We start from the raw sequence: 54,393 nt of genomic DNA, 5'->3' as shown, positions 1-54,393 counted from the left end.
GGGGCTCCCCGCCCCACCACCCGCGCCGCCGGGATCGAGCACAACACCTAACCCAGCACCGCCGTCCCCAGCCGGCAGGTGCAGCAGCGCCGCCCCTGTTCGTCAAACACCACGATTTCCCAGCTCTGACTCTGCCGCCCCAGATGCAGCGGCTGGCATACCGCGCGCACCTGCCCCTGCGACACCGGACGATGGTGGGAGGCGTTCAGTTCGGTACCCACCACGCACTGTCCCTCGCGGGTCATCAGAAAACCGGCCATCGAGCCTAAGGTCTCCGCCAGCGCCGCCGACGCGCCGCCGTGCAGCAGGCCAAACGGCTGATGGGTGCGGCTGTCCACCGGCATCACCGCTTCCAGGCTATCGTCGCCGATATGGGTATAGACAATCCCGAGGTGCGCCACCATCGTGTTATGGCTGGTGGCGTTGAGTTCTTCGAGGGTTAAATGCCGTTTCCAGATCATCTTATGCCCCCAGCGTCGAGCCGCCGTCCACCACGATATCCTGCAGCGTGATATGGCTGGCGCAGTCGGAAGCGAGGAACAGAATCGTGTTGGCAATCTCCTGCGGACGGGCGATTTTACCCAGCGGAATGCCGAGCTTAAACTGCTCGCCAAAGCCGCGAATACGCTGCTGTTCTGCATCATCGCTCACCCACAGCGTGCGCTGCATATCGGTATCCGTTGAACCCGGCGAAACGATATTACAGCGCACCCCAGCGCTCGCCAGCTCTAACCCCACGGTTAACGCCAGGCTTTTCAGCGCCGCCTTCGAGGCACCGTAGGCGCTCATCCCAATACGCGGCGTATGCGCGGCATCCGAGGCCACGGTGACGATCGCTCCGCCCTGCTGTCGGCGAAACTGCGCCATCGTATTCTGGAAAAGGTTAAACGCGCCGCCGACGTTAACCGCAAAGGTCTGCTGCCAGTCGGCCTGGCTTAGGGCATCGGTGGCCCCCATACGCAGGATCCCCGCCGCATTCACCAGCACGTCCAGACGCTCGGTGCCTGCCAGCAGGCGCTCACAGGCCTGAGCGACCTGCTGAGCATCGGCCACGTCCAGCACCTCGGTCGCAAACGGATAGTCCGCGCCGTCGAAGGCTAAATCGAAGCCGGTCACCTGCGCGCCCGCCTCAACGAACGCCAGCGCGGTGGCGTAACCAATGCCTTTACCGGCCCCGGTGACCCACACGGTCTGGCCACGAAAATCGAACCCGGCCATTATTTCACCTCGCGGGATAACAGCGCCCACCAGGCGTCAATGCTTGGATTTTTCGCCAGCATCACGAAGTCGATATCGCCGTGCACTTTCCGCCAGCGGGCTGCCAGCGCCATCATGCGCACCGAATCCAGACCGTAATCAATCAGGTTATCGTCGTCGAACGGCTCGTCGGATTCATCGAGCAGCGGCAGCACCAGCGTGCGCAGCGCCTCTTTGCTGGCCGGAACAGACGGCAGCAGTTCATCGGTCATCACCACGCGGCCGCTGCGTCCAGCAACGTACTTCAGCGACATCAGGTGCTCATCGCGGCTGAAGTCCGCCAGCGCGTCGGCCACGAAGAACGGTTTGATATCGCGCATAAAGGCGTCGGTCGCGGTGGTCATGCAGCCGATGTGCGCATACACCCCGGTGATGATCAGCTGGTTACGCCCGGTCTCTTTGAGCATCTGCTCCAGCGGCGAGCGGTGAAAAGCGCTGTAGCGCCACTTCACCAGCACGGTGTCCTGCTCGTCCGGCGCCAGCGCGGCAATCACCCGCTGCTGTTCCGGCGAGCGGGTCAGCCCCGGCCCCCACATGTCGTTCAGCAGCGCGCGGTCTTCATCGCTCTGCTCTTTCGGCTGCGCGGTGTAATAGACCGGAATAGCGTTTTTCTTGCAGAAGTCGCGCAGCGCGGCGATGTTGGCCACCACCGTGTCCATCATCTCGCTGTCTTCGCCCCAGAAGTTGAGGAAATACTCCTGCATATCGTGAATCAGCAGCGCCGCGCGCGCCGGTTCAAACGCCCAGTTCACCTTGTTTTCCGGGATATCCAGCGCGGTGGGCAGCGCGTAGCCCTGCAGTTTTGGAATTGCCATATTGTTCTCTCCTTCAGGCCAGCGAGCGGCTTGCCAGCCACTGACGTAATTGTTTTTTATCCACTTTACCGACGTGGGTCAGCGGCAGTTCATCCACGCACTCCACGCGATCCGGCAGCTTAAATTCGGCAACGCCCTGTTCGCGCAGAAAACGGCGGACCTGCACCGCGCGCAGCGGCGCTTTTACCACCAGATACGCGCAGCTCTTCTCGCCCAGCAGGGTATCTTCCATGCTGACCAGCGCCGCGTGGACCACCGCCTCATGACGCAACAGCAGGTTTTCAATCTCTTCGGCGGCAATCTTCTCGCCGCCGCGGTTAATCTGATCTTTTTCCCGGCCCTGCACGGTAATGTAGCCGTCCTCATCAATCGAGATCAGGTCGCCGGAACAGTAGAAGCCGTTGGCATCAAACGCGCTGGCATTATGCTGTGGGCTTTTGTAGTAGCCGCGGAAAGTGTACGGGCCGCGCGTCATCAGCCGCCCCACTTCACCGCGCGGCAGCGGGTTGCCGTCTTCATCCGCGACCCACACTTCATCGTCCGGGCACATCGGGTAGCCCTGGGTGTTGAGGATTTTCTCCAGCGTATCGTCCAGACGGGTGTAGTTCACCAGCCCTTCCGCCATGCCGAACACCTGCTGAAGCTGGCAGCCAATTTCCGCCGGAATACGCGCCGCCAGCGTGGCGGAGAGGCGCGCGCCCCCCACCTGCAGCAGCGTCAGCGAACGCAGCTGAGCGTTACCCTCTCCTTCGGCAATGGCCTGCAGCCACAGGCTCACCGCCGGGGGCACCAGCGCCGCAACGTTAACCTGATGTTTTTCGATCAGCGGGAAGCACAGCGTCGCGCTGGGGTCTGCCGCCAGCACCACCGTACCCTCGGCGAGGAAAACGCCGAGCGCCCCCGGCGAACTCATGGCGTAGTTGTGCGCCGAGGGAATCGCGCACAGGTAGCGCGTCTGCGCGTCGAAGCGGCAAATCTCATTACTGCAGCGAATGCTGTAGTAATAATCGTTATGGGTGCGCGGAATAAGCTTGGGCGTGCCGGTACTGCCGCCAGAAAGCTGAAAAAAGGCGACTTCATCGGCGGCGGTTGGCGTCGGCGTAAAGCCCACGGCCGGTTGCGCCAGAGCCGCTTCCAGCGACTGCTCCCCTTCACCGTGACGCAGCAGCGTCACGCGCAGGGAACGATGCTGCTCCGCGAAGGCGTTAAGGAACGTATCGTCCGCAAACAGCGCGTGTCCGCGATCGGCAATCAGCACCGCCGGCGCAATCTGCTCGGCGTAAGCGTTCAATTCACTGCGCTGATGGCTGAACAGCGCGTTGACCGGCGCAACGCCAATCTTCAACAGCGCGAACAGGGCGATATAAAACTCGGCGATATTGCCCAACTGCACCAGCGCCGTTTCACCCCGCTGCAACCCTCTGCTTTGCAGCGTCGCGGCCAGGTTGTCGATAGCCTGGTTAAGCGCGCGGTAGCTTATCTGGCGTTCGCCGTCGATAACCGCAATCGCGTCACTTTCGGCGTGACGCGTCACCATGTCGGTGAGCAGCAGATCCTGCCAGTAGCCTTTTTCGCGATAGCGCGCTGCGAGCGCGTCCGGCCAGCGGGTAAATTCTACGGTCATGATGATTCCTTAATGCAGGCCGAATACGTTCAGCATGGTGGAAAGTTTGACGCCGGTTTCGCGCCATTCGGACTCCGGCGAGGAGGCCGGTACGATGCCCGCCCCGGCAAACAGGCGCACGCGGTTAGCCTGCACGCGCGCGCAGCGGATCGTCACCACCCACTCGCCGTTCCCCTCCGCGTCGCACCAGCCAACGATGCCGCCGAACAGATCGCGCTCGAACGGCTCCAGCTCGGTAATCACCTGCTTCGCCGCCTGATGCGGGAAACCGCTCAGCGCCGGCGTCGGGTGCAGCAGGCAGGCCAGCGTCAGGGCGTTTTCCGCCGCCTTCGCCTGCCCTTCGATCGGCGTCGCCAGATGCCACAGGGTTGGCGTGGTGATCAGCTGCGGCGTTTGCGGCAACGTCAGCTGGAGGCTGCGCGGTGCCAGGGTGCGCTTCATCGACTGGGTCACCAGCTCATGTTCATGGCGGTCTTTTTCCGAGGCCAGCAGACGGTTCCCCGCCTCGCGGTCCAGCACGTCATCCGGCTGACGACGCGCGGAGCCCGCCAGCGGCAGCGAGCTGAAGCGATCGCCCTCTTTACGCAGCAGCAGCTCCGGGCTGGCCCCCAGCAGCACGCCGCCGTCGGGCAGCGGTACGTGGAAGTTGAAGCTCGCCGGGTTCTGCGCCACCAGGCGCTCCAGCAGCGCGCCGCTATCCAGCGGCTGTTCAGCGTCGATATCAATCAGTCGTGAAAGCACCACTTTGTCGACCTGCGGCGTCGCCGTCAGCGCCGCGGCGCGGGCAACCATATCGAGGAAGACAGGATGTTCAGGGATTTCCTGGCGCGAAATCACGCCCATCGGCTCACGGGAGGCGTGATAGCGTGAGGATTGTTGCTTTGCGGTGCGTGAGAAAGCGTCACAGCGCTCCGGGATAAACAGCGCGGACGGCTGACGGGTATCAAACGGAATCGCCCCCACCATCACCGGGTTGGCGATGCCTGCCGCTTTTGCCGCGGCGAACGCCGAGGCGAGGCCTTGCTGAAAGGCGCTATCGGGCGCATCGCCCCCTTCCGCCGGGCAGGTGAAGCGCTGGAAGCAGCCCGAGGTCGTAAAACTACGGTACGGCGACATAAAGAAAAAGCGGTCAGCCGCGAGCGTGGCCTGACGCTGCTGCTGTTGTTCATCCGCAGCCAGTGACGTTTCCATATCATCCTCCAAAAACGATAAAGATATTACGAATAATTATCATTTATATTTTGGTTCGGTAACCTAAAAGTAAACGCCTCGTATGTCAACAGCTCGAAGCAGCATCTTGTGCTTAATAGCCGCCGCGCGGCCCCGATCATTCACTTTCGGCGGTTTAAGGTCGGGCTTGCATCCATGGCGGTCAATAGTTGAAAATGAGAAGCATTAACCAACTACCATCAGGATGCTTCTCTGTGAACTTCTCCGCTTTATGGCGCACCGCCGCGCTGATCGCTGGCTTCAGCGTTTTAGGACTATCCTCAGCCCAGGCCGCCGACTGGCCGCGCCAGATTACCGACAGCCACGGCGTGCACACGCTGGAACAAAAACCGATGCGCATCGTGTCCACCAGCGTCACGCTGACCGGCTCGCTGCTGGCGATCGACGCGCCGGTGATTGCCAGCGGCGCCACCACGCCGAATAACCGCGTCGCGGATGCCCAGGGCTTCCTGCGCCAGTGGGGCGACGTCGCTAAAGCGCGGAAAGTCACTCGTCTTTATATCGGTGAACCGAGTGCGGAAGCCGTGGCTGCGCAGATGCCGGACCTGATTCTGATTAGCGCCACCGGCGGCGACTCGGCGCTGGCGCTGTACGAGCAGCTCTCTACCATCGCCCCCACGCTGGTCATTAACTACGACGATAAAAGCTGGCAGGCGCTGCTGACCCAGCTTGGTGGCATTACCGGCCAGGAGCAGCAGGCAGCCGCGCGCATTGCCGAATTCGATAAGCAGCTGGCCACGGTGAAACAGCAAATCAAACTGCCGCCGCAGCCGGTCAGCGCGCTGGTGTACACCGCCGCGGCCCACAGCGCTAACCTGTGGACCAGCGAATCGGCGCAGGGCCAGTTCCTGCAACAGCTCGGCTTTACCCTCGCCACGCTGCCGCCGGGCCTGCATGCCAGCCAGAGTCAGGGCAAGCGCCACGACATCATTCAGCTGGGTGGTGAAAGCCTGGCTACCGGCCTGAACGGCGAAAGCCTGTTCCTGTTCGCCGGCGATGAGAAAGACGCCGACGCGGTCTACGCCAACCCGCTGCTGGCGCACCTGCCGGCGGTTAAAAATAAGCGCGTGTACGCGCTGGGCAGCGAGACCTTCCGCCTCGATTACTACAGCGCCACGCGGGTGTTAGCGCGCCTGTCGGCGTTATTTTCATAAGCACCGAGCCCTTCCCGGCGGCGCTTCGCCTGGCCGGGCTACAGGGTGTGCCGGTCCAGGCCACCGGATGTAGCCCGGACGAGGCGTTTACGCCGACTCCGGGGCTTCACGGCGAAAACGCCGCAGCTCACCGAGCACCAGCAGCAAAATCACGCCAACGATCGCCAGCCCCCAGCCGCTGACGCTTGCCGACGCCACCGGCGTCAGCATGGCCCCCAGCCCGCCGAGCAGCGCCGCGCCAATGGCGTCGCCGGTAACGTTCTGCGCCGTCCACAGCCCGTTAATACGCCCCAGCATCGCCTCTGGCGTCTGGGTCTGAATCAGGGTGTATTGCAGCAGCGAGCTAATCGCGCTCAGCCAGCCAAACAGCGCCAGACAGACAATCCCCAGCGCCCAGTACGGCATCATGGCGAACAGACCAATCGCGACAAACGCGCCGACGGTCGCCAGCAGCATGATCCAGCCGGGACGCTCGTTGTGCGCCAGCCTGCCGCTGGTCAGGGCCCCGAAGGCCGCCCCCAGCGGAATGGCGGCGTACAGCAGGCCAATCTGCGCCGCCGACATCTGCCAGCCCTGCGCCAGCGCCGGGTAAAGCACGCGCACCGCGCTGGCCATGGTCATCAGCCCGCCCAACAGCGCGATGCCGCCAATCAGCGGACTACCGAGCAGGAAGCGGAATCCGGCCGCCAGCGACGATAGCGGATGCTCGCGCGGCTGCGGCGGCGGCGGTAGCTGCGGCAGGCGCAGCAGCGTCAGCGTGGTGATAAAGGTGCCGAGCGCCGCCAGCAGGTAGTTCCACGACACGCCGCCGGAGGCCAGCAGCAGCCCGCCAACCATCGGTGAAATCACCGAGCCCAGGCGCACCGTCAGCATGGTAATCGCCCCGGCCTGCATCAGGTTTTCGCGCCCTACCAGCGCAGGCGTCGCCGCCAGCAGCGCCGTCACGCCAAGCGAGGCAAAGAAACCGTCCCATAGCCCCAGCAGATAGATCGCCAGCAGCGACGGCTCCGGCAGCAGCGCATTCAGCCACAGGCCGATAAATCCGATGCCGCAGGTACCGCGCGCCAGCAGAATCAGCTTGCGGCGCTCATAGCGGTCAGCCAGCACGCCGCCCACCATCAGCCCGACAAACATCGCCCCGCCGGTAAGCGTGACCGACAGCCCCACCTGCCAGGTGGAGTGGGTCATCATCTGGATTTGCACCGGCACCGCGACCCCAAGCAGGCCGAGCGACAGAATGGAGATAAAGCGGGCAATAAAGACGGCGCGGAAGGCCGGATGCGTTTTTAACAGGCTCAGATTCAGCAGCCAGGATTGTCGATTCATTACAAAACCTTGAGAGTTTTTTTCGTACCCTTTCCGAGGGCGCTCATGCTAACATAAACGAATAAGATAGATAACGATAATCACTATCATTATCACATCAGGGATGTTGCTATGTCGTTTTCCACCGCCGCGCTGCGCGCCGTTGCGCTGCCCGGTTTACTCTTGCTGCTCTTCCTTGCCGCCACGCTGAGTTTATTGATCGGCGCGACGCCGCTGCCGGTTTCCGTCGTCGTCGATGCGCTAAGCGGCACCTGCCACAGCGCCGACTGCACCATCGTGCTTGATGCCCGACTGCCGCGCACCCTCGCGGGCCTGCTGGCGGGCGGCGCGCTGGGCCTCGCCGGAGCGCTGATGCAAACCCTCACCCGCAATCCTCTGGCCGACCCGGGCATTCTCGGCGTTAACGCCGGTGCCAGCTTCGCCATCGTGCTGGGCGCGGCGCTGCTGGGCATCACCTCACCGCAGGAACAGCTGGCGATGGCCTTTTGCGGGGCGCTGGTGGCATCGCTTATCGTGGCGTTTACCGGCAGCCAGGGCGGCGGCCAGCTCAGCCCGGTGCGCTTGACGCTGGCGGGCGTCGCACTGGCCGCCGTGCTCGAAGGGTTCTCCAGCGGCATCGCGCTGCTCAATCAGGACGTTTACGATCAGCTGCGCTTCTGGCAGGCCGGTTCGCTGGATATTCGCACGCTGCAAACCCTGAAAACGGTGCTGATCCCGGTGCTGATTGCCGGGACGATTGCGCTGATGATGAGCCGCTCGCTCAACAGCCTGAGCCTGGGCACCGACACCGCCACCGCGCTCGGCAGCAAAGTGGCGCGCACGCAAATTCTGGGGCTGCTGGTGATTACCATCCTGTGCGCCAGCGCGACCTCGGTGGTCGGCCCTATCGCTTTTATCGGCCTGATGATGCCGCACATTGCCCGCTGGCTGGTGGGATCGGATCACCGCTGGTCGCTGCCGGTCACCCTGCTCGCCACCCCCTCGCTGCTGCTGTTCGCCGATATTGTCGGCCGCCTGCTGGTCCCCGGCGAACTGCGCGTATCGGTGGTCAGCGCCTTTATCGGCGCGCCGGTACTGATATTCCTCGTGCGCCGTAAATCGTCAGGAGGTGGCCGATGAACGCCCCTTCCCGTCGGCTGGTCGCCAGCTGCCTGCTGCTAATCATCGGCTGCCTGCTGTTAACGCTGCTGAGCCTGCGCAGCGGCGCGGTGACGCTGGAATTCTCCCAGGTCTTCAGCGCGCTGTTCGGCGACGCCCCGCGCGCTATCACCATGGTGGTTACCGAATGGCGTCTGCCGCGCGTGCTGATGGCGCTGCTGATCGGCGCTTCGCTGGGCGTCAGCGGGGCGATTTTCCAGTCGCTGATGCGCAACCCGCTGGGCAGCCCGGACGTGATGGGCTTTAACACCGGCGCCTGGAGCGGCGTGCTGGTGGCGCTGGTCTTCTTCGGCCAGAACCTGACCACCATCACCCTCGCGGCGATGGCGGGCGGCATCGCCACCTCGCTGCTGGTATGGGCGCTGGCGTGGCGCGACGGCATCGAAACCTTCCGCCTGATTATTATCGGCATCGGCATCCGCGCGATGCTGATGGCCTTCAACACCTGGCTGCTGCTGCGCGCCTCGCTGGAAACCGCCGTCTCGGCCGGGCTGTGGTTCGCCGGGTCGCTCAACGGCATGACGTGGGGCAAAATCTGGCCCGCCGCACCGCTGATGATCGTCGCGCTGGCCTGTTCGGCGCTGCTGGTACGCCGTTTACGCCTGCTGGAAATGGGCGATGACAGCGCCTGCGCGCTGGGCGTCCGCGTCGAATATTCTCGCCTGCTGCTGATGCTGGTCGCGGTGGTGCTCACCGCTGCCGCCACCGCGCTGGCCGGGCCGATTTCGTTTATCGCGCTGGTGGCGCCGCACATCGCCCGCCGCCTGAGCGGCACCGTTCGCTGGGGGCTAACCCAGGCCGCGCTGTGCGGCGCGCTGCTGCTCGTCGCCGCCGATTTCTGCGCACAACAACTGTTTTTGCCTTACCAGCTTCAGGTGGGCGTGGTGACCGTCAGTCTTGGCGGTATCTATCTCATCGTGCTGCTTATTCAGGAGTCTCGTAAAAAATGACCGACACCGTCGCCCGCCTGCGCGGCGAGGCGCTCACCCTCGCCTACGGTAAAAAGACCATCGCCGAGTCGCTGGACGTCACCATTCCTGACGGTCATTTCACCGCCATTATCGGCCCTAACGGCTGCGGTAAATCGACGCTGCTGCGTACGCTCAGCCGCCTGATGACGCCGGTTCACGGGCACGTCTATCTGGATGGCGAAGAGATCCAGCGTTACGCCAGCAAAGAGGTGGCCCGCCGCATCGGCCTGCTGGCGCAGAACGCCACCACGCCGAGCGATATTTCGGTACAGGAGCTGGTGGCGCGCGGGCGCTACCCGCATCAGCCGCTGTTCACCCGCTGGCGGCAGGAAGATGAGGACGCGGTGCAGCGCGCGATGCAGGCGACCGGCATCGTCAATCTGGCGCATCAGAGCGTGGACACCCTCTCCGGCGGTCAGCGTCAGCGCGCATGGATTGCGATGGTGCTGGCGCAGGACACCGCCATTATGCTGCTCGACGAGCCAACGACCTGGCTGGATATCAGCCATCAGATCGATCTGCTGGAGCTGTTAAGCGAACTGAACCGCGAACGCGGCTACACGCTCGCCGCCGTGCTGCACGATTTAAACCAGGCGTGTCGCTACGCCACGCACCTGATTGCGCTGCGCGAGGGGAAAATTGTCGCAGAGGGCGCGCCGCAAGATATTGTGACGCCGGAATTGATTGAAGCGGTGTACGGGCTGCGCTGCATGATCATTGACGATCCGGTGGCCCATACGCCGCTGGTGGTGCCGCTGGGGCGGCGGTAGCGCTTACTCCCTCTCCCTTCCAGGGAGAGGGCCGGGGTGAGGGTACATCGCGCACATTTCCCCTCACCCTAACCCTCTCCCCAAAGGGGCGAGGGGATCAAACCGAACGCGCTTTCCGGACAGAGAAAAACCGAATCCCTACCCCAATATCTCCCGAATCACCGGCCCTATCGTCTCAAACGCCGACGGCGTGATGATATCCACGTGCGCGCAGTCCTGGCTGTAAACCTCCAGTTCCCCCACCCATGGCCCCCACGCCGTCTGCGGATCCGCCTGACGGGTTTTCTCGGCGACAAACAGCGTCGCTTTACCGTCGAATTTCGCGCTGTGCGCGGTGGTCAGCAGGCGTACCGCATCGGCATAGTTACCTTCAATGGCGCTGAACAGCGCGCTGGAACCCTGCCCCTGCTGCGCGGCGAGAAATGCTTCGCGTTCGCGGTTAATCTCCGCTAATACCGCCGGATCGAGGCCGTTGGCCTCTTTTTCCGCCCAGTTTTGCGTCTCCGGCGGCCAGGTATCGAGCAGGCCGAGGAAGGCGACCGTTTCACCGCGCTGACGTAAACGCGCGGCAATACCCTGCGCCAGCGTACCGCCGAGCGAATAGCCCAGCAGGTAGTATGGCCCGTGCGGCTGCTCGGCCAGCAGCGTCGCCAGATGGTGCTCGCACACCTCGTCCAGCGTCTGTGCCGTTTGCATCGGCCCGTCGGGTCGCGGCGACTGAATACCGGTAATCGACCAGCGCGGCGACAGGTAGCGCGACAGCACGCTGAACTGCCAGGCAAAACCCGAGGCTGGGTGGAAGCAGTACAGCGTCGGGCCATCGCCGGTGCGCAGCGGCAACAGCGGCTCATAGCCCAGACGCTGCGCCTGTGCCTCATCGTCGTTATCGAGCAGCGTGCTCAGCTTGCCCACCGTTGAGGAAACCATCACCTGCCCCGGCGTCACCTGCCGCCCGGTACGCTGGCTGAGCATTGCCGCCAGGCGCATCGCCAGCAGCGAATGCCCACCGAGGGCAAAGAAGTCGGCGTCGATATCCTGAATCTCGCAGCCCAGCAGCTGGCTGAAGGCCTCTGCTACCTGCGTCTCCGTTGGCGACTGCGGCGCGCGTCCGGCGGTTTTCTGCGTCAGCGACGGCAGCGGCAGCGCCTTGCGGTCGAGCTTGCCGTTGGCGCTCAGCGGCAGCGCGCTGAGCGATAATATCACCACCGGCACCATGTGCGGCGGCAGGCGTTCGCGCAGCTGCGCCAGTAGCGCATCGCTATCCAGCGGTAAACCGGTGTCCGACACCACGTAGCCCACCAGCTGCCGCGCATCGCCGCCGGTGGCGGCGGCCTGGTTAATCACGCAGGCGTGAGTGACCGCTTGCTCGACGCCCGGTAGCGTCTGCATCACCCGGTCGATTTCCCCCAGCTCAATGCGCTGGCCGCGAATTTTCAGCTGATCGTCGCTGCGGCCTAAATACTCCACCGCGCCGTTATCAAGCCAGCGCGCCACGTCGCCGGTGCGATACATCCGCTCGCCGGGGGCGAACGGGTCGGCGATAAAGCGGCTGGCGGTCAGGTCCGGGCGCCCCAGGTAGCCCTGCGCCAGCTGAATGCCGGTAAGATACAGATCGCCCGCGACGCCGAACGGCACCGGGCGCATCATCGCATCAAGGATCCGCAGCCCGGTATTCCACACCGGGAAACCAATCGGCACGCTGTTGCCGGTCACCGCCGCCAGCGCTTCGCCGTAAGCGGGATACCAGCTGACGTCGACGGCGGCCTCCGTGGGCCCGTAAAGGTTATGCAGCGGCACCTGAGTGAGCGCTTCCCATTCCCGGCTTAGCGCGGTCGGTAGCGCTTCGCCGCTGCAAAAAACCCGCTGCAGCGAAGCGCAGCTGGCCGCCGTTTCCGCCGTCAGCGAGGCGACAAACGCCGCCAGCATCGACGGCACGAAGTGGATGGTGGTCACGCCGTATTGCGCAAAGAAGCGCTGCATCGCCAGCGGGTCACGGTGGGCTTCCGGCTCGGCCATAACCAGCCTCGCCCCGGCGATAAACGGCCACCAGAACTCCCAGACCGACACGTCAAAGCTGCACGGCGTTTTCTGCGCCACTACGTCATCAGCGGTAAGCGGATAGTGATCCTGCATCCACATCAGACGGTTAACGATGGCCTCGTGGCCGACCATCACCCCTTTCGGGCGACCGGTCGAACCGGAGGTAAAGATGATATAGGCGGTTTGCTGCGGCTGCGTCAGCCCCAGCGGGCGCTCGTCCCCCGTCGTTGCCAGCGGCGCGTTCAGGCACAGGCTGGCGATATTCGGGAAGCGGTGCAGCTGATCGTCAGCGGTAATCAGCAGCGATGGCCGCGCGTCTTCCAGCATCATCTGCAGACGGTCGTCCGGATAGCCGGTGTCCAGCGGCAGCCAGGCGGCCCCCGCCTCCACGATAGCGTGCAGCGCCAGCGTCAGGAACACTGAACGCGGCAGCGCCACCGCCACGCTGTCGCCGGGCTGAACGCCGCGCTGGCGCAGCACGTTGGCGAGCGCCACCACCTGCTGGCGCATCTCACGGTAGGTGAAGCGGTAGTGCGCGTCCTCCAGCGCCACGGCGTCCGGCGTTTTGTCCGCCTGAGCGGCCACCAGTGAACTCAGCGTTTCACGCGGCAGCGTTTTACCGGTGGCGTTAATCTGCACCAGGCGGTGATATTCCTCGCTGGAAAGTAGTTCAGCATCGGCACAGGTCAGGGCCGGATTATCGGCGAACTGCTGTAATAACGCAGTCAATCTGGCGATATGTTGCTGCAACGTCGGTTTATCGTAACGCTGTTGATTGGCGAGCACTTCTAGCGTCAGGCCGCCCTCTTCATCCGGGAACAGCGCCAGTTCCAGATCGTTTACCGGGCCGGTGGCCAGCGTGTGGGTTATCGCACTAACGTCATCGAATGCGAGGCGATAATCGAACATTTTGACGTTAAATACCGGGCCAAACAGCGCTTCGTCCCCGGCGGCTTTCCCCGCGTCGCGGACAATCTGCTCGGCATCGTAGCGCTGATGACGGCGCATTTTTTTCAGCTGCGCGGCAAGGCGCGTCGCCAGCTCGGCCAGCGTCTCCTGCCCATTAAGGGTGACCGCCAGCGGCAGCACGTTCAGCACCGGGCCGGTGGCGGTCAGCGCCGCGGAACCCAGCCGGCGCATAAAGATAAATCCGGCGGCGTATTCGCTGCGCCCGCACAGACGCCCCAGCCACAGCGCGGTTAGCGCCAGTGCCAGATCGGCGGGCTGGCACTGCGGTATCACGGCGGTCAGGCGGCTAAAGGCGCGGCGATCGGCGGTGAGCGTTAAGCGCCAGATGTCGCTGCTCTGCGCACGCCCCGGCAGCGGCGTCGGCGAGAGTGAGGCCGGCGACGGCAGCGCTTTTCGCTGCTCGGCCCAGAAGGCTTTATCGCGCCCATACGCCTCGCTTTCACGATAACGCTGATACTCTTCCACCACTTCCGCAAACGGCGTAAACGCAGGCTCCGGCGTGGCGTCACCGCACCGCCAGGCCTGATAAATAAGGCTTATCTGGCGGGTAATCGCCGGGAAGCTAAAGCCGTCAACCAGCAGATGGTGATAGCGCTGATACCAGAACCAGCGGTTGTCGCCCACCCGATAAAGACGGTGGCAGAACAGCGGGTTGCCGCTGTCGACGCGGCTGTTTTGCGCCAGATCGGCCTGCATCCGCGCCAGCGCCTCCTGCTGGGGATCGGCGACGTCGCGTAAGTCCTCAATCGGCGGTTCGGCGATAATCAGACTGTCGTCGACCCACTGCCAGACCTCGCCATTATCGTCACTGAAGCGCATGCGCAGCGTGTCGGCCTGCATCATGCCGGTCGCGATGGCCCGCGCCAGCAGGCTGCCATCGATGTTCCCTTTTAATTCAACGTAGTGCGCCACGCTCCAGGCGTTCGGCAGCGTGGAGAGCGCCTCCGCCATCCAGATACCCGGCTGGGCGGCAATCAGCGGTAAACGCGGGCTCATGGGCGGCCTCCGGCGGTGGCGAAATGGTCGGGCTTCAGCGTGTTCCAGTTAGCGCTCAGCCAGGCATTGCAGGCCTCGAGCGGCTGCGGCAGGCACACCACCGTCCAGCCCGCGGGCAGCGTACACTGCTGGGGCCAGAGGCTGAACTGGCGCTGCGGATTTTGCAGAAGGTAAAACTGCCCTTGCGCCACGTCGAAGGGGTTACTGACTTGCATACCAAACTCCTGTCGTTAATCGCGCTCGCTGCCCCACAGGGTCATCAGACCGGCGGTCAAGCCGCCGCGCCAGCAAAGCGCATCATGTCCGCCGTCAACCTGACGCCAGAAAATCGGCAGCTGTGTGTGCTGTAGTTGGGTAAAAAGCGCCTGATTGGCGCGAAAAATGATCGGCTCTCGCGTACCGGCTTCGAGCACGATGCGCAGCCCGTGCGGCTGAAGTTCGCCGCGCTGGAGTTGTTCGATGATGACGCCGGTCTGCCGCCCGCCGCGGTGCGGCCACCAGTAGGAACCGGACTGGCTCAGCACACAGCCAAAACGCGCTGGCCAGAGCAGCCCCGCGTACAGCGAGGAGAGGCCGCCGAAGCTTTGTCCGGCGACTACGGTACGATCGGCGCGGTCGCTGAACGGCGCTATCGCCTGCACCTGCGGCAGCAGCTCGTGCTGCACCGCCAGCCAGAAATCCGGGTTACACGGCAGTTCAGCACTGCGGTGAGCGTTGTCGATGGCATCAATCAGCACGTACACCGCCGGTGGGAGTTTGCCCTCTGCGGTTAACGCCGTCAGCGCAGGCCATACCGGCATGCTTTCCGCCCAGAACTGGCCATCAAGCAGCACCGCCAGCGGGCGCTGGCCGTCGCAGGCCTCGCCGGGGGTAAAAATCCATACTCGCCGCTGGTTACCGAGGCGCGCGCTGCGCCAGGTGATGCACTGCGGCGCATTCCAGCGTTCGGCGGGCGTTGACCAGCCGGGCTGTTCCGGCGCCTGCGGCATTTCCAGCGCCGATACCGCATGGCCGCGCCCGCCCTTCCAGCTCTGTGGATTGCGCGGATCGGCTATCACCTGCGGCAGCAGCTTGCGCCAGCCCTCGCGCAGCAGCATGCGGTCCGGTTCGCTCGCGGTGAAAATCTCCGGGGAAAAATCATCCTCGCGCACGGACGGCACGAAGCAGTAGCTGCCGCGCCAGGTCGGCGGCAGCGTGGTTGTCCAGCACCACGCATCGGTGTGGGCAATCCGTTGCAGCGTTTGCGGCGCCGAGTTGTGGTGGTGATCGGTCACGCCGGTAATGTAAATCCACACCCGCCGAATCGGCGAAGTGACTTCACTTCCTGCCGGGTCGCGCCACCAGAAAGTCACCTGATAGCGATCGTTAACGCGTTGATATTGTGGTCCTTTTATCGTTGACCACCAGGCATCACTTCCTGTCGCTAACTTCTCCACTACGTTAACCCCATGTTTATTGTGGAATTTGTTGTTACATATGAAAATTTATTGATAATATTATTGATAACTATTTGCATTTGCAATAGCGTATTGGCGCGCAACTTTCACATGCTTTAGGCATATAACCATGCCGAGTCTCTCCCTTTGGGATGGAGCTGTACGAGACCTCGGCGACGAAAAGCAGGACACACAATGAATAATAAAATCAAATCCCTGGCCCTCCTGGTCAATTTGGGTATCTATGGCATGGCCGCTCCGGCCTTCGCCGCCGACACGGACAGCAGCAAGACCGACGTGAATGGCGAAACCATGGTCGTCACCGCCGCCGAGCAGAACCTGCAGGCGCCGGGCGTTTCGACCATCACCGCCGATGAAATCCGCAAGCGCCCACCGGCGCGCGACGTCTCCGAAATTATCCGCACCATGCCGGGTGTGAACCTGACCGGTAACTCCACCAGCGGCCAGCGCGGCAATAACCGCCAGATCGACATTCGCGGCATGGGTCCGGAAAACACCCTGATTCTGGTCGACGGTAAGCCGGTGACCAGCCGTAACTCCATCCGTCTGGGCTGGCGCGGCGAGCGTGATACCCGTGGTGATACCAGCTGGGTACCGCCGGAAATGATTGAGCGCATTGAAGTGATTCGCGGCCCGGCGGCGGCACGCTATGGTAACGGCGCGGCGGGCGGCGTGGTGAACATCATCACCAAAAAAAGCGAGAAAGAATGGCACGGCTCGTGGAACGCCTACATGAACGCGCCGGAGCATAAAGACGAAGGCTCCACCAAGCGCACCGATTTCAGCCTGACCGGCCCGCTGGGCGATGCGTTCAGCTTCCGCCTGTACGGTAACCTCGACAAAACGCAGGCCGACGCCTGGGATATTAACCAGGGCCATCAGTCCGAGCGTACCGACATTTATCAGGATACCCTGCCCGCCGGTCGCGAAGGCGTCGAGAACAAAAACATCAACGGCCTCGTGCGCTGGGACTTCGCGCCAATGCAGTCGCTGGAGTTTGAAGCGGGCTACAGCCGCCAGGGTAACCTGTACGCCGGCGATACCCAGAACACCAATACCAACGATCTGGTGAAAGAGAACTACGGTAAAGAAACCAACCGTCTGTATCGCAACACCTATTCCGTTACCTGGAACGGCGGTTGGGATAACGGGATTACCACCAGCAACTGGGCGCAGTACGAGCACACCCGCAACTCCCGTAAGGGCGAAGGTCTGGCGGGCGGCACCGAAGGGATCTTCAACAGTAACCTGTTCTCCGATACCGACCTGTCGGACGTGATGCTGCACAGCGAAATCAACCTGCCGTTTGATTATCTGGTCAATCAGAACCTGACGCTCGGTACCGAATGGAACCAGCAGCGGATGAAGGATAAGGCCTCCAACACCCAGACCTTCATGGGCGGCGATATCCCAGGCTACAGCAGCACCGACCGCAGCCCTTATTCGCAGGCGGAAATCTTCTCGCTGTTTGCTGAAAACAACATGGAGTTGACCGACACCACCATGCTGACGCCGGCGCTGCGTTTCGATCATCACAGCGTCGTTGGCGACAACTGGAGCCCATCGTTAAACCTGTCGCAGGGCCTGTGGGATGACTTCACGCTGAAGATGGGTATCGCCCGTGCTTATAAAGCGCCAAGCCTGTATCAAACCAACCCGAACTACATTCTGTACAGTAAAGGCCAGGGCTGCTACGCCAGCAAATCCGGCTGCTATCTGCAGGGTAACGACGACCTGAAGGCCGAGACCAGCATCAACAAAGAGATTGGTCTGGAGTTCAAGCGCGACGGCTGGCTGGCCGGTGCGACCTGGTTCCGCAACGATTACCGCAACAAGATTGAAGCCGGTTATTCTCCGGTCTACACCAACAGCAACGGTACCGATCTCTACAAATGGGAAAACGTACCCAAAGCGGTGGTAGAAGGCCTGGAAGGGACGTTGAACGTGCCGGTGAGCGAGACGGTGAACTGGACCAACAACATCACCTACATGCTGCAAAGCAAAAACAAAACCACCGGCGATCGTCTGTCGATTATCCCGGAGTACACGCTGAACTCTACGCTGAGCTGGCAGATTCAGGAAGACGTCTCCGTTCAGTCGACCTTTACCTGGTATGGCAAGCAGCAGCCGAAGAAGTATAACTACAAAGGTCAGCCGGTCACCGGCAGTGAAACCAACGAAGTCAGCCCGTACAGCATCGTTGGCCTGAGCGCGACCTGGGATGTGACCAAGTACGTTAGCCTGACCGGCGGCGTGGACAACATCTTCGATAAACGTCACTGGCGCGCGGGTAACGCCCAGACCACCGGCACCACCACCGGTTATATGTACGGCGCAGGCGCTGAGACCTATAACGAATCCGGTCGTACCTGGTACATGGGCATCAACACCCACTTCTGATAAAATGTGCCCCTCTCCCACCCGGGAGAGGGTTCTTCAGGAGCCCTATGCGCACCCATCACAGCACCCTTCACGCGATCCAGCGTATTGATTTTGAACCCGACACCTTTACCCCCGGCGATCTGCTGTGGCTGCCTCACCATCAACGGCTGGCCCACGCGGGGAAAAAACGCCAGACCGAGCACCTCGCCGGACGTATTGCCGCCGTTCACGCGCTGCGCGGGTTTGGCGAAACAGCGGTGCCGGGAATCGGCGAGAATCGCCAGCCAATTTGGCCCGACGGCCTTTATGGCAGCATCAGCCACTGCGGTAACACGGCCATCGCTATCGTCGCCCGTACCCCGGTCGGCATTGATATTGAAGCGGTTTTTTCGCCCCGGCTCGCCGAAGCGCTGGCGCACGAGATTGCCAACGAAGAGGAACGTGCCGTACTGCGCCACAGCGCGCTGCCGTTCCCGCTGGCGCTCACGCTGGCCTTCTCGGCCAAAGAGAGCGCCTTTAAGGCCTACTCTGCGCAGACCAACGGCCTGCCCGGATTTCACAGCGCCCAGGTGGTGTCGCTCGATGCCAGCACGCTACGCCTGCGTTTTACCGCTCGCTTTGCTCCCGCCCTTGCAAATAGCGTGATTTCCATCAATGGGTTAATCAACGGCCCGCACGTCATCACCTGCACTCTCCCGCTCAACGAAGCGTGATCCTTTTCTCCTTTTAAGAAATTAACTGCGTAAAACGTAGACAGTTCTACAACTCAGCCTTATCGTTAACATGAATAATAAATCATTATTGAATATATATTCAATGTGGAGAAAACGATGAAAGCTAACTTTGTGAAGTCTGCCCTACTCGCCTCAACGATCGCCGTCTCCGGTTCGCTGTTTGCCGCCGATAACGGGCTGATCGCCATTATTACTCCCTCCCACGACAACCCGTTCTTTAAAGCCGAAGCCGACGGGGCGGCGGCGAAAGCCAAAGAGCTGGGCTATACCACGCTGATTGCCTCGCATGATGATGATGTGAATAAGCAGAACCAGCTTATCGAAACCGCCATTGCCCGTAAGGCCAAGGCGATTATCCTCGATAACGCCGGGGCCGATGCCACCGTCGGGCCGCTGGAGAAAGCCAAAGCGGCGGGCGTGCCGGCGTTTCTGATCGATCGTGAAATCAATAAAACCGGCGTTGCCGTGGCGCAAATTGTCTCCAACAACTATCAGGGCGCGCAGCTTGGCGCAGAGAAGTTCGCCAAACTGCTTAACGGCAAAGGCAAGTACGTCGAGCTGCTGGGCCGTCAGTCGGATACCAACGCTAGCGTCCGCTCGCAGGGCTACCACGACGTGCTGGACGATTACAGCGACATGAAAATGGTGGCGCAGCAAACCGCCAACTGGAGCCAGACCGAAGCCTTCACCCGCATGGAAGCCATCCTGCAAACCAACCCGGATATCGTCGGCGTGATCTCCGGTAACGACACCATGGCGCTGGGCGCGGAAGCGGCGCTGAAGGCGGCCGGTAAAAAAGACGTGATTGTGGTCGGCTTCGACGGTAGTGACTACACCCGCGACTCCATCATCAATAAGGGCAATATTAAAGCCACTGTCCTGCAACCCGGCTGGAAGCAGGCGCAGATGGCCGTCGAGCAGGCGGACTATTACCTGAAAAACGGCAAAGCGCAGAAAGAGGAGAAGCAGCTGATGGACTGCATCCTGATTGACGACGCTAACGCCCGCAAACTCAACATGTTCAACCTCAGCGAGTAACCGGAGACGTTATGCCCTTAAAACAATGGGGTGCCGTAGCCGCGTGCTGCGCCGCCCTGTTGCTGACGGCCTGCACGGTGGTGGATCTGGACGAAAACGGCAAGCCTATTCTGCCTGCCGACCCGAATGCCAAAGCCAGTTTCGACAACCTGACGCCACAGCAGATCGCGCAACAAACCTGGAAATCTCGTGTCATGGATGCCGCTCACCAGCATGCGCTGGATGCCGGCGCGCTGGACACCCGTCGGCAGGCGGCCGGGAGTACGCCGGACAGCGTGTTTGTTCAATTGACCAGCGACGTGACCGCCGTCGACGTCAGCAACGAGCGCGAACAGAAGCTGACGGTCAGCCTGAACGGCCAGCCGCTGACCATTCAGGTCGGGCCGGTGATGCGCGGCAACGCCATTCGCGACGCCACCGGCTTTAAGTTTGAAGATTTCACCAACCAGGTCCAGTTCGCCCAGCTGTCGCGCGCCTATCACCGCGAAGCGATAAAACAGCTGCCGAAAATCGACGCCAGCTGGGTCGGCAAGCCGGTCGAGGTCCTGTTTGCCGTCACCTTAATTAACGGCAAAGCGCAGGATGCGGCGGCGCTGGAACTGAAACAGGAGACACAGTGATGAGCAACCCTTCTGCTGATGACATCATCCTGCGCGCCCGCGGTATTTCGATGCTTTTCCCCGGCACCATCGCGCTGGATAACGTGGATTACAACGTCTGGCGCGGCAAGGTCAATGTGATTATCGGTGAGAACGGCGCGGGCAAGTCGACGCTGATGAAAATTCTCGCCGGCGTGCAGCAGCCCAGCCGTGGCGAAATGGTGCTTAACGGTAAACCGGTCCATTTCTCCAGCACCCGTGAAGCCGCGGCGCACGGCATCGGCATGGTGCATCAGGAGCTGAACCTGTTTGAAAACCTGAACGTGGCGGAGAATATTTTTCTCGGCCGCGAGCTGCAAAACGGGGTTGCGCCGATTAACGAAGCCGAGCAGGAACGCCGCGCCGCCGAGCTGCTGCAACGTCTCGATCAGCCCATTTCCCCGCGCGAACTGGTGGGCAACCTGAAGGTCGGCCAGCAGCAGCTGGTAGAGATAGCCAAAGCGCTGGCGGAAAACGCCGATATCCTGATTCTCGACGAACCCACCTCCGCGCTGAGTAAAACCGAGGTGGAAATTCTGTTTCGCGTGATTCGCGAGCTGACCCGCCAGGGGGTGTCGATTATCTATATTTCCCACCGTCTGGAAGAGCTGATGGCGATTGGCGACATGATCACCATTCTGCGCGACGGCAGATTCCAGTCGGAGGCCCGGGTAGCCGATATCGACGTGCCGTGGATCGTGCGCGAAATGCTCGGCAGCGATCCGGTCAGCAACTTCCTTGAACCGGGGCGTATCTTCGGGCCGCCGCTGCTGGAAGCGGAGAATATCACCTGCGTCAACGCCGCCGGAAACACGGTGGTTAACGACGTGAGCTTTAAAGTTCACGCGGGGGAAATTGTCGGCATTTACGGGCTGATGGGCGCGGGCCGTACCGAGCTGTTTGAGTGCATGCTCGGCACGGAGCGCAACTACCTCGGCAAACTGTGGCTCGACAGCAAGCCGGTGCCGCAGCGCTTAACGCCCGCCGAACGCATCCGTATGGGGATGAGCCTGGTGCCGGAAGACCGTAAACGGACCGGTATTTTCCCCATCTCGTCAGTCGCCAATAACCTGACGATCGCCAGCCTCTGGCGGCGGCTGCGGCGCGGGCTGACCATCGCCAACGGAGAGGAAAACGCGGTGGTGGCCAGCACCATTGGCAACCTCTCGATTAAGGTGTCGTCGCCGGAGGTGGAAATTCAGGCGCTCAGCGGCGGCAACCAGCAAAAGGTGGTGATTGGCCGCTCGTTGTTAACCAACCCGAAGGTGCTGTTCCTCGATGAACCGACGCGCGGCATCGATATCGGGGCGAAGGCCGACGTGTTTCGCATGATGGTGCAGCTTTCGCAGCAGGGGATCGCCGTGGTCTTCTCCACGTCGGATTTAAAAGAAATTATGGCGGTTTCCGACCGTATCCTGGTGATGTCTGGCGGCAAGCTGACGGCAGACATCGCCCGTGAACGGGCTGAGGAATCGGCGCTGGTTTCAGCAAGTGCTCAGGGGTTTTAAGATGAAAACGACTCAATCTGTCGCGTTAACGCCGCGCGGCGGGGCTTCGCTGTCCCGTGAAAACATTCTGCTGCTTCTGCTGAAGCTGCGTACCTTTATCGCGCTGTTCCTGATCGTCGGCTTTTTCACCATTACCGTGCCGGGCTTTTTATCGGCGGGCAGCATGGTAATTATGATTAAACATATCGCCATCAACGCGTTCCTGGCGCTGGGCATTACGTTTGTGATCATCACCGCCGGTATCGACCTCTCCATCGGTGCCACCCTCGGGCTGTGCGGGATGATAGCCGGGTGGCTGATTACCAAAGGCATCGTGCTGCCGATGTTCGGCATCGCCATCTTCCCCAGCGTCTGGCTGATTGTGCCGATTGTGCTGGTGATTGGCGCGCTCATCGGCGCGGTGAACGGCTGGATTATCACCCGCTATAACGTCGCGCCGTTTATCTGCACCCTCGGCACCATGTACGTGCTACGCGGCGCGGCGATGCTGACCTCGGATGGGCAAACCTTCCCGGGTCTTTCCGGCAATCCACAGCTGGGTAATACCGGCTTTGACGAGATTGGCGCCGGTTCGCTGCTCGGTATTCCGTGGGCCATCTGGCTGATGATCGTGCTGGCGCTGGTCATCGCCTATATCGCCCGCCGCCTGCCCTTTGGCCGCCACGTGTACGCCATTGGCGATAACGAGCGCGCGGCGGAACTCTCCGGCGTGAAGGTCAAGCAGGTCAAAGTGCTGGTCTATACGCTTTCCGGCTTCTGCGCGGCCATCGCCGGGATTGTGGTCTCCGCCCAGCTGCTGGCAAGCCACCCGGCCAACGGCACCGCCTTTGAAATGAACGCCATTGCCGCCGTAGTACTCGGCGGCACCTCGCTCGCCGGCGGTCGCGGCACCATCCTCGGCACCCTTATCGGCGCGTTTGTGATCGGTTTTCTCGCCGACGGGCTGGTGATGATGGGCGTCAGCGAGTTCTGGCAGATGGTGATTAAAGGCATCGTGATTATCGTGGCGGTGATTATCGACCAGATGCAAAACCGCATGCAGCAGAAGGCGGCGGTGGTGGCGCAGAAGGCGGTGATGGAAAGTAAATAGCCATCGCAATTTCCCAAGCCCGGCGGAATTTGTCGGGCCGATCTTTTTTTCGCCGCCGTCAGCGCGTTACGCTGTCTGGCGGCGGTTTTTTATATTAAGGAAAATCATGTGTTGAAATACGCCCCTATCGTTATCTCTCTCGCCAGCGCTCTGCTACCCGGTCATGCCAGCGCGGCAACCACCACAGACACCAGCGACTCACGCGCCCGTACGGTGATTACCACCGATGGTGAAGTCGATGATATGAACTCATTAATTCGCGCGTTTTTATACGCCAACGATATGGATATTGCCGGTATCGTGCTGACCAGTTCGGTTTATCACTACGCTGGTGATGCCGAAAAAGGGATTAAGCCCTACCGCTGGACGGGAACGCAATGGGTCTACAACTATATTGCGGATTACGGCAAGGTCTATGACAACCTGAAAGCGCACGACCCGCGTTACCCCACGCCTGAATACCTGCGTTCCATTACCAAAATCGGCAATATCAGCAATAAGGGCGATATAGCACAGGAGACCGACGGTTCGCGCTTTCTCGAAAAGCTGTTCCTCGATAACGATAGCCGCACGCTGTATGTGCAGACCTGGGGCGGCACCAACACCACCGCACGGGCGTTACAATCCATTGAGGAGCGCTATAAAAACAGCGCCGAATGGCCCGCTATTCAGCAAAAAATTAATCGCAAGCTGGTGCTGTATATTATTCTCGACCAGGACAACAGCTATAACGATTACATCGCAACGCACTGGCCGAATTTAAAAACCATTAACGACCGCAGCAACTTTTGGCATTTTGCCTATGCCTGGAAATATCACAGCGATGAGCTCAATAGCCGCCTGAAGGGAGACTGGAGCTATCATCATCTGGTCAACAATAAAGGGCCGCTGATGGCCAACTACGCCTTAATGGGCGATGGCAAAATGATTGCCGGTGAACTGTATGACGAACAGCGCGGCACCGATGATTACCTGCGCAAAAATCCGCAATATCAGAAATATGATTTTATTTCCGAGGGGGATTCGCCTTCCTTTTTATATCTTATCGACAACGGTCTTCGCAGCCGAGAAAATCCGGCCTATGGCGGTTGGGGCGGGCGATTTGGACCCGCCCAGGACAACCGCGATATCAATAACGTGCTGGACTACAACATCTACACCCAGCGATATGAAGCGCAATATAGCCTGAGCCGCTGGTTTGACGATATGCAAAATGACTTCGCCGCCAGAGTGAACTGGTCCACGACCCGTGACGATTCGGCGGTGAACCATCCGCCGAAGGTGTCAATCAAAGAGGGGCTGAATATTCGCGCCCGCCCAGGTAGAACCGTTAACCTGACGGCACAGGCCAGCGACCCGGACGGCAATGCCCTCAGCTATCACTGGTGGCGCTATTTCGAAGCGGATACTTATCAGGACAGCAAACCGACTACGCAGCCGGTTGTCGATAATTCACTGGGCATGCAACTGGATATCACCCGAACGCCGGATAAGACAGAGAAAATAAATACCATTGTCCTTCAGCGTGCTGACACGCCCAACATGTCGTTCGTCGTGCCGCAGGATGCTAAAACCGGTGACACACTCCACATGGTAGTGACCGTACGCGACAACGGAAAACCGGTGTTAACCCGTTATCAGCGCGTGATTATCACGGTTGAATAAATCGCGCGGTGAGGGTCAGATTGCTGACTATCGCCCATGATGCCGGGTGGTGCCACTCGTAGCCCGGTCGAGCGAACGCGACGCCGGGAATGGGTTCTGAGCCGCCCCGGGGTCGGCATAATTGCCTCGCCCGGGCTACCAACCAACTATCAGGCAAACAGCCCACGGTTAATTCAGTGAAGGTTGCTCAACCGCCTCTGGTTGCGCGCTTTTCAGCTTAAACATCATCAACAGCCCCAGGCTGATAGCATGGAAGAGTACCGGGACGCCCGCAATCAGCAACATAATCGCGCGCATCGCTTCCGGGGTAACCGCCTCGCCCGCTTTGTAGCCGCTGGCGGCCAGCACAAAACCCACCAGACCACCGGCCAACGCCAGACCCACCTTCATGGAAAACAGCGTGCCTGCGGCAATCGCGCCGGACATTTTAATCCCGGATTTCTCTTCGCAGTAATCCGCACAGTCAGACGGCAGCGCCCAGGCGGTAATGGCCCCCAGTTCGGCCAGCAGTACCGACACCACCAGCAGCACGCAGGCCAGCGAGATCTGCTGCGGGTCAACGAAATAGAGCCCCAGCGCCGCCAGACCGCCACCGACCTGCGCCACTTTCAGCGTGCCCAGTTTTGATAATACGCCACGTTTAATCAGCTGAATGGCAATCATCGGCGCGATAATCCCAGCAATCGCCGTGGCCGACAGCAGCCCGGAAACAAAGCTGTCGCCGCGATTGAGGAAATACTTCACGAAATAAATCGTCACGCTGCCTTTAATCACAAACGCAATCGAACTGGTGATTTTAAACAGGTAGAAAATCACCACCGGTTTAGCTTTCAGCATAATGCCAATCTGTTTGGTAAACGGCACGCTGCTGCTTTGCTGCGAAACCTGATAGCGCTCTTTGGTCCCCCAGAAACACAGCAGCATAAAAGCGGTGGCCAGGATGGCAATAAAACTCATGGCCACCATATACGCCTGCGCTTCATTGGTTTTGCCATACCAGGCGACAAACATCGGCACGACGGTGGAGCAAATTAAAAACGCCATCTTCGCCAGCGGGAAACGCCATGAGTTCGCGCTCAGGCGATCCATCGGGTCTGACGTCAGCGAGGTCAATAGCGCCACATACGGCACCACGGTTGAGGCATACATCAGAATCAAAAACAAATAGGTGGCGCAGGCATAGGCCAGTTTCCCGGTCGGGGAAAAGTCTGGCGCCAGAAACACCAGCAGGCAGGAAATACCATAAGGTACCGCCAGGTAGAGCAGGAACGGGCGATACGAGCCGTGTTTTGAACGCGTGCGGTCAGCGATATTACCAATAAAGGGGTCGTAAAACGCATCGACCAGACGAGCAACGATAAACAATACGCCCATCGCCGCCGCGGAGATCCCCAGTACGTCCGTATAAAAATAGGGTAAGAACATCATGGTCATACCCAGGAAGATATTCGCGGACGAATCGCCCAGCCCGTAGCATATCTTTTCCTTGATCGTCAGTTTGTGTTGCTGATTCATGGTCCACTCCTCTACTTGAATAAATATTCAGTAATAAATTAATATTCAAAAAGCGTAAACCTGAGAAATTAGCGCGGCAAGAGGAGAAATCACACACTGTTACCCGTATCACATAACGCCGGGATTTCAGATCATCCTCAGACAGTGAGGATTAGGAAAATCTCAAAAAACGAGTAATTGTGATCTTTTACGCAAAAATCGCAGCGAACCATAGAATGTTAACGGTAACCTCACTACTGTAAAAGAATAAATAATCATACAAGAATATATATTCAAACCAGTAAGGAGACGCCCCATGTCTAACCGCGAAGTGAACCAGTGGCAGCGATTTGAGTATCGCGAAACGGTCAGTGCCGAGCCGCATCATTTTACCGATAGCTGGCTAACAGGCACCTTTACCCACGGCGATGATACCCGCACGGTATATGGGTTTTATAACGATAACGGTGAGTTTATCCTGCGCTTTATGCCGGATAAGCCGGGATGCTGGAGCTATACGCTGGCCTCAAATATTCCCGCGCTACAGGGCCAACAGGGGGAGTTCCTCTGCATTGCCGCGCCGCAGGAGAAAGGCCCGGTCATCCGCGACGGTGACGGACATTTCCAGCACGCGAACGGTACGCCGTGGTACCCGTTTGGCACGACGGCCTATGTCTGGAACTATCAAAGCGATACCGTGCAGGCCGACACCTATGCCTCGCTGGCGGCCAGTCCGTTCAATAAAATCCGCATGTGCGTGTTCCCCAAACACTACCGCTATAACCTGGCCGAGCCGGAACACTTCCCTTTCCCCGGCAATATTGACGAAGGCTTCGACTACAGCCGCTTTGACGTGACCTTCTTTGCCCGCCTGGAATCGCAAATCGCCACGCTGGATAAAATGGGCATTGAGGTCGATCTGATTATTTTCCACCCGTATGACCGCTGGGGATTTTCGTCGATGCCCGCCGAGGTGGACCGCCGCTATATTCGTTACCTGGTGGCGCGACTGGCGTCGTTTAAAAATATCTGGTGGTCGCTGGCCAACGAATTTGATCTGCTGAAAGCCAAGACCCTGGCATTCTGGGACGAGGCGATCGCACAGATCCACCGTGAAGACCCGTCAGGGCATTTAATCTCGATTCATAACTGGCACAACCCGCCGATTCACTACCGCTCTAACGCGCACTGGTACGATCATCACAACCCGGCGCTGAGCCATGCCAGCATTCAGCATCACGATATGCACTTTGTCCCGGAATGGCGGGAAGCGTTTAAAAAGCCCATCGTCATCGATGAATGCTGTTATGAAGGCAATGTCGACCTTGGCTGGGGCAATATTACCGCACAGAAAATGGTCGCTCAGTTCTGGCATGGCGTCTGTCTTGGCGGCTACGTGACCCACGGCGAAACTTTCCTCAGCGACGATGACATTATCTGGTGGTCGCACGGCGGGAAGCTGAAGGGGGAAAGCGTGGCGAGAATTGCGTTTCTACGCCAGTTACTGGAAGAAGGCAGCGCGAAACGCCTGACCCCGCAGCCATGGGGTAGCCACTGGGACACCTCAATGGGCCTGAGCGGTGACGACTACGGCTTGTTCTACTTCGGCGACTACTGCCCGGCGTTTAAGATGATGACCATGCTGGCAGAAAATAGCCGCTGGCAGGTGGATATTATCGATACCTGGGCCATGACCATCACGCCAGTAGAGGGGCTCATTCAGCGCGGCGACCGTCTGGAATTGCCGGGTAAACCGTGGATAGCGCTGCGCCTGCAGCGGGTATAAGTTACACCAGCAGCTCAGTGATCCCATCGGAACTGAGCTGCACCAGCCCCTTCACCCCGTAGTAATAGCCGGTTTTGTAATGGCGAATGCGGATTTCGCTAATATGTCTGTCCGGGCTGTCGTTCAGCATTCCCTGCGTCAGCGGCAATATTTCATCGCCATAGTCTTCAAACAGTTCACCCGTGACAATCACATTTTTAATGTTGTGAATGGGCGCCGTGCAGCAAATCGCGAAGTACAGCGCTTTGGCGGTAGACTCCAGCGTGGCGGGCTTATTGCCCTCCTCGACGTTGAACGCCTGTTCAATGCCGCCTTCATACGGCAAATGGACAATCTCCGGGTAGAAGCCGTTCTCGCCTAACCCGGTTTCGCCGTTCATGCAGTAGCCGTATCCCAGGCTACCGAACCCCGGCATAAACGCCACCCAGGACATGCCCGGCGACAGTTTTGCCAGCATATGGCTGGTGCAATGGGCGATGTTAAAAATCTGCGCCGCGATGCCGATAGCATCCTCAACTTCGCGTTTAAGATTGACGTTATTTTCGTTGAACAGCGGGCAATAGCGGACAATGCCGGTGAAATGTTCAATCCCGCCCTGCAAGGCAATGCTGATCACTTTGACGCGCGACAGCAAAACCTGCGCCGACTCGCAAAGCGTTTTGGCGCAATCGACCACAATTTTTACCAGCGCCTGCGGCGTCATCAGTTCGGCCAGCGCGCAGTCATAGTTCGCCAGCACCGGCTGCTGCGTGTTGTAGTCGTTTAGCGTGGCCTGCAAATTGCCTTTGCGCAGCATGATGTTGATGCTAAACCAGGTGTGGGTTTTCACCGCCAGCATCTGTTGTGGACGACCAAAAGTGACATCCTTCACCTCTCGTTCTTCGATGAGCCGGTCGGCTAACAGCTGAGAGGTCAGTTTGGTGATGTAGGCTTTGGTGACGCCGAGTCGACGGGTCATCTCCGCCCGCGACTCGTTTTCACTGTGCAGAATATTGAGGATCTGCTTTTTATAATCCATGATGTTAGGCCCCGGTGCACTATTGAACGTCCTGGCGCCGGTATCATAACATCCTGGCCGCAGATTACCTGCCCTTCTCTTTACGCCGTAGCAGCAGCACCCAATCACTTCCGGTATCCGGCGGGTCGATGCTCAGGAAAAAGGTTTCCGAAATATCATCACTCACCCGGTTCAGAATGCCGTAACGCGGGTCGAACCAGCTTATCTCAAACCCGGTGTCGGCAAAGGCGCTAACGTCCACCACCACGTTTTGCTGTTCCGGAATATAGACCGCAATCCACCGATGTTGCGCGTCGCGCATCGCGCGGCAGTGACGGCGGTCACGCGGATTGTCACCGAGCAGCAGCGCCTGATCCGGCACCCGCTGCCACCACTCGGGCAGCGATTCAATAAAGCGGCGCAGTTGGCCAATATTAAACGCCCCAGGGTAGTTCAGGACATCGAACCAGTAAGGAATAGTATCCCCTTGATAGGTGCTGGCGGCGCTTTCCGGAATCGCGATAGCGTCATCTTCCGGGCGACGCATCTGCCACAGGCTATAGCAGCCGTAGGTAATCCCCGCGCCGCCAGCAAAGACCGACCAGTAGCTGGTGCGACGAATTTCGCGGTCGGTAAAACGGCTGGCATCCTGCGCCCGCTTAAACTGATGCTGACACATTACCGGATGCGCCTCGTAGCAAGGCTCGCTGTCGAGAACCGGTTTATCCTGACGCTGGTAGTCCATTTCAATCGGCCGCCACGAAGGATAGGCCTGCCCCATATGTCCGGTTTGCCAGACCACAAAGTCATGCCACGACCGCTCGCCCAGCATATCGAGCGTGCTACGTCCTCCCTGAGTGTGGACGGTGATCGGCGCATCGCCGCTGCCGCCCGCCCGTAGCCCTTTCGCCATTTCCTCCAGCAGTTGACGTTGGTCTTCACCGGCAATCGCGCGGTCGCCGCCAATCATCCACAGCAGGCCCATACCCTGCATTTTGTCGCTCAGATAGCGGCAGAATGCGGCAATATTTTGCTGGTTAAACAGCGGCTTTCGGTCCTGCCCCCAGCTATTGTTGACGCTCCAGTGGGAGCCCCACATCGGCACCAGCGCAATCACGATGCCTAACTGGTTCGCCCGCTCGGTGACCAGACGGATATGGTCGAAATAGGCGTCGTTTGGCTCCAGCGTCAGCAGGTCATGAAAAGGCAGATGTCCGCCTTCATAGGTGGGCGTATGCAGCCCGTCCAGTTCGCAGACCGCGACCGCCTGCACCACGTTAAAGCCTTTCTCCACGCGGTTACGTAAGTAGCGTTCCGCTTCTGACAGCGTCAATTTATGGAACAGTTCCCACGCGGTACAGGCCGTATAGAAAAAGGGTTGATTGTCTTCGTCGTAGCAGCTTCGGCCATTAATGCGCAGTTTTTTCATTACCAACTCCTGGTGATAAAGATGGGGTGTCCTGAACAAAGGCCTGGCAGGTTTTTTCATCCAGTCTGTAGCGCGAGAAGATAAACGCGGCGATAAACATACAGGCGGCAGGTAGCCAGGCGTATAAAAGGGTGAAAGCAGAAAGTTGATGCGACGTGGCGCTGGTCATGGTGTCGGGGTTGTAGCCATACCACGCCAGCACGTAGCCAATAATCGCCCCGCCGATAGCCATACCGGCCTTGGTGGCGAACAGCATCCCGCCGCCGATCATGCCGTTAATGCGCACGCCGTACCGGTGAAAACCGTAGTCAGCCACGTCGGCCACCGTCGCCCAGAGGATCACGGCGATAAGCTCCACCGCCAGCGTTGCCAGCACGAACAGTGCAGCATGGAAATAGACGGCGCTGGTCGGTGTCAGGCCGATAATCAGCGTAATCAGGCCGCCAACAATCTGGCTTATCACCAGCAGCGGAATACGCTTAATCCAGCCTTTTTTCAGCCAGTATCCGGTCAACAGCGGTGCGACGATGCCGGCAATAGATCCGGCGGTTAACAGCAAACTGAGGAACGATCCCGGCATATTGAGTACATATTTCACGAAATACGCGGCCGCGCCGAACTTCAGCGTATTCATAATCATCACCACCAGTTGGGCGGCAAAGACAATCATCGCCTGGTCGTTTTTAAAAACAAACTGCACCTGCGCCTTCAGGCTGAGCGTCTGATCCGCATCCGGCAGCACTCGCTCGGTGGTGTTGAAATAGCACAACAGCACCAGCACGGTAGACAACAGCCCGATACCGCACATCACCACGCGATAGCCCAGCACGTCGTTGTCGAACAGCGCAATTAGCGTCGGCACCAGCAACGAGCAGATCAGATAGGAGACTTTCGCCAGCGGGAAACGAATCGCATTAATCTGGATACGCTCCTCGCTATCGGCGGAAATCGCCCCCAGCAACGAGACGTAAGGCACCACCACCAGGCTAAAGGTCAGCACCAGAATGATATAGGTGACATAGGCATACAGCGTGCGCCCCACTTCACCGAGATCCGGCGAGAAGAACACGGCGGCGCAGCTCAAGCCGTAAGGCAGCGCGAACCACAGTAGCCAGGGGCGATAGCGCCCCAGCCGCGAGCGGGTACGGTCAGATAGCGAGCCGATAACCGGGTCGCTGATGGCGTCAATCAGGCGGGTAATCAAAAACAGCGTCCCCATGGCCGCCGGGTTGAGTTTAAAAACGTCGGTGTAGTAGATGGAGAGAAACATCATCGTCATACCCATAAAGATATTGGCCGATGTATCTCCAAGCCCGTAGCAGAACTTTTCACGAAAGCGTATTGGCGTTGTGGCGAGTGTTTTCATTGTTGTTCACCATCCGGTTTGTCACTGTAGGATTCAGCGATCGCCAACTTAGTAAACTACGGAAACAAAGTTAAGCTGATTTAGTTTCTTTTGTGAACTTAGTCAATAAATAAACACCTCGCGAAAAAGGTGTTTAAAAATTAATATCTATATTTCAATGAAATAGAATCACTCTTTGATCAAAGAGCGAGCGGTCGGGAAATCCGTAATCAACACATCAATATATTCCCCGCGCAGCGCACCGCGAATCGCGTTGCTTTTCTCGACCCCGCCTGCCAGCGCGACAACGTGCGGGCAGGCGCGGGTTTGCTCAAGCTCCATGCCGATTACCGGGTCCTCATCATGGTTGAGAACCGGCTTGCCGTCGGCGTCGTAGTAATGCAGGCAGATATCCCCCACCGCCCCACGTTCGGCCAGCAGTTCGAGCATTTCTTCGTTGTAGTAGTTGCCGGAGTTTTTCAGCAGCTGCGACGGCTCCAGCTCGCCGATGCCGACAATCGCGACGTCCACTTCGGCAAATTTGTTGACCACCGCCTCAACGTCCGGGCTGTTCACCAGCCGCGCGCGCTCTTCCACCGAGTGTTCAATACTTTGCGATGGCAGCAGCCACGCCGGGCAGCCGAGATGGGCGGCCAGCTGTTGGGTAAGAATGGTAGCCTGCACGTTGCCGTTTGGCCCTACCCCGCCCAGCAGTTGGATAACGCCAGCGGCGCGGATATTCTGCGGATGCATTTCATCGACCATGCAGCGAATGGTGCTGCTCCAGGAGGAGATCCCCACCAGGTCTTCCGGGCGCAGGCGCGTTTCGACGTAGTGCGCCGCCGCGCTGCCAATCGCATGTTTGATCTGCCCGCTGCTGGCGTTTTCCCCGACGTCCACCACAATCGCCTGGCGAATGCCGTAGCGTTCTTCAATCGCCTTCTCCAGCTCGACGAAAATATTGGTCGGCTGCACGACGGTGATTTTCACCAGCCCCTCTTTCTGACAACGCGTCAGCGCGCGGGAGACAAAAGATTGCGACAGATGCAGCAACGACGCTATCTCAGACTGTTTTTTGTTTTCGCTGTAGTAAAGTGTGGCAATCTTCACCAGCAATCGCTGTTCATCCTGCTTAGACATGGCATTCCCCTTGATTCTCTGCCTGTTATTTTTATTCATACCTGAATAGATAACAAGCACGCCCTGCACTCGCCTCAAAACGCAAATGTGATCGTTTTCTCCTTTTTTGGAAATTAGCCTACTCAAGTCGTGGACAAACCCCGTTTCAGGGCATATCTTACAATCATGAATAATAAATCAGTAGTGAATATATATTCCAGTCGATGAAAAATGCCTGATTTACCGGCCATCTGGCAGTGACAGGATCATCGATGCTTTTTTTTCACCCGATTGAATATTTATTCAAAGTGGAATTAACATTCAAGAGGTATCCTATGAATCCGTTTTCGCTCTCCATCGAGGCGTTAGAGAAGAAAGCACGGGCCATCCGCCGCCGCATTATCGTGCTTAACGCCGAAAGCCCGGCTGGCGGTCATACCGGGGCGGATCTGTCCCAGGTTGAGCTGCTCACCGCCCTGTACTTCCGCATCCTGAACTGCTCGCCAGAGCTGAAAAATAGCGACGAGCGGGATATCTATATTCAGTCGAAAGGTCACGCGGTAGGCGGCTATTACTGCGTTCTGGCAGAAGCCGGGTTTATTCCAGAAGCCTGGCTTTCTACCTACCAACACGCTGACTCGCACCTTCCTGGCCACCCGGTTCGCCACAAAACGCCGGGAATCGAACTGAACACCGGCGCGCTGGGCCACGGCCTGCCCGTTGCCGTGGGTATTGCGCTGGCGGCTAAACGTGATAACAGCAAACGCCGGGTATTTGTGGTCACCGGCGACGGCGAGCTCGCGGAAGGCAGCAACTGGGAAGCGGCGCTGGTTGCCGCCCACTACCAGCTGGATAATCTTTTTATTATCAACGACAAAAATAGCCTTCAGCTAGCTGGGCCGACGAAAGAGATCCTGAACACCGACCCGCTGGACGAAAAGTGGCGCGCCTTCGGGATGGAGGTGACCGAATGCAACGGCAACGATATGGCTGATGTTGTCGCCACTCTGGAAGGGCTGCAGCCGCACGGAAAGCCGCATGTGGTGATAGCAAAAACCACTAAAGGCGCGGGCGTCTCGTTTATCCAGGGACGATCTGAGTGGCACCACCGGGTACCAAAAGGTGAAGAAATTGAACTGGCGCTGGAGGAACTGAAAGATGAGTAATAGTGAACACCTGGCGACCGTAATGGTAAATGCCTTTATCGATGCCGTTGAGCGCGGTATCGACCTGGTACCGGTGGTGGCTGACTCCACCTCCACCGCCAAAATTGCCCCGTTTATGCAGAAATTTCCCGGGCGACTGGTTAATGTCGGCATTGCCGAACAGACGCTGGTCGGTGCCGCGGCGGGCCTGGCGCTGGGCGGCAAGGTCGCCGTCACCTGTAACGCCGCGCCGTTCTTGATTTCTCGCGCCAACGAGCAAATTAAGGTCGATATTTGCTACAACAACACCAACGTCAAGCTGTTTGGCCTGAACTCCGGCGCCAGCTATGGCCCGCTGGCCAGTACGCACCACAGTATCGACGATATCGCCGTGCTGCGTGGCTTTGGCAACATTGAGATTTACGCGCCATCCAGCCCACAGGAGTGCCGGCAGATTATCGACTACGCGCTGGATCACATCGGCCCGGTCTATATCCGCCTCGACGGCAAAGCGCTGCCGGAACTGCATGACGAAAGCTATCGGTTTACGCCGGGGAAAATTGACGTGCTGCGCCAGGGTAAAGACGTGGCGCTGGTAGCGATGGGGTCGACGGTGCATGAAATCGTGAGCGCTGCCGCTGAGCTGGCGCAAAGAGGTATTGAGGCGACGGTGATCGGTGTACCTTCTATTCGTCCCTGTGATACGGCGCAGCTCCTCTCACTCCTGAAGCCGCACCGGGCGGTGGTCAGCGTTGAAGAACACAATATTAACGGCGGCGTCGGCAGCCTGGTGGCGGAAGTGCTGGCGGAAGCAGGCTGCGCCATTCCGCTGCGTCGGCTGGGAATTGCTGATGGCAAATATGCCCTTGCCGGCGACCGTGCGGCAACGCGCGCTTACCATGAAATTGATACGGCGGGCATCGTCAAACATGCCGTCGCCCTGTACCAGACACACGCCAAACAATAACAACAAAGAACATCTTACTGGAGAATTAGCGATGTCCCGAATTCCACAAACGCTGACGATGGGCGTCATTATTGGCAACCGCGGATTTTTCCCTAGCTACCTGGTCGCGGAAGCCCGCGAGCAGGCCACCGCGCTGTTTGCTCGCCTGGGCATTAACACCATCATGCTGGACGACAGCCAGACCGAGCTGGGCGGCGTCGAAACGCGCCAGGATGCGAAGATTTGCGCCGACCTGTTCCGCGCCCACCGCGATCACATCCACGGTGTCGTGGTGCTGCTGCCTAACTTTGGCGATGAAAAAGCGGTCGCCGAAACCCTGCGCCTCTCCGGCCTCAACGTGCCGGTACTGGTGCAAGCGGAAGAAGATAACCTCGATAAAATGGGGCTGGCGACGCGTCGTGACAGCTTCTGCGGCAAAATCTCCCTGTGCAATAACCTGCGTCAGTACGGCATTCCATTTACTCTGACCACCCAGCACGTCTGCGCGCTGAGCGGCGACGTTTTCGCCAAAGACCTGCAGCGATTTGCGCAGATCTGCCGCGTCGTCAGCAGCATGCGCGGCGTGCGCGTTGGGGCGATCGGCGCGCGTCCAGCGGGCTTTAACACCGTGCGCTACAGCGAAAAGCTGCTGGAAAGACTGGGCATCGCCGTTGAAACCCTCGATCTCTCCGAAGTCTTTACCCGCATTAAGCAACTGCGCGATGACGATATTCGCGTCGATGAAAAACGCCGTCTGCTGCTCGATAACGCCGACGCCAGCCGCATCCCGGCCGATAAGCTGGTGACCATGGCCAAGCTATTTGTCGTTATCAGCGAATGGGTCATCGCCAACGATATCGACACCACCGCCATCCAGTGCTGGACCTCATTACAGGAAAACCTCGGCATTAACGTCTGCTCCATTATGAGCGTGATGTCTGGCCAGCTGATGCCCAGCGCCTGCGAAGTGGATGTGATGGGCGCGCTCTCCATGTATGCGCTGGCCAGCAGCAATCTCAGCCCCGCCTCCATCGCCGACTGGAACAACAACTTCGGTGACGACCGCGATAAGTGCGTGCTGTTCCACTGCGGCAACTTTGCCTCCGCCAGCCTGGAGTCACCGCACATGGGTACCGCCGATATCATCGGTACCACCGTCGGTAAAGAGAACACCTGCGGCGCGGTGCACGGGCGCATGAAGAGCGGCGAGCTGACCTATTTCCGCTTAAGCACCGACGATCTGACCGGCGAGATCAAAGCCTACGTCGGCGAAGGCCGCTCGGTGGACGATCCGCTGGATACCGTCGGCTGCCGCGCGGTGATTCAGGTTCCGCAGCTGGAAAACCTGCTGTCGTGGATCTGCCGCAACGGCTTTGAGCATCACGTGGCGATGAACCACTCCGCCAGCGCGGCGGTGCTGCACGAAGCCTTCACGCGCTATCTTGGGGTTAACACCTACCTGCATCAGTGAGGCGACCGTGGCCAGTAAAGAGGTAATTATTGCCCTTGATGAAGGGACAACCAATGCCAAGGCCGTGGCGCTGGACGCCAGCGGCACAGTGCTGGCATCCCGCTCCCGCGCGCTGAGCATCAACACGCCGCGCGAGGGCTGGGTAGAACAGCCGGCGGAGCTGCTGGTGAGCGCATCGCTGGCGGTTATTGCAGAGGTGATCGAGACGGTAGGCGCGGACAACGTGGCGGCGCTGGCGATCAGCAACCAGCGCGAGACCGCGGTGGGCTGGTACCGCAATAACGGCCGGCCGCTGGGCGCCGCCATTACCTGGCAGTGTTCACGCACCGCCGGGTTCTGCCAGTCTCTCCGGCAACAGGGAAAAGAGGCGCAGATCAAAGCAGTAACCGGTCTCCCGATCGCGCCGCTTTTCTCTGCCTCTAAAATGCGCTGGCTGCTGGAGTCCGTGCCTAACGGCGTCGAACTGGCTGCGGGCGGCGAAATCTGTCTGGGCACCGTCGATAGCTGGCTGCTGTGGAATCTGACCAGCGGCGACGCGTTTTGCTGTGACTATTCCAATGCCGCCCGCACCCAGCTCTTTAATCTGCATACCGCCGATTGGGACGACGAGATGCTAGCGCTATTTGGCATCCCGCGTCAGGCGTTGCCGGAAATTCGCCCTTCCAGCGGGCTGTTTGGCTACACCCGCGAATGCGCGGGTATTCCCGACGGTATTCCGGTGATGGCGATGATCGGCGATTCTCACGCCGCCCTTTTTGCCCATGGGTTAGGCAGCGCAGGCTGCGTGAAGGCCACCTACGGAACCGGCTCTTCGGTGATGGCACCGGTGAATTCAGCGCAGTCCGGCGTCGATGCGCTCGCCACTACCGTGGCCTGGCATGACGGCGAACGGCTGGTATACGGGCTGGAAGGCAATATTCCGCACACCGGCGATGCGGTGGCGTGGATGGTGGAAAGCACCGGTTTAGACCTGCTGCCGCCCGCCGAACTGGCGCAGCAGCTCAGCCAGCTCCCCGCTTCCGTAGACTCCACGCTGGGCGTCTATTTCGTGCCCGCGCTTACCGGGCTGGGCGCGCCGTGGTGGGATGAAAATGCGCGCGGAATGATTCGCGGCCTGAGCCGAGGCGTAAAGCGCGCGCACCTGGTCAGAGCGGCGCTGGAGTCAATCACCTATCAGATTGCGGACGTGGTCATGACCATGCGCCAGCACGATGATTTTGCCTTAACGGCGCTGATGGTTGACGGTGGCCCAACCCGTAACGACTGGCTGATGCAGTACCAGGCCGACCTGCTCGGCTGCCCGGTCATGCGCAGCGACGTGACCGAGCTTTCCGCCATGGGGGCCGCCCTGCTGGCGCGTAAAGCGCAACGCAGCCTGCCTACCGCCGAGCTGCGCCAGTTCCTGCCGGAGCACGTCAGCTTCCAGCCCGATATGGCGCGCCACGGCCGTTTGCAAAAACGCTGGCACGAGTGGCAGTCTGCGGTTGAACTGACCCGGTTACAGAAGAGCTCAAGCTGACCCGGCACCCAGGAGGTGAAGTATCCCTTCACCTCCTGCTTTTATTAGTCATAAATATGACCGACAATCGAAAATAACGAATCAACAACCATCTAAAACCTGATTATCCACATAAAAAATCAATAAACCCGTCACACATCAGTTTTAATCCCTACAAAAACATAGTTTCCTCGCGCAATTACCCCTATCATTTCTTTGATACATTTATACAAGCAATGAAACAATTGCCGGACATTAAGGAATCAAATGAATACGCAAACACGGACACGGAAAGATGTGGCCGAGAGCCGGCTGATGAGCGGCTTTCTCAACGCCATTGAAAGAGCAGGCAACCGCCTGCCGGAACCGGCGCTGATCTTTTTCTATTTTTTACTGGCGGTAATGGGCCTGTCAGCGGTGCTGTCGATGATGACCTTTGACGTCATCAACCCGATGACGCAGGAAGCCGTCAAGGTCAACAACCTGCTCTCCGCCGAAGCGCTGAGCAACACGCTGGCCAATATGGTCACCACCTTCACCGGCTTCGCGCCGCTGGGGATCGTGCTGGTCGCCATGCTCGGCGTGGGCGTGGCGGAAAGCTCCGGTTTTATCAACGTGGCGCTGAAAAAGATGCTGCGCGTGACGCCGAAAAAACTGCTGACGCCGATGCTGATTTTTGTCGCCATGTTCAGCCACGTGGCGGCCGATGCGGGCTACGTGCTGGTGATCCCGCTGGGGGCGATTATCTTTATGTCCGCCGGTCGTCACCCGCTGGTGGGGATTGCCGCCGCGTTTTCCGGCGTTTCCGGCGGGTTTGCCGCCAACATGGTACCGACCGGTAACGACGCGCTGCTACAAGGATTTACCCAGGCAGCGGCCCAGCTGCTGGACAGCAGCTATACCGTCAACACCCTGTGCAACCTGATCTTTGGTATCGCGTCGTCTATCGTCATCACCCTGGTGGGCTGGTGGGTGACCGAGCGCATCGTCGAACCGCGCGTCAGCAAAATGACCATCGACGGCGACTTTAAGCACGATGAAGACATGTCCAACGTCACGCCGCAGGAAAGCCGCGCCTTTAACCGCGCGTCGCTGGTAATGCTGCTGGGCCTCGCCGCGCTGGCCGCCGCCGCCTGGCCGGAAGGTTCAATGCTGCGCGGTAGCGACGGCTCGCTGACCTCTTACAGCGCGCCGATCATGAAATCTATCGTGCCGCTGATTTTCCTGATCTTTATCCTGCCGGGCATCGTGTACGGCTTTGCCGCCAGTACCTTTAAAACCGGTAAAGACGTCATTGGCGCGATGAATGACTCGATGAGCAAAATGGGCTCATACATGGTGATGGCCTTCTTCTGCGCCATGTTTATCAAAGCGTTCAGCGACTCCAACATCGGTACGCTGGTGGCGCTGATGGGCGCGGACGGCCTGAAGGCGCTAGCGCTGCCGGGCCAGGCGACGATTATCGGGATGATTGTCCTGACCGCCGTGGTCAACCTGCTGATTGGCTCCGCGTCGGCGAAGTGGGCGCTGCTGTCGCCAATTATGGTACCAATGCTGATGGCGGTGGGCATTTCGCCGGAGCTGACCCAGGCGGCGTTCCGTATCGGTGACTCCTGCACCAACATCATTACACCGCTGATGGTCTTCTTCCCGCTGATCGTCATCTACTGCCAGCGCTACGTGAAAGGCGCGGGCGTGGGCACGCTGGTCTCGATGATGATGCCGTACTCCATCGCCTTCTTTATTGCCTGGAGCATCCTGCTGCTGGTGTGGTGGGGTCTCGGTCTGCCGCTGGGTATTGCGGCGCCGTATACCTGGAGCCCGAGTTAAGCATCAGGTTCAACGTTACCCCCTCACCCTCTCCCCAATGGGGAGAGGGAACCGCTCGTAGCCCGGACGAGGCTACACGGCTAAATGGGCAAAACGGCCCAGCACATTCTGCAAAATCCCCAACCCTTTCGACACCTGTTCAGCGCTGATGGTACACGGCGGCACCACGTGAATGCGGTTCTCCACCACAAAACTCAGCAGCCCCGCCTCGGTTAACGCGGCTTTGATTTCGGCCATATCCCCTGCCGCCAGCGGCGTTTTCTTCGCCCGGTCGCTCACCAGCTCCAGCGCCTGGAATACGCCACGACCGCGAACCTCGCCCACCAGCGGTGACGATGCTGTCAGCGCTTCAAGCCCCTGGCGCAGCACGCCGTTGCCGACACGCGCCGCGTTCTCCACGATGCCTTCATCCTGCATTGCATCGAGGGTGGCGACAATCGCCGCCATCGCCAGCGGATGGCCGGAGTAGGTTAAGCCACCGGCGAAGAAACGATCGTCAAAATAGTGAGCGATCCGATCGCTGATGATCACCCCGCCTGCCGGGACGTATCCGGCGTTCACCCCTTTAGCGAAGGTGATCAGATCCGGTACGATGCCGTCCTGCTCGAAGGCGAACCAGCTGCCGGTGCGGCCAAAACCGGCCATCACTTCGTCGAGGATAAGGATAATATTGAACTCATCCGCCAGCGCGCGAACGCCTTTCATATACCCCTCCGGCGGCACCAGAATCCCGGCGGTGCCCGGTATCGACTCCAGTAAAATCGCCGCAATCGAGGAGGGGCCTTCGCACTCAATCATTCGTCGCAGATGCGCCAGCGCGCGGCGGCACTCTTCCTGCTCGCTGGTGGCGTTAAATTCGCTGCGGTACAGGTAGGGGTTAAAGAAGTGCACGTGGCCGCGCGAATATTCGTTCGGCACCCGACGCCAGTCGCCGGTGGCGGCAATCGCGCTGCCGGTGTTGCCGTGGTAGGAGCGATAGGCCGACAGCACTTTGTCGCGTCCGGTGTACATGCGCGCCATGCGGATGGCGTTTTCATTGGCATCGGCCCCGGCGTTGGTGAAAAACACTTTGCTAAACCCTTCCGGCGCGAGGCCAATAATGCGTTTCGCCGCCTCGCCGCGCGCCAGGTTAGCGGTCGCCGGGGCGATGGTCACCAGCGACTCCAGCTGCGCCTTCATCGCCGCCAGCACGCGCGGGTGCTGATAGCCAAGGTTGACGTTCACCAGCTGGCTGCTGAAATCCAGATAGGTTTTACCATCGTAATCCCACAGCTCGCAGCCTTTGGCCCCGGCAATCACCAGCGGATTGAGGTTGCCCTGCATCGACCAGGAATGGAAAACGTACTCTCTGTCCAGTTGGCGGACGGTCTGATTATTCAACTCTGTCATCGTCGTTCCTCGCATAGCGTTGGCGTTGATGCATCATGTCGTCGACGGAAAAAAAAGTGATAGAGCCAGTGTAGACCGGCGGCTGTGACAACGTGTCACATCGCCGCGCCGCGACTGTCCCTCGGCAGGCCGCGCCGGGGTTTTTATAGTGGCGAAACAACCTGTACAGGAGAGCACAATGCAAAAACGTAACGTGGTGTTTATTACCGGGGCAACCTCCGGCTTTGGGGAAGCGGCGGCGCACGTGTTCGCGCGCGCGGGCTGGGCGCTGGTGCTCAGCGGCCGTCGACTGGCGCGGTTACAGGCGCTACAGAACGAGCTGGCGTCGCGGGTGCCGGTGCATGTCATCGAACTGGACGTGCGGGATAGCGCGGCGGTGGAAACCGCCGTCGCTGCATTACCGCTCGAATTTGCCGACGTCACCACGCTTATCAATAACGCCGGGCTGGCGCTGGCGCCGCAGCCGGCGCAGAAGGTGGATCTGGCGGACTGGCACACCATGATTGATACCAACGTTACCGGGCTGGTCAACGTGACTCACGCGCTGTTGCCGACGCTGATTCGCCACGGCGCCGGGGCCAGCATTATCAATATCGGTTCGATTGCCGGGCAGTGGCCGTATCCGGGTAGCCACGTGTATGGCGCGAGCAAAGCGTTTGTGAAGCAGTTCAGCTATAACCTGCGCTGCGATCTGTTAGGCACCGGCGTGCGCGTCACCGATCTGGCGCCGGGGATTGCGGAGACGGAATTTACGCTGGTACGCACGAAGGGCGACCAGGCAGCGTCCGACGCGCTGTATCGCGGCACCACGCCGCTGTCGGCGCTGGATATCGCCGAGCAGATGTTCTATATCGCGACGCTGCCGGAACATATGAATATTAACCGCGTGGAGGTGATGCCGGTGCGTCAGGCATGGCAGCCGTTTGCCATTGACCGGGATTAGCGCGGTGCACGTTCCCCCTCACCCTAACCCTCTCCCCAATGGGGAGAGGGGACTGTGCGGTGCGGTTTATCGGCTAGCTGCGGGTTTGCAAGGGCCTGGTTTTCTCCCTCTCCCTTCCAGGGAGAGGGCCGGGGTGAGGGTGCCGCCGCACCGTCCCCCTCATTGATTATGCATAACTCAAAAGGAGCTTTCATGCCGCGTATCTCCCTCTCATGGGTCGTGGTGCTGGGCCTGCTTTGCGCTATCGGCCCACTCTGTACCGATTTTTACCTCCCGGCGCTGCCGGAAATCACCGAGCAGCTCAACGCGACCGGCACGCAAACCCAGCTGTCGCTCACCGCCGCCCTGCTCGGGCTGGGCCTCGGCCAGCTGTTCTTCGGCCCGCTGAGCGACCGCATCGGCCGCCGCAAGCCGCTGGCGCTGTCGCTGCTGCTGTTTATCTTCTCGTCCGCCATGTGCGCCGTCACCCACGATATTCACATGCTGATCGCCTGGCGCTTCCTGCAAGGCTTTGCCGGGGCCGGCGGCTCGGTGCTGTCGCGATCGATCGCCCGCGACCGCTACCAGGGCACCCTGCTCACCCAGTTTTTCGCCCTGCTGATGACCGTCAACGGTATCGCTCCGGTGATCTCACCGGTGATCGGCGGCTACATCATTACCGCCTTTGACTGGCGCATTCTGTTCTGGACGATGGCCGGAATCGGCGTGGTGCTGCTGGTGTTAAGCCTGACGGTGCTGCATGAAACGCTACCGGCGAAAAGCACCGACGCGACGCAGCAAGCAAAAGGCACGCCGGTGCTGAAAAACCGCCGCTTTATGCGCTACTGCCTGATTCAGGCCTTTATGATGGCCGGGCTGTTCTCCTATATCGGCTCCTCATCGTTCGTGATCCAGAGCGAGTACGGCATGAGCGCCATGCAGTTCAGCCTGCTGTTCGGCCTCAACGGGATCGGGCTGATTATCGCCGCGCTGATCTTCTCAAAGCTGGCGCGCCGCGTGGCTGCCGAAACCCTGCTACGCCACGGGCTCTTGCTGGCGGTACTGTGCGCGGGGCTGACGCTGCTGCTGGCCTGGCTACAATGGCCGATTCTGGCGCTGGTCGGCCTGTTCTTTACGGTGTCGTTTATGAGCGGAATTAGCACCGTTTCCGGGGCCGAAGCCATGAGCGCGGTCAGCAGCGCGCAGTCGGGCACCGCCTCGGCGTTGATGGGCACGCTGATGTTCGTCTGCGGCGGCATTGCCGCGCCGCTGGCCGGGCTGGGTGGCGAAACCATGCTCAAAATGAGTCTCGCCATGACCATTTCCTACGCTATCGCGCTGTTTTTCGGCCTGCTTAAGCCGCGCGCCAGCCGCTAAAATTCACTGCGGTAATAAAATATTCCAATATTATTACCGCAGATTTCCCCGCTATACCTACAAATCGCGCATTACCCCACGCGCTTAATCGTGATAACCTTCACATGAATGGAATAATTAATTCCTTATACTGCTCGCCACTGTGAATGATGAGGTTTCCTATGAGTATCGACCTGAGCAAATTGCTGACTGAACGGCGCAACGCCAACAGCGCCAATATTGACACCCTCTCCACCGAAGAGATGCTGACGGTAATTAACAACGAAGATCAGCAGGTTGCTCACGCCATCACGCCGTATATTCCGCAGATTGCGCAGCTGGTTGATAGCGTCGCCAACGCCTTCCGCCACGGCGGCCGCCTGATTTACATCGGCGCGGGCACCTCCGGCCGTCTGGGTATTCTCGACGCCAGCGAATGCCCGCCAACCTTCGGCACCCGCCCGGAACAGGTGGTCGGGCTGATTGCCGGCGGCCACTCCGCCATTCTCAAAGCGGTGGAAAACGTCGAAGACAACGCCGCGCAGGGTGAGGACGATTTGCGGGCGATCGGCTTTAACGAGCACGACGTGCTGGTCGGGATCGCCGCCAGCGGCCGCACGCCGTACGTGCTGGGCGCGATGGCCTATGCCCACCAGCAGAACGCGCTGGTCGCTATCGTCAGCTGTAACCCGCACGGCGAAATGGCGCAGCAGGCCGACATCGCTATTACCCCGGTCGTTGGCCCGGAAGTGGTGACCGGCTCTACCCGCCTGAAGGCCGGTACGGCGCAGAAACTGGTGCTGAACATGATCACCACCGGGGCGATGATTCGCAGCGGTAAGGTCTACAGCAACCTGATGGTCGACGTCGAGGCCACCAACGCCAAGCTGATTGAACGCCAGATCTCCATCGTGATGGAGGCCACCGAATGCGATCGCCCAACGGCTCAGGCCGCGCTGGACGCCTGTGGCCGCCACTGCAAAACCGCCATCGTGATGGTGCTGGCTGACCTTAGCGCTGACGAGGCCAAACAGCTGCTGGCGGACAACAACGGCTTTATCCGCAAGGCGCTGCAACACTAATCTATCCGACTGGGGATTTCGTAGAATGGCAAAAATAAATAAAGAGATGATAGCCCGCATTCTTATCCTGGTTGGCGGGGCGTCAAACGTGGTGCAGGCGGGTAACTGTATGACTCGCCTGCGCTTAACGCTGCGTAATGAAGCACATGCCGACGCCGCGGCTATCCGCCAGGTGGAAGGCGTGATGGGCGTGGTGGTCAGCAACGAACAGTTCCAGATTATCCTCGGCCCGGGCAAAGCGCAGACCGCCTCGGAGATCATGAACCTGCTGCTGGAAGAAGCGCCGCTGGTTGAAGCGGAAGCGGTGGAATCCAGCGCTTCGCTGGCCGATATCGCCAGCGCCAAAAAGCAGGAGCTGAAGGGCAAGCAGACCAGCCGCGTGCAGAAATTCCTCGCCAGGTTCGCCACCATTTTCACGCCGCTGATCCCCGGTTTTATCGCCGTCGGCCTGCTGCTGGGCTTTGCCACGCTCGCCGAGCAGCTGTTCGTGCTGGAGAACGCGCATCCGAACGCCACGCTGGTTGATGTCATCAGCTACATGAAGGTGTTCAGTAAAGGCATGTTCACCTTCCTGAGTATTCTGATTGGCTATAACGCGCAGAAAGCTTTCGGTGGCTCTGGGGTGAACGGGGCGATTATCGCCGCGCTGTTTATCCTCGGCTACGACCCGAAAGCGGCGGTGGGTTTCTATTCCGGCATCTCCGACTTCTTCGGCCACACCATCGACCCGCGCGGCAATATCATCGGCGTGCTGATTGCCTCGATGATCGGCGCATGGGTGGAAAAACAGGTGCGCCGCATTATGCCGGCCAACCTCGATATGATCCTCACGTCGGCGGTCACGCTGCTGATTATGGGGGCGGTAACCTTCGTGGTGATTATGCCAATCGGCGGCTACCTGTTTACCGGCATGTCGTGGCTGTTCCTGCACCTTAACGGTAACCCGTTCGGTTCAGCGGTGCTGGCGGGGCTGTTCCTGCTGGCGGTGATGTTCGGCGTTCACCAGGGCTTTGTGCCGGTATACTTCGCGCTGATGGAAGCGCAGGGCTTCAACTCGCTGTTCACCATTCTGGCCATGGCGGGCGCGGGGCAGGTCGGCGCGGCGCTGGCGCTGTACTACCGCGCGAAGCAGGGCTCGCTGCTGCGTACCCAGATTAAAGGGGCGATTATTCCCGGCCTGCTCGGCGTGGGCGAGCCGCTGATCTACGGCGTCACGCTGCCGCGCATGAAGCCGTTTGTCACCGCCTGTCTCGGCGGCGCGTGCGGCGGCTTCTTTATCGGCCTGGTGGCCTGGCTGGGGCTACCGGTGGGTCTGAATACGGTCTTCGGGCCGTCTGGTCTGGTGGCGCTACCGCTGATGACCTCCAACAGCGGTATCTATGCCGGGATGGCGGTCTACGCGGCGGGTCTCGCCGTGGCCTATCTGTGCGGCTTCCTGCTCACCTGGCTTTTCGGCAGTAAAAACGTCGATCTCAGCTAACCTTTTTGCCCCCGGCGCGCCGCTGGGGGCAAGCTCTCCGCCATGCTATGATGCCCGTCATAACACAATAATATGACAGGGTTGAGGAAAAATGGGCGCCACCAGAAAAGGGATGCTTAACGTATTAATCGCCGCAATATTATGGGGAAGCTCCGGCGTTTGCGCGCAGTACATCATGGAACACAGTCAGATGGGCTCGCCGTTTCTGACGATGATTCGCCTGCTATCCGGCGGTTTTATTCTGCTGACGTTTTCTTTCCTCCACGGCGACGGCATCTTCCGTCTCTTTAAGAACCGCAAAGACACAATTAGCCTGCTGATTTTCTCGCTCGTCGGCGCGATGACCGTCCAGCTCACCTTCCTGATGGCAATTGAAAAATCCAACGCCGCGACGGCTACTATTTTGCAGTTCCTGTCGCCCACCATCATCGTCGCCTGGTTTGCTATCGTGCGTAAAGCGCGGCCGGGAACCTTTGTGTTTGCCGCCATCGCCACGTCGCTTATCGGCACCTTCCTGCTGGTGACCCACGGCGATCCAACGTCGCTCTCCATTTCCGGCGCGGCGCTGTTCTGGGGCATTGCTTCGGCCTTCGCCGCCGCGTTCTACACCACCTACCCGTCAACGCTGATTGCCCGCTACGGCACGCTGCCGATCGTCGGCTGGAGCATGCTGCTCGGCGGCGCGATGCTGCTGCCGTTCTACGCCGGACAGGGCACTCATATTGTGATTACCGGCAACCTACTGCTGGCCTTTTTCTATCTGGTGGTGATTGGCACCTCTCTCACCTTCAGCCTGTACCTGAAAGGCGCACAGATGATTGGCGGGCCAAAAGCCAGCATCCTCAGCTGCGCCGAACCGCTGAGCAGCGCATTTCTGTCGCTGCTGCTGCTCGGCATCAGCTTCACCCTGCCGGACTGGCTGGGCACGCTGCTGATTCTGTCGTCGGTAGTGCTGATTTCGCTGGATTCCCGGCGTCGGGTGAAAACGGCGTAGCGGCAAATGGCCCGGTAACGAAGGTTACCGGGCAAAAATTCAGTGCTGCAGAGAAGCCAGCTCGTCGGCGGAAAGACCGGTGATTAATTGAACCATCGCCGCGTCGATGCCATTTTCCAGCATCGTTCGAGCAATGCGTAGCGCTTCCTGGCGTACGCCCTGCTGCAATCCCTGCTGAACGCCCTCCTTTCTGCCTTCCCAGTGCCCCTCTTCCCGCAGCCTATCCGCAATGGTCATGATTTTCTCCTTCTGTTCGGGTACACGTTCAACCGCCGCCTGGAGAAATTCGTGAAAACGAACCGCATCTCCTGACCGCAGCAGGTAATTAAACAACGCTTCCATCTGGCTGTCAGTAGCACATCCCGTAACCAGTAATCGGGCGATCTGGTCGACTAATGCCAACAAATCGCGCTGGCGAATATGCTTCTGCACCAGCTCCAGCAGCGCCACACGGCGATGCTGCATAATCTCATCGTCCGGCACCACGGTAATATCAACCAGCGGAGCTCGAAATCGCCACGCAAAATGACGTACCGGCGAATACGGCTTATAGTTAAGAAAACGCATTAACATAAGGATATTCATCATGAAAAAGATCTGTCTCGCCGTCTGCCTGATGCTGCCTGCGGTGGCATTTGCCGCGCCGCTGGAAGGGCTGAAATTCGAGCAGCAAAAGCAGCAGGTGGTGAAAGACGTGAAGCAGAACTGCCCTGCCAGCGGCGGGATGAGTGATACCCAGTTTGCCAACCAGATTCTGGATTCGGCAGAGAACAAAACGGCGGTGCACAGCGCGACGCGGGCGCTGGATAAGAACGATCGCGCGGCCTATGAGAAGGCGATTCGCGAGATTCAGTGCCCGGCGAAATAGTCCGGGCTACCGACATTGATGCGCGGCTCATCATTACCGTTTGTAGAATGCGGTCACCGCCCCTTTAAGGAGTCCGCTAGCGACTGCCAGTTGAAGGGTTCAAGCCCGGCGTAATCGAGACCGCGCTCGCGCATCTGCTGCGGTAAGCCGCGCTGGACCCGCACCGTAGACTGGCTCATCATCCCTTCGCCGCCCGCATCGCGCAGGGTTTTCACGACCTCTTCCATTTCTTCGCTACGGCGCACGCCGTGCTCGGCGACGCGGCTAATCAGATAGCCCGCAAATGCGCCATCCCAGCCCAGCGAGGGGAAGCTGGCGTGCAGCGAGGCCAGCACCTCCTCTTCAACGCCGTACTCGCGCGCGGCAAACAGGCATTCGGTGGTCAGCGCCTCCAGCCCTTTAATCATCACGCTGCGACACATTTTGATGGCAGACACTTTACCCACCGCCGTATCGCCGTAGCGGGCGTTAAACCCCAGCTGATTCAGCACATCGGTCACCGACTCCGCCTGCGGGCCGCCCACCAGCAGCGGGGTTTTCATCCGCGCGGGCGGGACCGGCGCCATTACCGCCACATCCACGTACACGCCGGGCGCAAAGGCGCGAGCGGCCTGACGCTTGGTGTCCGGCGCCACCGAGTTAAGATCGAGAAAGAACTGCCCGCTCTGCATAAGCGTCGCACTCTGCACCGCCACGTCCAGCGCCGAACCGGCAGTGACGGTGGAAAACACCCACCCTGCGCCGTCGAGCGCCTCCGCCAGCGAGCTCGCTGCCCGCACGCCGCACCGCTCGGCCTTTGCCAGCATCGCATCGCGTTCCGCGCCAATGAATTTTTTATCCCACACCACCACCGAATGCAGGCCCGCCAGCTCGCTCGCCAGAATAGTTCCCGCTTCGCCAAAACCGATAAACGCAATATGTCTCATCTTCACTCCCGGGTTGCCGGAATAAACACATCCCCAGCGAACAGCAGCCGGGCGGTCCGCAGCAGCCCACAGCCCGCCAGCCCGCCGTCATCACCACGCTGCAGCGCTACGCTAAACTCGCCGCCAGGATGCTCGACGCTGACCATCAGTTCGTGCGCGTCAGTGACCTTAGCCAGCCCCTGCGCTACCGAACCGGGCAGCAGGCAGGCGGTGGCGACGCTCACCGCGCCGAACACGCCAATCGAGGCGTGGCAGCGGTGAGGAATAAAGGTTCGGCAGCTGATTGCCCCACCGTCACGCGGCTCGGCAATCAGCGTCATTTTCGGTACGCTGCGCTGGGATACGTCGCCAAGATTCATCCGTGGCCCCGCCTGCAGGCGAATGGATTCGAGCCGCTGCTTGAGCGCCACATCGGCGTCCAGCTGTTCACGGGTTTCATAGCCCGATCGTCCGAGATCGCTGGCCCGTAGCAGGATCACCGGCATACCGTTATCAATGCAGGTGACGTCGATCCCCTCAAAACGATCGACCACGTTGCCGGTTGGCAGCAGCGCGCCGCAGGTCGCACCGGCAATATCAAGGAAGTGCAGGATTATCGGGCTGGCGGTATCCGGCACGCCGTCGATACGCGCCTCACCGCCGTACTCCACGCCTTCCGCCGAGCAGGGCACGTCGGCGATCGCAATCTGTCCGGTATTAACCATGTGCACCCGCACCTGCGTCATCGGCGCAACCCGCGCTACCAACCCCCGTTCGATGGCAAACGGCCCCACTGCCGCCAGAATATTGCCGCAGTTCTGGCCGTAGTCGACCACCGCGCGATCGACGTTGACCTGGGCGAAGAGATAGTCCACGTCGGCATCCGGGCGCGTTGAGGGCTGAATAATCGCCACCTTGCTGGTGAGCGGATCCGCGCCGCCGATACCGTCAATCTGCCGGGGATCCGGCGACCCCATCACCGCCAGCAGTACCGCGTCGCGCTGTTCAGGCGACGTGGGTAGATCGGAGGCCAGAAAGCAGGCCGCCTTCGAGGTGCCGCCCCGCATCCACAGGCAGGGAATTCTGCGCTGCGCCATGTTAATCCCTCACCTCTTCAGCCGAATCAAAATAGCGCAGCCCCTTCTCGGCCAGACGCGGGCGCATGGCGTAGATATCCAGCCCCAGCTCGCCGCTGCGCATCCGCTCGCGCTTCGCCGTTTCGTTGGCGATGCGGCTCTCCGCCTTCGCCAGCACCGTATCCGCCAGCGCGTGCGGCACCACCACCACGCCGTCATCATCGGCCACCACCACGTCTCCCGGCACCACCAGCTGGCCGCCGCAGATAAGCGGCACGTTGACGGATCCGAGGGTCTCTTTCACCGTCCCTTGGGCATAGACCTGCCGCGACCACACCGCAAAGCCCATCTCTCGCAACGTCTGGGAGTCACGAATGCCGATATCGCCCACCAGGCCAATCACGCCGCGCGCCTGTAGCGAGGTCGCCAGCAGATCGCCGAAGAAACCGTCACCGCAGGGTGACGTTGGGGCGACCACCAGGATATCGCCCGGCTGGCATAGCTCAACGGCCACGTGGAACATCCAGTTATCGCCCGGCGTCACCAGCACCGTGACGGCATTGCCCGCGCGGCTGGCGCCCTGCTGAATCGGGCGAATATGCGGGTTCATCAGCCCCTGACGCGCGTGGGATTCGTGAATCGTCGCGACGCCCGCCGTGGCAAACTGACGTAATTTGCCACCGTCGGTGCGCGGAATATGGCGAATGGCGACGCCTTTTTTATTGAGTAAATTCATGCCAGGTCCCCCGTTACGCGCGGGAAGATGCTCTGGAAGCCTTCCGCATGGCTGATATCACGCGCGGCGGTAATGCCGATGTTGCGCTTCGCCTGCACGCCGCGCTGCAGCGCCACGCGGGTGTAGTACTCCCACAGATGCTCCTGCCCCTGCATGCACTGGATGGCGCGGTACTTTTTCTCCCACACGCTGGTGATATCCAGCAGCACGTCCGGCTTCCAGTTGCACTGCTCCGGCTGATGCGGCTCAAAGCAGTAGACCGGCGGCGCGGCCACTACCGGCTCGCCGGGACGATAGCCTTCCGCCTGGGCGATAATGCGCGCCTCCTGGGCCAGGTTAGAGGCCAGCGGATGATCGTAGTTGTACGGATCGTGCATCGAATGGGTGAGGACAAAGTGCGGCTGCACGCGGCGGTAGACGTCCGCCAGGCGGAACAGCGTCTCTTTGTCGGCGCGCAGCGGGTAATCGCCGATATCAAAAAACTCCACGCTCGCACCGAGAATATCGGCCGCCGCCTGCGCTTCCTGCTGGCGATGCTGCTTCACTTTTTGTTCGGTCATATTGCCCTTGCGCCACAGCTTTGCGGATTCGCCGCGTTCGCCGAACGACAGGCAGACAATATGCACCTGGTAGCCTTGCTCGGCGTGCAGAGCAATAGCGCCGCCCGCACGCCAGACGAAATCCGCCGAGTGAGCACTGACGATAAGGGCGCTTTTGGGGGTAATCAGAGTAGACATGTGGGCTTCCTTCTTGGTTTTTTTCCAGCTTGTCATGTCCGGGACGCAGCGGGTAATTCGTTAACTTGCGAAGGCTATGATTTTTATTTATGTTGATGATAAATCACCCGGCAAGAGAAGATGATTAGCATGATGCAGAGAAAAAACTATAAAGATATGAATATCATGCAGTTGCGGTTCTTTTGTCAGGTTGCCAGCCGCGGCAGCGTTTCCCGCGCCGCCGACGACTTATTCCGCACCCAGTCGGCGATTACCCGCGCTATACGCGATCTGGAGGCGACGCTCGACGTCACCCTGTTCGAACGCCATTACAGCGGGATGGTGCTAACGGAATACGGCAGGTGCATTTTACCGCGCGCGCTGCGGGCCATTGACGATTTGCAGGCCGTCCCGGCGCTGATGCAGCGGCTAAAAGAGCGCGCCGGGCCGCGCAAAGAGCTGCCCGATGCCGGCTGGCTGTTTAATACCCGGCGGCTGGAGATTTTTATTCAGCTCTACCACATCAACCATACCCAGACCGTCGCTAACCAGCTGGGCGTGACGCAGCCTGCCATCAGCGCGGCGCTGAAGATTCTGGAAAAGGGAGCCGGATCGGCGCTGTTTCGGCGCACGCCGGAGGGGGTGAGGCCAACGGCCGCTGCCGATGCGCTCTACCCCAGCGTCAGCCGCGCATTGAATGAACTGGCGCACATCTGGGACGATCTGGCGGCCAGACGCGGAGTTCTGGTAGGGAACGTGCGCATTGGCGCGCTACCGCTCAGCCGCACGCAGCTGCTACCGGCGGCGATCGGCGCCTTTCTGGCGCAGCATCCCGGCATTCGCATTCTGACCAACGAAAGCCCGTATGAATCCCTGGTGTCGGACATGCGGGCAGGGAATATTGATTTTATTATCGGCGCGCTGCGCCAGCATGACGCCCTGCCGGAGCTAAGCTGCGAGGCGCTGTTTGAAGAAGAGATGCTGATTCTGGTACGTAACGATCACCCGTTGCTCAGCCACCCGGATCCGCTCAGCCAGCTGACGAACGCCCAGTGGGTACTGCCGCGCAGCAACGCCCCGGCGCGCCATCTACTGGACCAGGCCTTTGTCGCGCTGGGCCTGCCGCAGCCGCTGCCGGTGGTGGAAACCGGCGACGCCGCGATGGTGCGCGGGCTGCTGCTCGACTCGCCGCTGCTGGCCGCCGTTTCCGCCAGCCAGATGCGCTTTGAGATAGATAATCATCTGCTGACCGTCCTGCCGGTGAAGCTGCCCAATACGCGCCGACGCATCGGGCTGACCTTCCGCGAAGGCAGCCTGCCCTCGCCCGCCACCCAGGCGCTGGTGAACTTTATCCGCCAGCAGGTGGCGGCCGGTTAACGGGCCGGCGTTTTTGTCCCCGCGACCGAGTAGGTCACCTGCTGGTTGCGGGTTTTCTGGAACTCGTCAAGCGTCTGCCCGCGCATGGCGGCGTAGATATGCAGATTCGACACGCCGACCACCGCGCCCATTTTTTCCAGCAGGAAGAAACTGGCGCCGTACTGGATCAGGCCACGCCAGTCGCGCGCCGTCAGCAGCTGCTGTTCTTGCTCACTGAGCTCAGCTTCATCGTACAGCGCCTGCGGCGCATGGAGGAAACGCTCGCGCCACGCGGGCTGCGTCAACTTGTGCAGAAAGGCGTTCAGCCGCATACCGTTGAGGCTGCGCTCGTGGGTAAACGGATAGGTACCGGGCAGCTTTTCCACCCCCGCCAGCTGGCGCGCCATATGCTGGCGATGGCGCGTCAACGTGTCCACCGGCGGCAGACGGGCGTTGTTTTCCAGAATCAGCGTGGCGATACCGGTCATCGACGGCAGATAGTAATCACGCCAGGTTTCGCTGACGTTGGCCGACAGCGCGCCGCGCATCACCAGCCACATGATCACCTCCGAGCCTTCCATACCGCCCAGCTCGGCGTATTCCGCCAGCGTCATTTCGGTCAGTTTTTGCGGATCGTTGACCAGCATATCGACGAACTGCGCGTCCCACTCGGTGTTGTTAAAACCGCAGCGCTCGCCGTGCACCTGATGCGATAGCCCGCCGGTGGCCACAATGGCGACGCTGATATCCTCCGGGAAGCTCTCAATCGCCCGACGCAGCGCCTGGCCAAGCTTGTAGCAACGGCGCGCGCTCGGCACCGGGAATTGCAGCACGCCAATCTGTAGCGGCACCACGTTGGTCGGCCATTCACCGCTCTGCCAGGGCAGCAGCGCCGACAGCGGCGAAAACAGCCCGTGATCGAGCTTTTTGTTCATAAAGAACGACATATCAAACTCGTCGGCCATCAGGCTGCTGCCAATATGGCGCGACAGCGCGGCGTTGCCTTTGATCGGCGGCAGATTGCGCGGGCCGCCCCCCTCATCGGCGACGCCGTATTCGTTATCAATCCCCAGCGCGAAGGTGGAGTAGTGGTCGAAGAAAAAAGCGGTCACATGGTCGTTAAAGATATACACCAGCGCATCCGGCTTTTTCTCGGCGAGCCAGCGCTGCAGCGGCTCAAAGCTCTCAAAGATCGGCGCCCACGCCGCGTCGTGCTGTTTATGATGATCGACCGCGAAGCCAATGGTCGGGGTATGGGAGACGGCAATTCCGCCAATAATTCTGGCCATAGGTTAACTCCACTTATCGATGAGAGGCGGTTTGCGATAACGCAACATCGCCCGCCGCACGCGGCGTCTGCGCCACGTTACGCGAATTCATACGGTGCATCAGGATGCAGGCCGCCGCCAGACAGGCCGGTAGCGCCAGCACGAGGAAAATCGACGAGTGCCCCGGTACTGCCAGCATGATGACGCCACCGAGCGTCGAACTTAAAATCGCGCCGATGCGGCCAATACCGTGCATCCAGCTTACGCCGGTGGCGCGAATTTCGGTCTGATAGTAGGCCGGTGAATAGGCCTGCAGGCCGTTCTGCGCGCCGTTAATGCACATGCCGCTGATAAAGATCAGCA

General features: G+C 59.9%; 46 protein-coding genes (1 of these 46 cut by a window edge). 24 read left to right on the top strand and 22 right to left on the bottom strand.

Going from position 1 to position 54,393, the window contains the following annotated elements:
- Nucleotides 1-47: 47 nt before the first annotated feature.
- Genes entH through entC form a run of 5 tightly spaced genes read right to left on the bottom strand, consistent with a single transcriptional unit; the run spans nt 48 to nt 4,887 of the window.
- Entirely contained in the window at nt 48-461 is a 414-nt protein-coding gene (entH, locus tag ACK5JN_RS17175; RefSeq protein WP_416871272.1) for a proofreading thioesterase EntH, read from the bottom strand.
- A gap of 1 nt (nt 462) precedes the next feature.
- The gene (gene entA / locus ACK5JN_RS17170; protein ID WP_416871271.1) at nt 463-1,218 is read right to left on the bottom strand and encodes a 2,3-dihydro-2,3-dihydroxybenzoate dehydrogenase EntA; all 756 of its coding nucleotides are present in this window, start codon (nt 1,216-1,218) and stop codon (nt 463-465) included.
- Nucleotides 1,218-2,072: an isochorismatase family protein gene (locus ACK5JN_RS17165; RefSeq protein WP_416871270.1), complete on the bottom strand. Its 855-nt coding sequence runs from the start codon at nt 2,070-2,072 to the stop codon at nt 1,218-1,220. The genes entA and ACK5JN_RS17165 overlap by 1 nt, the downstream gene beginning before the upstream one ends.
- A gap of 13 nt (nt 2,073-2,085) precedes the next feature.
- Nucleotides 2,086-3,696: a (2,3-dihydroxybenzoyl)adenylate synthase EntE gene (gene entE / locus ACK5JN_RS17160; RefSeq protein WP_416871269.1), complete on the bottom strand. Its 1,611-nt coding sequence runs from the start codon at nt 3,694-3,696 to the stop codon at nt 2,086-2,088.
- Nucleotides 3,697-3,705: 9 nt separating this feature from the next.
- Nucleotides 3,706-4,887 carry an isochorismate synthase EntC gene (entC, locus tag ACK5JN_RS17155; RefSeq protein WP_416871268.1) on the bottom strand — a complete coding sequence of 394 codons (1,182 nt, stop codon included), beginning with the start codon at nt 4,885-4,887 and terminating at the stop codon, nt 3,706-3,708.
- Nucleotides 4,888-5,120: 233 nt separating this feature from the next.
- Between entC and fepB the strand changes: the two genes are divergently transcribed.
- Nucleotides 5,121-6,080: a Fe2+-enterobactin ABC transporter substrate-binding protein gene (gene fepB / locus ACK5JN_RS17150; RefSeq protein WP_416871267.1), complete on the top strand. Its 960-nt coding sequence runs from the start codon at nt 5,121-5,123 to the stop codon at nt 6,078-6,080.
- An 87-nt stretch (nt 6,081-6,167) separates the two neighbouring features.
- Here fepB and entS read toward each other — a convergent pair whose 3' ends face one another.
- Nucleotides 6,168-7,406, bottom strand: coding sequence for an enterobactin transporter EntS (gene entS, locus ACK5JN_RS17145; RefSeq protein WP_416871266.1), 1,239 nt, complete (start codon nt 7,404-7,406; stop codon nt 6,168-6,170).
- A 111-nt stretch (nt 7,407-7,517) separates the two neighbouring features.
- On the opposite strand from entS, the gene fepD reads away from it, so the two are divergent.
- Genes fepD through fepC form a run of 3 tightly spaced genes read left to right on the top strand, consistent with a single transcriptional unit; the run spans nt 7,518 to nt 10,305 of the window.
- Nucleotides 7,518-8,525, top strand: coding sequence for a Fe(3+)-siderophore ABC transporter permease (fepD, locus tag ACK5JN_RS17140; RefSeq protein ID WP_416871265.1), 1,008 nt, complete (start codon nt 7,518-7,520; stop codon nt 8,523-8,525).
- On the top strand, nt 8,522-9,514 hold the full coding sequence (gene fepG, locus ACK5JN_RS17135) for an iron-enterobactin ABC transporter permease (RefSeq protein WP_416871264.1): 993 nt from the start codon (nt 8,522-8,524) through the stop codon (nt 9,512-9,514). The genes fepD and fepG overlap by 4 nt, the downstream gene beginning before the upstream one ends.
- The gene (fepC, locus tag ACK5JN_RS17130) at nt 9,511-10,305 is read left to right on the top strand and encodes an iron-enterobactin ABC transporter ATP-binding protein (RefSeq protein ID WP_416871263.1); all 795 of its coding nucleotides are present in this window, start codon (nt 9,511-9,513) and stop codon (nt 10,303-10,305) included. The genes fepG and fepC overlap by 4 nt, the downstream gene beginning before the upstream one ends.
- A 138-nt stretch (nt 10,306-10,443) precedes the next feature.
- Here the strand turns inward: fepC and entF are convergent, their stop codons facing one another.
- From entF to fes, 3 genes are read right to left on the bottom strand one after another with little or no spacing between them, the layout of a single operon-like run.
- On the bottom strand, nt 10,444-14,310 hold the full coding sequence (gene entF / locus ACK5JN_RS17125) for an enterobactin non-ribosomal peptide synthetase EntF (protein ID WP_416871262.1): 3,867 nt from the start codon (nt 14,308-14,310) through the stop codon (nt 10,444-10,446).
- Nucleotides 14,307-14,525 carry an MbtH family protein gene (locus ACK5JN_RS17120; protein WP_416871261.1) on the bottom strand — a complete coding sequence of 73 codons (219 nt, stop codon included), beginning with the start codon at nt 14,523-14,525 and terminating at the stop codon, nt 14,307-14,309. Before ACK5JN_RS17120 ends, entF begins: the two co-directional genes overlap by 4 nt.
- Nucleotides 14,526-14,540: 15 nt before the next feature.
- Nucleotides 14,541-15,746, bottom strand: coding sequence for an enterochelin esterase (fes, locus tag ACK5JN_RS17115; protein WP_416871260.1), 1,206 nt, complete (start codon nt 15,744-15,746; stop codon nt 14,541-14,543).
- Nucleotides 15,747-15,941: 195 nt separating this feature from the next.
- On the opposite strand from fes, the gene fepA reads away from it, so the two are divergent.
- The 7 genes from fepA to ACK5JN_RS17080 all read left to right on the top strand — a co-directional run bounded on the left by fepA (nt 15,942) and on the right by ACK5JN_RS17080 (nt 24,822).
- A complete protein-coding gene (gene fepA, locus ACK5JN_RS17110; protein WP_416871259.1) occupies nt 15,942-18,167 on the top strand; it encodes a siderophore enterobactin receptor FepA in 2,226 nt (741 codons plus the stop codon).
- Between the two features lie 47 nt (nt 18,168-18,214).
- The gene (gene entD / locus ACK5JN_RS17105; RefSeq protein WP_416871258.1) at nt 18,215-18,862 is read left to right on the top strand and encodes an enterobactin synthase subunit EntD; all 648 of its coding nucleotides are present in this window, start codon (nt 18,215-18,217) and stop codon (nt 18,860-18,862) included.
- 117 nt (nt 18,863-18,979) lie between these two features.
- The gene (locus tag ACK5JN_RS17100; protein WP_416871257.1) at nt 18,980-19,921 is read left to right on the top strand and encodes a D-ribose ABC transporter substrate-binding protein; all 942 of its coding nucleotides are present in this window, start codon (nt 18,980-18,982) and stop codon (nt 19,919-19,921) included.
- A gap of 11 nt (nt 19,922-19,932) precedes the next feature.
- A complete protein-coding gene (locus tag ACK5JN_RS17095) occupies nt 19,933-20,541 on the top strand; it encodes a DUF2291 family protein (protein WP_416871256.1) in 609 nt (202 codons plus the stop codon).
- The gene (locus tag ACK5JN_RS17090) at nt 20,541-22,067 is read left to right on the top strand and encodes a sugar ABC transporter ATP-binding protein (protein WP_416871255.1); all 1,527 of its coding nucleotides are present in this window, start codon (nt 20,541-20,543) and stop codon (nt 22,065-22,067) included. Before ACK5JN_RS17095 ends, ACK5JN_RS17090 begins: the two co-directional genes overlap by 1 nt.
- Nucleotide 22,068: 1 nt before the next feature.
- On the top strand, nt 22,069-23,157 hold the full coding sequence (locus ACK5JN_RS17085; protein ID WP_416871254.1) for an ABC transporter permease: 1,089 nt from the start codon (nt 22,069-22,071) through the stop codon (nt 23,155-23,157).
- A 108-nt stretch (nt 23,158-23,265) separates the two neighbouring features.
- The gene (locus tag ACK5JN_RS17080; RefSeq protein WP_416871253.1) at nt 23,266-24,822 is read left to right on the top strand and encodes a nucleoside hydrolase-like domain-containing protein; all 1,557 of its coding nucleotides are present in this window, start codon (nt 23,266-23,268) and stop codon (nt 24,820-24,822) included.
- Nucleotides 24,823-24,990: 168 nt separating this feature from the next.
- Here ACK5JN_RS17080 and ACK5JN_RS17075 read toward each other — a convergent pair whose 3' ends face one another.
- Nucleotides 24,991-26,337 (bottom strand): glycoside-pentoside-hexuronide (GPH):cation symporter, encoded by a 1,347-nt coding sequence (locus tag ACK5JN_RS17075; RefSeq protein WP_416871252.1) that lies wholly within the window; start codon nt 26,335-26,337, stop codon nt 24,991-24,993.
- A gap of 295 nt (nt 26,338-26,632) precedes the next feature.
- Here ACK5JN_RS17075 and ACK5JN_RS17070 point away from each other — a divergent pair, with 295 nt between their 5' ends.
- Nucleotides 26,633-28,102 (top strand): DUF4038 domain-containing protein, encoded by a 1,470-nt coding sequence (locus ACK5JN_RS17070; protein ID WP_416871251.1) that lies wholly within the window; start codon nt 26,633-26,635, stop codon nt 28,100-28,102.
- 1 nt (nt 28,103) lies between these two features.
- Here ACK5JN_RS17070 and ACK5JN_RS17065 read toward each other — a convergent pair whose 3' ends face one another.
- From ACK5JN_RS17065 to ACK5JN_RS17050, 4 genes are all read right to left on the bottom strand, one after another.
- The gene (locus ACK5JN_RS17065; protein ID WP_416871250.1) at nt 28,104-29,120 is read right to left on the bottom strand and encodes a NagC family transcriptional regulator; all 1,017 of its coding nucleotides are present in this window, start codon (nt 29,118-29,120) and stop codon (nt 28,104-28,106) included.
- Between the two features lie 64 nt (nt 29,121-29,184).
- Complete coding sequence (locus ACK5JN_RS17060; protein ID WP_416871249.1) at nt 29,185-30,528, bottom strand: DUF4038 domain-containing protein; 1,344 nt, start codon at nt 30,526-30,528, stop codon at nt 29,185-29,187.
- On the bottom strand, nt 30,509-31,894 hold the full coding sequence (locus ACK5JN_RS17055; protein ID WP_416871248.1) for an MFS transporter: 1,386 nt from the start codon (nt 31,892-31,894) through the stop codon (nt 30,509-30,511). The genes ACK5JN_RS17060 and ACK5JN_RS17055 overlap by 20 nt, the downstream gene beginning before the upstream one ends.
- 168 nt (nt 31,895-32,062) lie before the next feature.
- Entirely contained in the window at nt 32,063-33,013 is a 951-nt protein-coding gene (locus ACK5JN_RS17050; protein ID WP_416871247.1) for a sugar-binding transcriptional regulator, read from the bottom strand.
- A gap of 314 nt (nt 33,014-33,327) precedes the next feature.
- Here ACK5JN_RS17050 and ACK5JN_RS17045 point away from each other — a divergent pair, with 314 nt between their 5' ends.
- The 5 genes from ACK5JN_RS17045 to ACK5JN_RS17025 all read left to right on the top strand — a co-directional run bounded on the left by ACK5JN_RS17045 (nt 33,328) and on the right by ACK5JN_RS17025 (nt 39,882).
- Nucleotides 33,328-34,158, top strand: a complete 831-nt coding sequence (locus ACK5JN_RS17045) for a transketolase (protein ID WP_416871246.1) — start codon at nt 33,328-33,330, stop codon at nt 34,156-34,158.
- A complete protein-coding gene (locus ACK5JN_RS17040) occupies nt 34,151-35,104 on the top strand; it encodes a transketolase family protein (protein WP_416871245.1) in 954 nt (317 codons plus the stop codon). Before ACK5JN_RS17045 ends, ACK5JN_RS17040 begins: the two co-directional genes overlap by 8 nt.
- Before the next feature lie 31 nt (nt 35,105-35,135).
- A complete protein-coding gene (locus ACK5JN_RS17035; protein ID WP_416871244.1) occupies nt 35,136-36,554 on the top strand; it encodes an L-fucose/L-arabinose isomerase family protein in 1,419 nt (472 codons plus the stop codon).
- A gap of 7 nt (nt 36,555-36,561) precedes the next feature.
- On the top strand, nt 36,562-38,073 hold the full coding sequence (locus ACK5JN_RS17030; RefSeq protein ID WP_416871277.1) for an FGGY family carbohydrate kinase: 1,512 nt from the start codon (nt 36,562-36,564) through the stop codon (nt 38,071-38,073).
- Between the two features lie 246 nt (nt 38,074-38,319).
- Nucleotides 38,320-39,882: an AbgT family transporter gene (locus ACK5JN_RS17025; RefSeq protein ID WP_416871243.1), complete on the top strand. Its 1,563-nt coding sequence runs from the start codon at nt 38,320-38,322 to the stop codon at nt 39,880-39,882.
- Between the two features lie 72 nt (nt 39,883-39,954).
- On the opposite strand, the gene ACK5JN_RS17020 is transcribed toward ACK5JN_RS17025, so the two are convergent.
- Nucleotides 39,955-41,271 carry an aspartate aminotransferase family protein gene (locus ACK5JN_RS17020; RefSeq protein ID WP_416871242.1) on the bottom strand — a complete coding sequence of 439 codons (1,317 nt, stop codon included), beginning with the start codon at nt 41,269-41,271 and terminating at the stop codon, nt 39,955-39,957.
- A gap of 178 nt (nt 41,272-41,449) precedes the next feature.
- On the opposite strand from ACK5JN_RS17020, the gene ACK5JN_RS17015 reads away from it, so the two are divergent.
- The 5 genes from ACK5JN_RS17015 to ACK5JN_RS16995 all read left to right on the top strand — a co-directional run bounded on the left by ACK5JN_RS17015 (nt 41,450) and on the right by ACK5JN_RS16995 (nt 47,105).
- Nucleotides 41,450-42,214, top strand: coding sequence for an SDR family NAD(P)-dependent oxidoreductase (locus tag ACK5JN_RS17015; protein ID WP_416871241.1), 765 nt, complete (start codon nt 41,450-41,452; stop codon nt 42,212-42,214).
- Between the two features lie 192 nt (nt 42,215-42,406).
- A complete protein-coding gene (locus ACK5JN_RS17010; protein WP_416871240.1) occupies nt 42,407-43,570 on the top strand; it encodes a multidrug effflux MFS transporter in 1,164 nt (387 codons plus the stop codon).
- A 161-nt stretch (nt 43,571-43,731) separates the two neighbouring features.
- Complete coding sequence (gene murQ / locus ACK5JN_RS17005) at nt 43,732-44,631, top strand: N-acetylmuramic acid 6-phosphate etherase (RefSeq protein WP_416871239.1); 900 nt, start codon at nt 43,732-43,734, stop codon at nt 44,629-44,631.
- A gap of 25 nt (nt 44,632-44,656) precedes the next feature.
- Entirely contained in the window at nt 44,657-46,111 is a 1,455-nt protein-coding gene (gene murP / locus ACK5JN_RS17000; protein WP_416871238.1) for a PTS N-acetylmuramic acid transporter subunit IIBC, read from the top strand.
- Between the two features lie 91 nt (nt 46,112-46,202).
- Nucleotides 46,203-47,105, top strand: coding sequence for an EamA family transporter (locus tag ACK5JN_RS16995; protein ID WP_416871237.1), 903 nt, complete (start codon nt 46,203-46,205; stop codon nt 47,103-47,105).
- Between the two features lie 39 nt (nt 47,106-47,144).
- Here the strand turns inward: ACK5JN_RS16995 and ACK5JN_RS16990 are convergent, their stop codons facing one another.
- On the bottom strand, nt 47,145-47,672 hold the full coding sequence (locus tag ACK5JN_RS16990; protein ID WP_416871276.1) for an Rpn family recombination-promoting nuclease/putative transposase: 528 nt from the start codon (nt 47,670-47,672) through the stop codon (nt 47,145-47,147).
- 19 nt (nt 47,673-47,691) lie between these two features.
- Between ACK5JN_RS16990 and ACK5JN_RS16985 the strand changes: the two genes are divergently transcribed.
- The gene (locus tag ACK5JN_RS16985) at nt 47,692-47,973 is read left to right on the top strand and encodes a YicS family protein (protein ID WP_416871236.1); all 282 of its coding nucleotides are present in this window, start codon (nt 47,692-47,694) and stop codon (nt 47,971-47,973) included.
- A gap of 53 nt (nt 47,974-48,026) precedes the next feature.
- On the opposite strand, the gene ACK5JN_RS16980 is transcribed toward ACK5JN_RS16985, so the two are convergent.
- The 4 genes from ACK5JN_RS16980 to galB are packed head-to-tail and all read right to left on the bottom strand — an operon-like array spanning nt 48,027 to nt 51,427.
- The gene (locus ACK5JN_RS16980) at nt 48,027-48,899 is read right to left on the bottom strand and encodes a DUF1932 domain-containing protein (protein ID WP_416871235.1); all 873 of its coding nucleotides are present in this window, start codon (nt 48,897-48,899) and stop codon (nt 48,027-48,029) included.
- Between the two features lie 2 nt (nt 48,900-48,901).
- Nucleotides 48,902-49,975 carry a 4-oxalomesaconate tautomerase gene (locus ACK5JN_RS16975; RefSeq protein ID WP_416871234.1) on the bottom strand — a complete coding sequence of 358 codons (1,074 nt, stop codon included), beginning with the start codon at nt 49,973-49,975 and terminating at the stop codon, nt 48,902-48,904.
- Between the two features lies 1 nt (nt 49,976).
- Entirely contained in the window at nt 49,977-50,690 is a 714-nt protein-coding gene (locus ACK5JN_RS16970) for a 4-carboxy-4-hydroxy-2-oxoadipate aldolase/oxaloacetate decarboxylase (protein WP_416871233.1), read from the bottom strand.
- Nucleotides 50,687-51,427 (bottom strand): 4-oxalmesaconate hydratase, encoded by a 741-nt coding sequence (gene galB / locus ACK5JN_RS16965; protein ID WP_416871232.1) that lies wholly within the window; start codon nt 51,425-51,427, stop codon nt 50,687-50,689. The genes ACK5JN_RS16970 and galB overlap by 4 nt, the downstream gene beginning before the upstream one ends.
- Before the next feature lie 129 nt (nt 51,428-51,556).
- Between galB and ACK5JN_RS16960 the strand changes: the two genes are divergently transcribed.
- Nucleotides 51,557-52,783, top strand: coding sequence for a LysR family transcriptional regulator (locus tag ACK5JN_RS16960; protein WP_416871231.1), 1,227 nt, complete (start codon nt 51,557-51,559; stop codon nt 52,781-52,783).
- Here ACK5JN_RS16960 and ACK5JN_RS16955 read toward each other — a convergent pair.
- Nucleotides 52,780-54,051, bottom strand: a complete 1,272-nt coding sequence (locus ACK5JN_RS16955) for a gallate dioxygenase (protein ID WP_416871230.1) — start codon at nt 54,049-54,051, stop codon at nt 52,780-52,782. The two genes, ACK5JN_RS16960 and ACK5JN_RS16955, sit on opposite strands and share 4 nt — an antisense overlap.
- Before the next feature lie 13 nt (nt 54,052-54,064).
- Nucleotides 54,065-54,393: the 3' end of an MFS transporter gene (locus tag ACK5JN_RS16950; protein ID WP_416871229.1), read on the bottom strand. 1,048 nt of this gene lie beyond the right edge of the window; only the last 329 of its 1,377 coding nucleotides appear in the window; its start codon lies beyond the right edge, outside the window; the stop codon is at nt 54,065-54,067.

This window comes from Kluyvera sp. (assembly GCF_047971185.1).
Taxonomy (GTDB): Bacteria; Pseudomonadota; Gammaproteobacteria; order Enterobacterales; family Enterobacteriaceae; genus Kluyvera.
This window is presented reverse-complemented; position numbering and strand designations above follow the sequence as displayed.

Excerpts from the sequence above, each read along its gene's own strand:
- ACK5JN_RS17010 (WP_416871240.1), top strand. The coding sequence starts at position 42,407 with ATGCCGCGTATCTCCCTCTCATGGGTCGTGGTGCTGGGCCTGCTTTGC.
- ACK5JN_RS17085 (WP_416871254.1), top strand. The coding sequence starts at position 22,069 with ATGAAAACGACTCAATCTGTCGCGTTAACGCCGCGCGGCGGGGCTTCG.
- fepA (WP_416871259.1), top strand. The coding sequence starts at position 15,942 with ATGAATAATAAAATCAAATCCCTGGCCCTCCTGGTCAATTTGGGTATC.
- ACK5JN_RS16955 (WP_416871230.1), bottom strand. The coding sequence starts at position 54,051 with ATGGCCAGAATTATTGGCGGAATTGCCGTCTCCCATACCCCGACCATT.
- ACK5JN_RS17040 (WP_416871245.1), top strand. The coding sequence starts at position 34,151 with ATGAGTAATAGTGAACACCTGGCGACCGTAATGGTAAATGCCTTTATC.
- entF (WP_416871262.1), bottom strand. The coding sequence starts at position 14,310 with ATGAGCCCGCGTTTACCGCTGATTGCCGCCCAGCCGGGTATCTGGATG.
- ACK5JN_RS17090 (WP_416871255.1), top strand. The coding sequence starts at position 20,541 with ATGAGCAACCCTTCTGCTGATGACATCATCCTGCGCGCCCGCGGTATT.
- murQ (WP_416871239.1), top strand. The coding sequence starts at position 43,732 with ATGAGTATCGACCTGAGCAAATTGCTGACTGAACGGCGCAACGCCAAC.
- ACK5JN_RS17045 (WP_416871246.1), top strand. The coding sequence starts at position 33,328 with ATGAATCCGTTTTCGCTCTCCATCGAGGCGTTAGAGAAGAAAGCACGG.
- fepG (WP_416871264.1), top strand. The coding sequence starts at position 8,522 with ATGAACGCCCCTTCCCGTCGGCTGGTCGCCAGCTGCCTGCTGCTAATC.
- ACK5JN_RS17055 (WP_416871248.1), bottom strand. The coding sequence starts at position 31,894 with ATGAAAACACTCGCCACAACGCCAATACGCTTTCGTGAAAAGTTCTGC.
- murP (WP_416871238.1), top strand. The coding sequence starts at position 44,657 with ATGGCAAAAATAAATAAAGAGATGATAGCCCGCATTCTTATCCTGGTT.
- ACK5JN_RS16980 (WP_416871235.1), bottom strand. The coding sequence starts at position 48,899 with ATGAGACATATTGCGTTTATCGGTTTTGGCGAAGCGGGAACTATTCTG.
- ACK5JN_RS17025 (WP_416871243.1), top strand. The coding sequence starts at position 38,320 with ATGAATACGCAAACACGGACACGGAAAGATGTGGCCGAGAGCCGGCTG.
- entS (WP_416871266.1), bottom strand. The coding sequence starts at position 7,406 with ATGAATCGACAATCCTGGCTGCTGAATCTGAGCCTGTTAAAAACGCAT.
- ACK5JN_RS16995 (WP_416871237.1), top strand. The coding sequence starts at position 46,203 with ATGGGCGCCACCAGAAAAGGGATGCTTAACGTATTAATCGCCGCAATA.
- fepC (WP_416871263.1), top strand. The coding sequence starts at position 9,511 with ATGACCGACACCGTCGCCCGCCTGCGCGGCGAGGCGCTCACCCTCGCC.
- ACK5JN_RS16960 (WP_416871231.1), top strand. The coding sequence starts at position 51,557 with ATGATGCAGAGAAAAAACTATAAAGATATGAATATCATGCAGTTGCGG.
- ACK5JN_RS17070 (WP_416871251.1), top strand. The coding sequence starts at position 26,633 with ATGTCTAACCGCGAAGTGAACCAGTGGCAGCGATTTGAGTATCGCGAA.
- ACK5JN_RS16970 (WP_416871233.1), bottom strand. The coding sequence starts at position 50,690 with ATGAATTTACTCAATAAAAAAGGCGTCGCCATTCGCCATATTCCGCGC.
- ACK5JN_RS17015 (WP_416871241.1), top strand. The coding sequence starts at position 41,450 with ATGCAAAAACGTAACGTGGTGTTTATTACCGGGGCAACCTCCGGCTTT.
- ACK5JN_RS17020 (WP_416871242.1), bottom strand. The coding sequence starts at position 41,271 with ATGACAGAGTTGAATAATCAGACCGTCCGCCAACTGGACAGAGAGTAC.
- ACK5JN_RS17050 (WP_416871247.1), bottom strand. The coding sequence starts at position 33,013 with ATGTCTAAGCAGGATGAACAGCGATTGCTGGTGAAGATTGCCACACTT.
- entD (WP_416871258.1), top strand. The coding sequence starts at position 18,215 with ATGCGCACCCATCACAGCACCCTTCACGCGATCCAGCGTATTGATTTT.
- entE (WP_416871269.1), bottom strand. The coding sequence starts at position 3,696 with ATGACCGTAGAATTTACCCGCTGGCCGGACGCGCTCGCAGCGCGCTAT.
- ACK5JN_RS17120 (WP_416871261.1), bottom strand. The coding sequence starts at position 14,525 with ATGCAAGTCAGTAACCCCTTCGACGTGGCGCAAGGGCAGTTTTACCTT.
- ACK5JN_RS16990 (WP_416871276.1), bottom strand. The coding sequence starts at position 47,672 with ATGCGTTTTCTTAACTATAAGCCGTATTCGCCGGTACGTCATTTTGCG.
- ACK5JN_RS17075 (WP_416871252.1), bottom strand. The coding sequence starts at position 26,337 with ATGAATCAGCAACACAAACTGACGATCAAGGAAAAGATATGCTACGGG.
- ACK5JN_RS17165 (WP_416871270.1), bottom strand. The coding sequence starts at position 2,072 with ATGGCAATTCCAAAACTGCAGGGCTACGCGCTGCCCACCGCGCTGGAT.
- ACK5JN_RS17100 (WP_416871257.1), top strand. The coding sequence starts at position 18,980 with ATGAAAGCTAACTTTGTGAAGTCTGCCCTACTCGCCTCAACGATCGCC.
- ACK5JN_RS17065 (WP_416871250.1), bottom strand. The coding sequence starts at position 29,120 with ATGGATTATAAAAAGCAGATCCTCAATATTCTGCACAGTGAAAACGAG.
- ACK5JN_RS16985 (WP_416871236.1), top strand. The coding sequence starts at position 47,692 with ATGAAAAAGATCTGTCTCGCCGTCTGCCTGATGCTGCCTGCGGTGGCA.
- ACK5JN_RS16975 (WP_416871234.1), bottom strand. The coding sequence starts at position 49,975 with ATGGCGCAGCGCAGAATTCCCTGCCTGTGGATGCGGGGCGGCACCTCG.
- ACK5JN_RS17060 (WP_416871249.1), bottom strand. The coding sequence starts at position 30,528 with ATGAAAAAACTGCGCATTAATGGCCGAAGCTGCTACGACGAAGACAAT.
- fepD (WP_416871265.1), top strand. The coding sequence starts at position 7,518 with ATGTCGTTTTCCACCGCCGCGCTGCGCGCCGTTGCGCTGCCCGGTTTA.
- entA (WP_416871271.1), bottom strand. The coding sequence starts at position 1,218 with ATGGCCGGGTTCGATTTTCGTGGCCAGACCGTGTGGGTCACCGGGGCC.
- galB (WP_416871232.1), bottom strand. The coding sequence starts at position 51,427 with ATGTCTACTCTGATTACCCCCAAAAGCGCCCTTATCGTCAGTGCTCAC.
- ACK5JN_RS17095 (WP_416871256.1), top strand. The coding sequence starts at position 19,933 with ATGCCCTTAAAACAATGGGGTGCCGTAGCCGCGTGCTGCGCCGCCCTG.
- entC (WP_416871268.1), bottom strand. The coding sequence starts at position 4,887 with ATGGAAACGTCACTGGCTGCGGATGAACAACAGCAGCAGCGTCAGGCC.
- entH (WP_416871272.1), bottom strand. The coding sequence starts at position 461 with ATGATCTGGAAACGGCATTTAACCCTCGAAGAACTCAACGCCACCAGC.
- ACK5JN_RS17035 (WP_416871244.1), top strand. The coding sequence starts at position 35,136 with ATGTCCCGAATTCCACAAACGCTGACGATGGGCGTCATTATTGGCAAC.